The 57,671-nt window shown below is 64.9% G+C and carries 40 protein-coding genes (2 of these 40 only partly in view); 17 read left to right on the forward strand and 23 right to left on the reverse strand.

Annotated features, from left to right (window positions below; all coding sequences use genetic code 11):
• On the reverse strand, nt 1-91 hold the 5' portion of the coding sequence (locus ABIC75_RS08220) for a LysE/ArgO family amino acid transporter (RefSeq protein ID WP_354013359.1). The gene continues 527 nt to the left of window position 1, outside the view; only the first 91 of its 618 coding nucleotides appear in the window; the start codon lies at nt 89-91; its stop codon lies off the left edge, out of view.
• Between the two features lie 136 nt (nt 92-227).
• Here ABIC75_RS08220 and ABIC75_RS08225 point away from each other — a divergent pair, with 136 nt between their 5' ends.
• Entirely contained in the window at nt 228-1,127 is a 900-nt protein-coding gene (locus ABIC75_RS08225; protein WP_354013360.1) for a LysR family transcriptional regulator ArgP, read from the forward strand.
• A gap of 73 nt (nt 1,128-1,200) precedes the next feature.
• Here ABIC75_RS08225 and sucD read toward each other — a convergent pair whose 3' ends face one another.
• Together sucD and sucC are read right to left on the reverse strand one after the other, a co-directional pair.
• A complete protein-coding gene (sucD, locus tag ABIC75_RS08230) occupies nt 1,201-2,076 on the reverse strand; it encodes a succinate--CoA ligase subunit alpha (protein ID WP_354013361.1) in 876 nt (291 codons plus the stop codon).
• Nucleotides 2,077-2,090: 14 nt separating this feature from the next.
• Nucleotides 2,091-3,254, reverse strand: coding sequence for an ADP-forming succinate--CoA ligase subunit beta (sucC, locus tag ABIC75_RS08235; protein WP_114824085.1), 1,164 nt, complete (start codon nt 3,252-3,254; stop codon nt 2,091-2,093).
• A 298-nt stretch (nt 3,255-3,552) separates the two neighbouring features.
• Here sucC and ABIC75_RS08240 point away from each other — a divergent pair, with 298 nt between their 5' ends.
• Nucleotides 3,553-5,196 carry a sensor histidine kinase gene (locus ABIC75_RS08240; protein ID WP_354013362.1) on the forward strand — a complete coding sequence of 548 codons (1,644 nt, stop codon included), beginning with the start codon at nt 3,553-3,555 and terminating at the stop codon, nt 5,194-5,196.
• A 98-nt stretch (nt 5,197-5,294) separates the two neighbouring features.
• Here ABIC75_RS08240 and ABIC75_RS08245 read toward each other — a convergent pair whose 3' ends face one another.
• A complete protein-coding gene (locus ABIC75_RS08245; protein ID WP_354013729.1) occupies nt 5,295-6,248 on the reverse strand; it encodes a LacI family DNA-binding transcriptional regulator in 954 nt (317 codons plus the stop codon).
• A gap of 404 nt (nt 6,249-6,652) precedes the next feature.
• Between ABIC75_RS08245 and pgmB the strand changes: the two genes are divergently transcribed.
• The 9 genes from pgmB (at nt 6,653) to ABIC75_RS08290 (ending at nt 22,566) form a co-directional block, all read left to right on the forward strand.
• Nucleotides 6,653-9,730, forward strand: coding sequence for a beta-phosphoglucomutase (gene pgmB / locus ABIC75_RS08250; RefSeq protein WP_436407895.1), 3,078 nt, complete (start codon nt 6,653-6,655; stop codon nt 9,728-9,730).
• Between the two features lie 64 nt (nt 9,731-9,794).
• Entirely contained in the window at nt 9,795-12,338 is a 2,544-nt protein-coding gene (locus ABIC75_RS08255) for a TonB-dependent receptor (RefSeq protein ID WP_354013364.1), read from the forward strand.
• 92 nt (nt 12,339-12,430) lie between these two features.
• Complete coding sequence (locus ABIC75_RS08260; protein ID WP_354013365.1) at nt 12,431-13,693, forward strand: MFS transporter; 1,263 nt, start codon at nt 12,431-12,433, stop codon at nt 13,691-13,693.
• A complete protein-coding gene (locus ABIC75_RS08265; protein ID WP_354013366.1) occupies nt 13,690-15,141 on the forward strand; it encodes a sulfatase family protein in 1,452 nt (483 codons plus the stop codon). Before ABIC75_RS08260 ends, ABIC75_RS08265 begins: the two co-directional genes overlap by 4 nt.
• Nucleotides 15,142-15,183: 42 nt before the next feature.
• Nucleotides 15,184-17,433, forward strand: a complete 2,250-nt coding sequence (locus ABIC75_RS08270) for a glycosyl hydrolase family 95 catalytic domain-containing protein (protein WP_354013367.1) — start codon at nt 15,184-15,186, stop codon at nt 17,431-17,433.
• A 58-nt stretch (nt 17,434-17,491) separates the two neighbouring features.
• The gene (locus ABIC75_RS08275; protein WP_354013368.1) at nt 17,492-19,186 is read left to right on the forward strand and encodes a trehalase family glycosidase; all 1,695 of its coding nucleotides are present in this window, start codon (nt 17,492-17,494) and stop codon (nt 19,184-19,186) included.
• A complete protein-coding gene (locus tag ABIC75_RS08280) occupies nt 19,183-20,250 on the forward strand; it encodes an alpha/beta hydrolase (RefSeq protein WP_354013369.1) in 1,068 nt (355 codons plus the stop codon). The genes ABIC75_RS08275 and ABIC75_RS08280 overlap by 4 nt, the downstream gene beginning before the upstream one ends.
• Before the next feature lie 77 nt (nt 20,251-20,327).
• Nucleotides 20,328-21,737: a sigma-54-dependent transcriptional regulator gene (locus ABIC75_RS08285; RefSeq protein ID WP_354013370.1), complete on the forward strand. Its 1,410-nt coding sequence runs from the start codon at nt 20,328-20,330 to the stop codon at nt 21,735-21,737.
• A gap of 688 nt (nt 21,738-22,425) precedes the next feature.
• The gene (locus ABIC75_RS08290) at nt 22,426-22,566 is read left to right on the forward strand and encodes a hypothetical protein (RefSeq protein ID WP_354013750.1); all 141 of its coding nucleotides are present in this window, start codon (nt 22,426-22,428) and stop codon (nt 22,564-22,566) included.
• Between the two features lie 436 nt (nt 22,567-23,002).
• Here ABIC75_RS08290 and ABIC75_RS08295 read toward each other — a convergent pair whose 3' ends face one another.
• From ABIC75_RS08295 to ABIC75_RS08310, 4 genes are all read right to left on the reverse strand, one after another.
• Entirely contained in the window at nt 23,003-24,559 is a 1,557-nt protein-coding gene (locus ABIC75_RS08295) for a response regulator (protein ID WP_354013371.1), read from the reverse strand.
• A 64-nt stretch (nt 24,560-24,623) separates the two neighbouring features.
• On the reverse strand, nt 24,624-25,070 hold the full coding sequence (locus ABIC75_RS08300) for a response regulator (protein WP_354013372.1): 447 nt from the start codon (nt 25,068-25,070) through the stop codon (nt 24,624-24,626).
• Nucleotides 25,067-26,863 (reverse strand): sensor histidine kinase, encoded by a 1,797-nt coding sequence (locus ABIC75_RS08305; RefSeq protein ID WP_354013730.1) that lies wholly within the window; start codon nt 26,861-26,863, stop codon nt 25,067-25,069. The genes ABIC75_RS08300 and ABIC75_RS08305 overlap by 4 nt, the downstream gene beginning before the upstream one ends.
• Nucleotides 26,864-26,949: 86 nt before the next feature.
• Nucleotides 26,950-29,352, reverse strand: coding sequence for a GH92 family glycosyl hydrolase (locus ABIC75_RS08310; RefSeq protein WP_354013373.1), 2,403 nt, complete (start codon nt 29,350-29,352; stop codon nt 26,950-26,952).
• Nucleotides 29,353-29,509: 157 nt separating this feature from the next.
• On the opposite strand from ABIC75_RS08310, the gene ABIC75_RS08315 reads away from it, so the two are divergent.
• From ABIC75_RS08315 to ABIC75_RS08335, 4 genes are read left to right on the forward strand one after another with little or no spacing between them, the layout of a single operon-like run.
• Nucleotides 29,510-30,559, forward strand: coding sequence for a LacI family DNA-binding transcriptional regulator (locus tag ABIC75_RS08315; RefSeq protein WP_354013374.1), 1,050 nt, complete (start codon nt 29,510-29,512; stop codon nt 30,557-30,559).
• A gap of 14 nt (nt 30,560-30,573) precedes the next feature.
• Nucleotides 30,574-32,280, forward strand: coding sequence for a sugar MFS transporter (locus ABIC75_RS23095; RefSeq protein WP_436407896.1), 1,707 nt, complete (start codon nt 30,574-30,576; stop codon nt 32,278-32,280).
• 10 nt (nt 32,281-32,290) lie between these two features.
• A complete protein-coding gene (locus tag ABIC75_RS08330) occupies nt 32,291-33,268 on the forward strand; it encodes a carbohydrate kinase family protein (protein ID WP_354013375.1) in 978 nt (325 codons plus the stop codon).
• Entirely contained in the window at nt 33,265-34,476 is a 1,212-nt protein-coding gene (locus ABIC75_RS08335) for an AGE family epimerase/isomerase (protein WP_354013376.1), read from the forward strand. The genes ABIC75_RS08330 and ABIC75_RS08335 overlap by 4 nt, the downstream gene beginning before the upstream one ends.
• A gap of 90 nt (nt 34,477-34,566) precedes the next feature.
• Here the strand turns inward: ABIC75_RS08335 and ABIC75_RS08340 are convergent, their stop codons facing one another.
• Entirely contained in the window at nt 34,567-35,184 is a 618-nt protein-coding gene (locus tag ABIC75_RS08340; RefSeq protein ID WP_354013377.1) for a hypothetical protein, read from the reverse strand.
• Between the two features lie 281 nt (nt 35,185-35,465).
• On the opposite strand from ABIC75_RS08340, the gene ABIC75_RS08345 reads away from it, so the two are divergent.
• Both ABIC75_RS08345 and ABIC75_RS08350 read left to right on the forward strand, forming a co-directional pair.
• A complete protein-coding gene (locus ABIC75_RS08345) occupies nt 35,466-36,278 on the forward strand; it encodes an SDR family NAD(P)-dependent oxidoreductase (RefSeq protein ID WP_354013378.1) in 813 nt (270 codons plus the stop codon).
• Between the two features lie 127 nt (nt 36,279-36,405).
• Entirely contained in the window at nt 36,406-36,819 is a 414-nt protein-coding gene (locus ABIC75_RS08350) for a DoxX family protein (protein ID WP_354013379.1), read from the forward strand.
• A 63-nt stretch (nt 36,820-36,882) separates the two neighbouring features.
• Here ABIC75_RS08350 and ABIC75_RS08355 read toward each other — a convergent pair whose 3' ends face one another.
• From ABIC75_RS08355 to ABIC75_RS08420, 14 genes are all read right to left on the reverse strand, one after another.
• Nucleotides 36,883-39,357: a tetratricopeptide repeat protein gene (locus ABIC75_RS08355; protein ID WP_354013380.1), complete on the reverse strand. Its 2,475-nt coding sequence runs from the start codon at nt 39,355-39,357 to the stop codon at nt 36,883-36,885.
• A 114-nt stretch (nt 39,358-39,471) separates the two neighbouring features.
• On the reverse strand, nt 39,472-40,809 hold the full coding sequence (locus tag ABIC75_RS08360; protein ID WP_354013381.1) for a hypothetical protein: 1,338 nt from the start codon (nt 40,807-40,809) through the stop codon (nt 39,472-39,474).
• Nucleotides 40,806-42,419 carry a vWA domain-containing protein gene (locus ABIC75_RS08365; protein WP_354013382.1) on the reverse strand — a complete coding sequence of 538 codons (1,614 nt, stop codon included), beginning with the start codon at nt 42,417-42,419 and terminating at the stop codon, nt 40,806-40,808. Before ABIC75_RS08365 ends, ABIC75_RS08360 begins: the two co-directional genes overlap by 4 nt.
• 1 nt (nt 42,420) lies before the next feature.
• The gene (locus ABIC75_RS08370; protein WP_354013383.1) at nt 42,421-43,443 is read right to left on the reverse strand and encodes a vWA domain-containing protein; all 1,023 of its coding nucleotides are present in this window, start codon (nt 43,441-43,443) and stop codon (nt 42,421-42,423) included.
• The gene (locus ABIC75_RS08375; RefSeq protein ID WP_354013384.1) at nt 43,430-43,930 is read right to left on the reverse strand and encodes a DUF4381 domain-containing protein; all 501 of its coding nucleotides are present in this window, start codon (nt 43,928-43,930) and stop codon (nt 43,430-43,432) included. The genes ABIC75_RS08370 and ABIC75_RS08375 overlap by 14 nt, the downstream gene beginning before the upstream one ends.
• A gap of 3 nt (nt 43,931-43,933) precedes the next feature.
• The gene (locus ABIC75_RS08380; protein WP_354013385.1) at nt 43,934-44,884 is read right to left on the reverse strand and encodes a DUF58 domain-containing protein; all 951 of its coding nucleotides are present in this window, start codon (nt 44,882-44,884) and stop codon (nt 43,934-43,936) included.
• A gap of 16 nt (nt 44,885-44,900) precedes the next feature.
• A complete protein-coding gene (locus ABIC75_RS08385; RefSeq protein ID WP_354013386.1) occupies nt 44,901-45,881 on the reverse strand; it encodes an AAA family ATPase in 981 nt (326 codons plus the stop codon).
• Nucleotides 45,882-45,909: 28 nt separating this feature from the next.
• Nucleotides 45,910-48,384: a fused MFS/spermidine synthase gene (locus ABIC75_RS08390; RefSeq protein WP_354013387.1), complete on the reverse strand. Its 2,475-nt coding sequence runs from the start codon at nt 48,382-48,384 to the stop codon at nt 45,910-45,912.
• A 240-nt stretch (nt 48,385-48,624) separates the two neighbouring features.
• Nucleotides 48,625-50,295 (reverse strand): arylsulfatase, encoded by a 1,671-nt coding sequence (locus tag ABIC75_RS08395; RefSeq protein WP_354013388.1) that lies wholly within the window; start codon nt 50,293-50,295, stop codon nt 48,625-48,627.
• A 98-nt stretch (nt 50,296-50,393) separates the two neighbouring features.
• The gene (locus tag ABIC75_RS08400; protein WP_354013389.1) at nt 50,394-51,437 is read right to left on the reverse strand and encodes an HAD family hydrolase; all 1,044 of its coding nucleotides are present in this window, start codon (nt 51,435-51,437) and stop codon (nt 50,394-50,396) included.
• 298 nt (nt 51,438-51,735) lie between these two features.
• A complete protein-coding gene (locus ABIC75_RS08405) occupies nt 51,736-53,268 on the reverse strand; it encodes a CehA/McbA family metallohydrolase (RefSeq protein ID WP_354013390.1) in 1,533 nt (510 codons plus the stop codon).
• Between the two features lie 77 nt (nt 53,269-53,345).
• Complete coding sequence (locus ABIC75_RS08410; RefSeq protein WP_354013391.1) at nt 53,346-56,150, reverse strand: TonB-dependent receptor; 2,805 nt, start codon at nt 56,148-56,150, stop codon at nt 53,346-53,348.
• Between the two features lie 129 nt (nt 56,151-56,279).
• Nucleotides 56,280-57,395, reverse strand: coding sequence for a FecR family protein (locus ABIC75_RS08415; RefSeq protein ID WP_354013392.1), 1,116 nt, complete (start codon nt 57,393-57,395; stop codon nt 56,280-56,282).
• On the reverse strand, nt 57,388-57,671 hold the 3' portion of the coding sequence (locus tag ABIC75_RS08420) for an RNA polymerase sigma factor (RefSeq protein WP_354013393.1). The gene runs 235 nt beyond the window's last position; only the last 284 of its 519 coding nucleotides appear in the window; its start codon lies beyond the right edge, outside the window; it ends in the stop codon at nt 57,388-57,390. The genes ABIC75_RS08415 and ABIC75_RS08420 overlap by 8 nt, the downstream gene beginning before the upstream one ends.

Raw genomic sequence — 57,671 nt, forward strand, 5'->3', positions numbered from 1 at the left:
CCTGCCGCAACACGAAAGCATTCTGTGCGCCGATGGCGATGATCAGGCCTGCGCCGGCGGCGAGGCCCGCCAGGTACGCGGTCAATTCCATGGGCTGTCCTCCAAAAAGACGTCCATTCTGGGGAGGATATTGAATTCAGTAAAACTAAATATTCTTAACTTCATTCAGTTCTACTAATCTTCCTGTCGGTGCGCCGCGTGCGTGATTCGCCTGGAAGGAGGGTTCGATGAGCCTGCTCAATCCCCAGCTCGCCGCCTTTGCCGCCGTGCTCGACGAGGGCAGTTTCGATGGCGCCGCCCGGCGGCTTTCGCTCACCCCTTCTGCTATTTCACAACGGATCAAGGCGCTGGAGGACCGGCTCGGGCAAGTGTTGATTCTTCGGCGCTCGCCCTGTGAAGCCACCGAGGCCGGCGAACGCCTGCTGCGCAGCGTGCAACAGATGCGCCTGCTGGAAGACGAAACCCTCAAGGACTTCCACGTCGATGCTGATGCCTCGCGGCCGACCACCGTCGCCATCGGCGTCAACGCCGATTCGCTGGCCACATGGTTCCTCGTCGCGCTCGCGCAATTGCACGACCGGCATCGCCTGCTGTTCGATGTGCGCGTGGAGGACCAGGATCACTCCACCAACCTGCTGCGCGACGGCTCGGTGCTCGGCGCCATCACGGCCGACGCGCAGCCGGTGCAAGGCTGCAGCGTGAAGAAGCTAGGCGTGATGCGCTACCTGCCAGTGGCATCGCCGACCTTCATTGCACGTCATTTCGCCAAGGGCGTGAATGCGGAATCGCTGGGCACAGCGCCGATGCTGGTGTTCAACCGCAAGGACGCCCTGCAATGGCGCTTCGTCCATGGCGTGACGCGCGCCAGACTCGCTCCGCCAATGCACTACGTGCCCTCCTCCACCGCCTTCGTCGAAGGCGCCGAGCTTGGGCTAGGCTGGGCCATGGCGCCGGAGTCGATGCTGACCAAGACGTTTGCGGAAGGCCGGCTCAAACCCATCGCGGCCAACCGCTGGCTCGACGTGCCGCTCCATTGGCAGCACTGGTCGATTCGCTCCGCCACGTTGTCGACGGTAACGGACACCTTGCTCGATGCCGCGCGCAAGGGACTCCGCCAGCATCGCTAATCCATCGCTCTTGGCACAAAGAAAAAGGGCCGCATCGCTGCGGCCCTTTTCATGTCGGTCATGAAAACCCGACTTACTTCTTCATCAGACCGGCGAGGGTCTTGCCGAGGTCGGCCGGGGACTTCACCGTGGTGACGCCTGCCTTCTCCAGCGCGGCGAACTTCGCCGCTGCCGTGCCCTTGCCGCCCGAGATGATGGCGCCGGCATGGCCCATGCGCTTGCCCGGAGGAGCCGAGGCGCCAGCGATGAACGAGACCACCGGCTTGGTGACGTACTCGCCGATGAACTCGGCGGCGTCTTCTTCAGCGCTGCCGCCGATTTCGCCGACCATGATGATGCCTTCGGTCTGCGGATCGTCCTGGAACAGCTTGAGGCAGTCGATGAAGCTCAGGCCGTTGATCGGGTCGCCGCCGATGCCGATGACCGTGGACTGGCCCAGGCCTTCGTTGGTGGTCTGGAACACCGATTCGTACGTCAGCGTGCCGGAGCGCGAGACGATACCGACCTTGCCCGGCATGTGGATGTGACCCGGCATGATGCCGATCTTGCACTCGCCCGGGGTGATGATGCCGGGGCAGTTCGGTCCGATCAGCACGGTTTCCGGATGCTGTGCCAGCACGTTCTTCACGCGCAGCATGTCCAGCACGGGGATGCCTTCGGTGATGGCCACGATCACCTTGATGCCGGCGTCGATGGCTTCGAGGATCGAGTCGGCTGCGAACGGCGGCGGCACGAAGATGACGGACGCATCGGCGCCGGTTTCATCGACGGCTTCGGAGACCGAGTTGAAGACCGGCAGGCCGATGTGCTCGGTGCCGCCCTTGCCCGGGGTCACGCCGCCCACGACCTTGGTGCCGTAATCCAGCGCCTGCTGCGCGTGGAAGGTGCCCTGCTGGCCGGTGAAGCCCTGCACGAGGACCTTGGTGTTCTTGTTGACGAGAACGCTCATGGTTCAGTTGCTCCTCAGGCCTTGGCCGCAGCCACGGCTTTCTGCGCCGCATCGTTGAGATCGTTGGCCGGCGTGATCGCCAGGCCGGAGTTGGCGAGCAGTTCGCGGCCCAGCTCCACGTTGGTGCCCTGCAGGCGCACCACCACGGGGATCTTCAGACCCACTTCCTTCACGGCCGCGATGATGCCTTCGGCGATCAGGTCGCAACGCACGATGCCGCCGAAGATGTTGACCAGGATGGCCTTCACCTTGTCCGACGAGAGGATGAGCTTGAACGCCTCGGTGACGCGTTCCTTGGTAGCGCCGCCGCCGACGTCCAGGAAGTTGGCCGGCTCACCGCCTGCCAGCTGGATCACGTCCATGGTGGCCATGGCCAGGCCTGCGCCGTTGACCATGCAGCCGATGGAGCCGTCCATCGTCACGTAGTTGAGGTTGTGCTGCACGGCAGCCGCTTCGGCCTGGTCTTCCTGGGTCAGGTCGCGCATGGCGGCCAGATCCGGGTGGCGGAACTCGGCGTTGTCGTCGGAGTTGACCTTGCCGTCGAGGGCGGCGAGGTTGCCGTCTTCGAGGATGGCGAGCGGGTTCAGCTCGACCAGGGACAGGTCCTTTTCGTTGAACAGCTTGTACAGGCCCAGCATGATCTTGGTCAGCTGGCCGACCTGCTTCGCATTGAGGTCCATGGCGAAGCCGAGCTGGCGGCACTGGTACGGCTGCAGGCCTTCCACGAAGTCCACCACGATGGTGTGGATGTCTTCCGGCGTGTCCTTGGCGACCTGTTCGATGTCCACGCCGCCGTGCTTGGAGGCAATGAACGAGATCGACTTGGAATCGCGATCCGTCAGGATCGACAGGTACAGTTCCTTGGCGATGTTGGTCGCGTCGGTGACCAGCACCAGGTTCACCGGCAGCGCACGGCCGGCCGACTGGTAGGTTTCCATGTTGGTGCCCAGCATGCCCTTGGCAGCTGCGCGCACGTCATCGAGGCTCTTGCAGAACTTGACGCCGCCGGCCTTGCCGCGGCCGCCTGCGTGGATCTGTGCCTTGACCATCCACTGCGAACCACCAAGGTGCTTGGCGGCGTCGACAGCGGCATCGGGAGAGTTGGCGACCTTGCCCGGCGGCACGGCGATGCCGTACTTCGCGAACAATTCTTTGGCCTGGTACTCGTGGAAATTCATGGATACCTCGAGAGTACGGGGGAACATGACGGCCGGCCGGTTGTGGGAGACCGGACGGTCAGGGGAACGACGGCGGTACGAGCGCTGCCGGATGCAGTGCGCCGCCGCCTGCCTGTCGACATGACGAAAACCGCGCAATACGGCCCGGTATTTTCGCAGCAGCGGCTCCCGATGGAAAGGGGCGGCCTGACCGGAGCCGGGGCCGGTGGCCGCTGGCGGCCGGTGCGCACAAGCCGCGAAAGCCCCGTCTATACTGGTTCGGCCCGCCTTCCGGCCGACTGAAAGAGAGCCCGCCCAGGTGTCCAACACCGTGCAGCCTGCGTACCCCACCGCCCGCCCGGCTCCCGAAGCGGCGCGCCACGAGCTCCTGTTCCTCAACTGTTTCCGCCTGGCCCAGGCCCTGGTCTACATCGGCCTGGCGCTGAGCCCTAGCACCTTGGGCTGGCCCAAGCTGGCCGACGTGGGCCTGGCCCGCGGCGTGGCCGTGCTGTTCCTGCTGTTTGCGCTGGGCATGCTGTCGCTGACCCGTCGGTCCACGCCTTGGCTGCGCTGGACGGTATCCGGCGCCCTGGTGGTGGATATCATCGCCGCGGTGCTGGCCATCGTCACCATGCACGACGCCCGCATCGGCATCGCCATGATGCTGGCGGTGAACCTGGCGGCCGGCGCGCTGATCCTGCCGCTGCGCCTGTCGTGCTTCTTCGCGGCGCTGGCCACGCTGGGCGTCATCGGCCATTCGGTGCTCGAAGCCCAGGCCCAGGGCGGCATGGACCGGGAGCTGCTCGAATCGAGCCTGTTCGGCCTCGCCTATTTCGCCATCACCATGCTGTGCTACGTGCTGAGCCGGCAGATCCGCGCCAGCGAAGCGCTGGCCGAACAGCGTGGCGTCGACCTGGCCAACCTGGCGCAGGTCAACGAACTGATCATCCGTCGAATGAAGACGGGTGTGCTGCTGGTGGACGATGCCAACCGCATCCATCAGATGAACGAATCGGCCTGGATGCTGCTGGGCAACCCTCCCGCGGATCAGCGCGACCTGGGCCGCGTGGCCTCGGAACTGTCGCGCCGCCTGTACCATTGGATGACCTCGGGCAAGCTGGACGAATCGGCCACGCAGCTGGCCGACGGCGTGCCCGAAGTGGTCCCGCGCTTCACGCGACTGGCTCCGAATGACGACTCGCACGTGCTGATCTTCCTTGACGACACCTCGCTGGTATCGCGTCGTGCGGAAGAACTCACGCTCAGTTCGCTGGGTCGCCTGTCCGCTTCGATTGCGCACGAAATCCGCAACCCGCTGGCTGCCATCCGCTACTCGGCGCAGTTGCTGGCCGAGTCGGAAGACCTGCCGCCCACCGATCAGCGCATGGTGGAGATCATCAACAACCACTGCGTGCGCTTGAACGAGATCATCGAGAACATCCTGCAACTCTCCCGCCGCGAGCGCTCACGGCCGGAAACGCTTGACCTGGGCACCTGGGCCAACCAGTTCGTGGACGAATACCGCCAGGGCAACGACCTGGGCGAGGACTCTCTGCGCGTGATCCAAGCCAGCACGCCGGTAGCGGCGGTGGCCGATCCACAGCAGTTGCAGCAAGTGGTGTGGAATCTCGTGCAGAACGCACTGCGTTATGGCCGCATGCCCGGCGAGCCCGCGCGCGTGATGGTGGTGGCGCGTCATGGCGAGCACGGCGTGCCCATCCTCGAAGTGATCGATCGCGGCCCCGGCATCGCGCCCAAAGTGGCCGCACAGATCTTCGAGCCGTTCTACACGACGCACGAATACGGCACCGGTCTTGGCCTCTATCTCGCGCGCCAGATGAGCGAAGCGAACCAGGCCTCGCTGGAATACGTGCGCGTGGCGGGCGGCGGCAGCTGCTTCCGCCTGGTGCTGACGCCGGCGCGCGTGGGCAAGGCGACGGGGGATGCCGCGGCGGCGGGGTAAGAGCGAGAAGTGAGGGGAGATGAGTGAGAAGTGAGAGAAGGAAATGTGGCGGGTGCGAGCCCTATCGCTTCTCGTTCCTCTTCACTTTCTCCTGCAACTCACGTTTCGCGGACGATCAACTCGACCGGCAGCGTCTCCGACTGCTCGGGTTGGTCGCCTATCAACGCCAGCACCTTGCGCGCCAGCAGCGTGCCGCCTTCCTGCCAGTCCTGCCGCACTGAACTGAGCGGCGGCAGGAAGCTCGCGGCCAACGGCATGTCGTCGTAACCCACCACCGACACATCATTGGGCACGGTGCGGCCCAGGGTGTTGAGCGCGCGGATGGCGCCCATGGCCAGCAGGTCGCTGCAGGCGAATACGGCATCGAAGGGCACGCCGCGATCCATCAGGGAATGCATGGCGTCACCGCCCGATGCCAGCGTGAATTCGTCGCGGCGGATCAACAACGGCTTGATGCCGTGCGCCGCCAGCGCATCCACGAAACCGTTGAGGCGCTCGAAGATCTCGGGGTGGTTCGGGTTGCCCACGAACACGGGATTGCGGCGCCCCAGGCGGATGAAATGTTCCGCCACCACGCGGCCGCCCTGGCTGTTGTCGCTGCCGACCACGATGTGTTCGTCGCCCGGCGCACCCCACACCACCATCGGCAGGCCCAGCTTGTCGAAGCGGCGCACGGCGTCCTGGCGCGAACCCTGGCCGAGCAGGATCAAGCCATCAGCCGCCTGCACCGCCGCCGCCGTGGCACCTTGCCGGGTGGTGAGCAGCACGCTGTAACCGTGCGCGGTCAATTCCTGGGAAATGCCGCCCAGCAGGATCAGCGGATAGGGATCGAGCATGGTGCGGTCGTGGGAGGGTTTCATCTCCACGATCACCGCCACCGTGTGGCTGCGGCGCAGGCGCAGGTTGCGCGCGCTCACGTTGAGCTTGTAGCCCAGTTCGTGGGCAAGCGCCTGCAGTCGCTCGCGGGTCTCGCGATTGACCAGCGGGCTGTCGCTCAGCGCCCGCGAAATGGTGATCTTGGATACCCCGGCCATCTCTGCCAGATCCGCCATGGTGAGACTGGCGGAAGGCGCGGCGACCGGGCGATTCTTTTGGTGACGACTCAAGACCTGACCCCAATGTCTTGTGAGCGGCCGCGCAATTTCCCGCGCGACGGCCAACCTTGGCAAACGCGGACAGTGTCGCGGTTTGCGACATCAACGTCCACGCCGCATGGGCGTAGACACCTCCTCGCTTTGCCACCCCATTCGCACGTTTATTCCACAAGATCCTGCGGACTCGCGACGCACCACCAATGATATCGATACCAAGTGCGTAAATGTTGTGTCGCAGCAAATGTTATCGATATCTTGATATCGATAACATTTGCTGCGAAGCTCCGCCCGCACACCAAGAAGCCGGGCCGACCGACTCGATCTGACGGCCGCCCATAAAGCCAAAAAATAAAGCGGAGAGAGTGACGTTGGACCATCAAGAAACGGCGCAGGCCCTGCCGCCCCTTGGTCGTGCGTGGAGCGACCCCTGGGTAGTCACCCGTCAAAGCGCCGATCCCGCCGCCTTTGCGCAGGACGAAAGCCTGTTCGCCCTCTCCAACGGTGCACTGGGCGTGCGCGGCGGCCTGGAAGAAGGCGACAGCCCCAGCCAGGCCTGCTTCCTGGCCGGCGCCTGGGAGCGCACGCCGATCGAATACCACGAGCGCTTCCCCGGATTCGCCGCCCACACCGACACCCGCATTCCCGTCGCCGACGGCACGCGCATCCATCTGCGCCTGGGCGACACGCCGGTGCGGCTTGGCGAAGGCGAATGGCAGCACTTCGAACGTGCTCTCGATCTGCGCACCGGTAGCTACCGTCGCCAGCTGCGCTGGCGTTCGCCCGACGGCGCGACGTTGCTGATCGATGCCGAACGCATCGTCAGCCTCCATAGCGCTGCCCTGCTCGCCATCCGTTACCGCGTGCAATCGGTCGACTACTCCGGGCCGGTGACGCTGGAGTCCTCGATCAGCACGGCGCGCAACGCGACGGAACAAGGCGACGATCCGCGCATCGGCACTCGCGTGGACGGCGGCCTGGCCACCATCGATGCCGTCGCCGGCGACATCCTCGCCCACGTACTGCAGCGCACCGCACACAGCGACATCCGTGTGGCGTGCATGCAGCAGCACGCGATCATCGACGACAGCCTGGACTTCCGCCTCGCCAACCTTGCCCACCATGGCGTGCTGCAGGTGTTCGAAGGTGAACTGGCGCCGGGCAAGTCGGTGACATTCGAGAAATACGTCGCCTACGCGTGGAGCCAGCCCGGCGGCAGCGATACCGATGCCCAATTGCTTGCACGCACCGAAAGCGCGCTTTCCGATGCCCGCGAGAAGGGTTACGACGTACTGCTGGCACAACAGGCCCAGGCATTGGCCCAGTTGTGGCAGAACGCCGACCTCGCCATCGAGGGCGACCCGGCCACGGAGCAGGCGCTGCGTTTCAACCTGTTCCACATCTTCCAGTCGAGCAGCCGCGACGGCCAGGGCAGCACCGCCGCCAAAGGGCTCACGGGCGAAGGCTACGAAGGTCACTACTTCTGGGATGCCGAGGCCTTCATGCTTCCGGCGATGGTGGCGGTCGCGCCCGACGTGGCGCGCAGCATGCTCATGTATCGCCACGGCACGCTGGACCGCGCACGTGCCCATGCACGCGAACTCAACCACGCACGTGGCGCGCTGTACGCGTGGCGTACCATCAGCGGCGACGAATGCTCCGCCTATTTCCCCAGCGGCTCGGCGCAGTACCACATCAATGCCGCGGTGGCCTGGGCGATCCGCCACTACGTCGATGCCAGCGGCGATGACGCATTCCTGCGCGACGTCGGCGCCGAGATGTTGTTCGAGACGGCACGCGTGTGGCTGGACATCGGCCACTTCAATGCGCGTCGCGGTGGCGCGTTCTGCATCCACGACGTGACCGGCCCCGACGAATACACCGCGCTGGTCGACAACAATCACTACACCAACCGGATGGCGCAACGTCACCTGCGCGATGCGGCCGCGGTGGCGCGCTGGCTTGCCGATACGGCGCCGGACAGCTTTGCGGAACTCGCACGCCGCATCGGCCTGGAACAGTTCGAGATCATGCAATGGCAGCGTGCCGCCGAGCTGATGTACCTGGCCGAAGACGCGGAGCTTGGCATCTTCCCGCAGGACGACACCTTCCTCGACAAACCGCGCATGCGGGCGCGCGCGGCGGGCGAAGGCAAGCGGCCGCTGCTGCTGGAACTGCATCCGCTCACCATCTATCGCCACCAGGTATGCAAGCAGGCCGATACGCTGCTCGCGCTGATGCTGGCCGGCGATGACGTGAGCACCGCCGCCAAGCGCCGCAACTTCGATTACTACGAAGGCGTCACGGTGCACGACTCCACGTTGTCCGCGTCCACCTTCGGCGTGATGGCGGCTGAAGTGGGCGAATCGGAGAAGGCGTGGCGCTACTTCCAGGACACCTTGCGCGTGGACCTGGACGACCTGCACGGCAACGCCGCACACGGCCTGCACATGGCGGCAATGGCCGGCAGCTGGCAATCGCTCGCCTGGGGCTACGGCGGCATGCGCGTGGTCGATGGCGAACTGCACCTGCGCCCGCAGTTGCCCGAGGCGTGGCAACGCTACCGCTTCGGCATCGCGTGGCAGCGGGCACACCTGCGCGTGGAGGTGGATCACGCCGGCGTGCGCTACACCGTGACGCGCGGCGACAGCGTGCAGTTCCGTCACGCGGGTGAGCATGTGCTGCTTCGCCATGGCGAATCGATGTCGATGCCGCATCGCTTGCCCAGCACAGAGGCACCACTGCAGGCAGTGATCTTCGACCTCGACGGCGTCATTGCGGACACGGCCGTGGTACATCGCGCGGCGTGGGAACAACTGGCGCACGACATCGGCGCACCGTTCGACGAAGACATTGCCGAACGCATGAAAGGCGTGGACCGCCGCGGCTCGCTGGAGATTCTGCTGGAACGTGCGCCGCACGCTTATTCCGAACGTGAGAAACGCGTGCTGGAGGATCGCAAGAATGGGTACTACGTCGCGCAGATCGAATGCTTCGGTCCCGGCCAATTGCTGCGCGGTGCACGTCGCGCCGTGGAAAGCGTCCGTACCGCGGGATTGAGCACCGCACTTGCATCGGCCAGTCGCAACGCACCGTTGCTGCTGGAGCGACTGGGCATTGCCGGCCTGTTCGATTACGTGGTCGACGCATCGCAGATCGCCCATTCCAAGCCGCATCCGGAAATCTTCCTGGCCGCGGCAAAAGGTTTGGGTATCACACCGGAAACCTGCCTCGGCGTGGAGGATGCCGCCGCCGGTGTCGACAGCATTCTTGCCGCCGGCATGCGTGCCGTGGGCGTGGGCGACGCGACGGTTCTTTCGCGCGCCGAGGACGTTTTGCCGGGTATCGACGCGTTCGATATCCAGCGCTATCTCAACAGGCAGCCGACCGACCGGGACATGTCGGCGGAAGTCGTGACGAACCACTGCTCAGGACCACTCTGACAGCGTGCAGTACCACTCCTAAGAAACACAAACGACAGCTTTTCTTTGATGGGGAGGAAACACCATGAACACGCAACGCATGACTCGTCGGCTGCTTGTCACCAGCATCGCCGCTTTACTCGCCGCCGGTTCGCTACACGCACAAGACACCACCTCAAACACACCGCCAACCGGGCCTGCCGCGCAGGGCACCGCGCCCACGCCACCACCGCCCACCCAGAAGAACGCCACCAACCTTGACCAGGTGGTGGTCACCGGCACCGCCGCCGCTGGCGGCTTGAAGAAGATCGACACGGCCTACTCGGTCACCGCCGCAACGCTCGACCAGATTCGCGAATTCAATCCCAAGAGCACGGCCGACCTGTTGAAGATGGCGCCGGGCGTGTTCCCGGAATCGTCGGGCGGCCAGACGGGCGCGAACATCGAAGTGGCCGGCTTCCCGGGCGGCGGCGATGCGCCGTTCGCGACGCTGCAGATCAACGGCTCGCCGATCTATCCCATGCCGACGCTGTCGTTCATGGAAAACTCCTCCATGTTCCGACTCGATGACACCATCGACCACGCGGAATTCGTGCTCGGCGGCCCGGCCGTGCTGTACGGCAACGGCCAGCCCGGCCTCACCGCCAACTTCATCCTGCGCGAAGGTACCGATCAGCCCAGCGGTGACGTTGGCGTCACCTACGGTTCGGAAGGCCTGGTGCGTCTGGACGGCTTCTACGGCTTCAAGATCGCCGATGGCTGGTACGGCAGCGTCGGCGGCTTCTGGCGCCAGTCCGATGGCGTGCGCGATCCGCAGTTCGACGCCGACAAGGGCGGCTCGCTCACCGCCACGTTGACGCACAACTTCGGCGACAGCGGCTCCATCATGTTCTACGCGCGCGACCTGAAGGATCACAACCAGTTCGTCACCGACACGCCCATCCTCAACCCGAGCCGTGGCCAGTTCGAGAACTACCCCGGCTTCGATGCGCTCACCGGCACCTTCGGCAGCAAGGCTGATCAATACGCCTTCCTGCAGACCACGCCCTGCAACACCGCGGGCTGCCAGCCGGCTGGCCAACATGTAAACCTCGCCGACGGCCGCGGCGCGGACGTGATCTCCGTGGGCGGCAACCTTGACCTGACCTTCGGCGACGGCTGGAACATCTCCGACAAGTTCAACTTCACCGGCGGCCAGATGAACACGGTCGCGTTCTTCAGCACGGGCGCCAACCCGCAGACGCTGGGCAGCTACATCGACGACCAGATCGCGGCCAACGACCTGCCGGCCGGCACCACTGCCACCGCCACCTACGTCAACAACGGCGGCGCGGCGGACATGAACCAGAACGTCACCACGCAGGGCTACTGGTACGTGCACAAGCGCATCCAGGGCGCGACGAACGAGTTCCATATCAGCAAGGACATCTTCGAAGGCAACACGCTGACGTTCGGCAACTACACCGCCGTCTACAACGACCACGACAACTGGCTGCTCGGCAACAACATGCTGCTGCAGGCCAAGAACAACCCGTATCCGATCGCCGTGACGCTGAGCAATGGTGACGTGCTGTCGAGCCCGGGCGGTTTCGTGAGCGGCCCGTCGACGGCGATCCGCGAAGCGTGGAACGGCTTCAACACCGCCTTCTTCCTCACCGATTCGTGGAAGGTCGACAAGTGGTTGTTCGACGTCGGCGTCCGCGAGGAACGCCAGGAAGCCAACGGTCGCATCCAGAACACGGCCACGGGCGATCTCGACAACAACCCGACCACGCTCTACAACAATAACTCGCAGTACCTCACCGGCGGCAACACGTACATCAACTACGCCAAGACCGCGCCCTCGTGGACCATCGGTGCCAACTACGAGATCCAGAGCAACATGAGCGTGTACGCACGCGTCAACGACGGCGTGCACTTCCCCGGCTTCGATGATTTGCGCGGCCTGCCCAGCCAGCCGATCAACAAGATCCACAACATGGAAGTGGGCTTCAAGTACCAGGCCGACTGGGTGTACGTCGACGTGAACGCGTACCGCAAGCTGTTCTACAACGTGCCGTACACGATTACGCAGGGCAACGGCCAGCAGTTCTCGTTCGACTATGGCTCGGCCACCAAGGGCATCAACTTCACCACGGTGCTGAAGCCGCTTCCCAGCGACAAGGGCTTCCAGATCGCGTTCAGCGGCAACTACATGGACGGTCACTACACGCACAGCGCCGCGTGCACGCCGTACCTGATGCAGAACGGAGACGAGGGTTGCGCCAGCCTCAACGGCATGCAGCTGCAGCGCCAGCCGAAGTTCCACGGCATCCTGACGCCCTCGTACCAGTGGCCCACCGGCTTCGGCAGCATGAAGCTGTGGCTGACCTACGAATACGTCGGCAACCGCTACGGCGACCTGATCGAGCAGCAGCCGCTCGGCCAGTACCACACGCTGGCGTTCGGTGCCACGGCCAACATCGGCGACAACTGGCAGGTTAACCTGCAGGGCACCAACCTCACCAATGAGATCGGCATCACCGAAGGCAACTCGCGCCTGTTCGGCTTTGCCAGTGCGGGCGGCGTGATCCTCGCCCGCTCGATCGAAGGTCGTGAGGTCAACCTGCAGGTCAAGTACAACTTCTAAGGCGTTTCACCAGAGCACTTCCCTCGACTGTCCCGGGCCGCCACGAGTGCGGCGGCCCGGGACCTTTTTAGAAACCTCATCACGAGGTGTGCATGAACCGGTTTCGCATGGTCGTCGCGCTGGCGTCGATTTACATGGTGTTTGCGATACTGCTCAACAGTGTCGGCACGGTGATCCTGCAGTCCATCCACACCTTCGGTATCGACAAACCGCAGGCCAGCCTGCTGGAGCTGTTCAAGGACCTGCCGATCGCCGTCACCTCGTTCCTGGTGGCGTCGTTCCTGCCGCGGCTGGGTTATCGCCGCGCGATGATGCTGGCGCTGTGCATCGTGGGTGGCGCCTGCGTGCTGATGCCGTTGTTCCCCAGCTTCCACACCACCGAATTGCTGTTCACCTGCGTTGGCGTGTCGTTCGCGCTGGCGAAGGTGTCCGTCTACTCCTCCATCGGCCTGCTGACCAACAACAAGGCCGAGCATGGCCGCCTCACCAACACCATCGAAGGGCTGTTCATGCTCGGCGTATTGGCGAGCGGCTGGCTGTTCAGTGCTTTCATCGACCACGCCCATCCGGCCAACCCGTCGTGGTTCAACGTGTACTGGGTGCTGGCCGTGCTGTGCTTCGGCACGGTGGCGCTGCTTTCCGGCGCGTCGCTTGATGAATCGGCGGCGCATGGCGAAGTGCGGCTGTCGATGGGTAACGCCCTGCGCGAGATGTACCGCCTGCTGATGCGCACGCTGGTGTATGTGTTCCTGCTCTCCGCCTTCCTCTACGTGTTGATCGAGCAGAGCTTCAGCACCTGGCTGCCCACGTTCAACAACGAGATCCTCAAGCTGCCGAATGCAATGAGCATCCAGATGGCGAGCATCCTCGCCGGCGCCACGGCGCTGGGTCGCATTATCGCGGGCCAGTTGCTGCGTCGGATGTCCTGGCATGTGCTGCTCAACCTGTGCGTGGTCGGCATGGGTGCGCTTATCCTCCTCGTGCTTCCGTTGGCGCGTCATGCGACGGTGGGTGCGGATGTGGGCTGGTCCAACGCACCGGTAGCGGCCTACCTGATCCCGCTGATCGGCCTGCTGATGGCGCCGATCTATCCGGTGATCAATTCGGTGGCGCTCAGCTCGCTGCCCAAGCCGGCGCATGCAGCCATGACCGGGCTCATCGTGATCTTCTCGGCGCTCGGCGGCACGCTGGGCTCGCGCATCACGGCCATCGTCTTCACCAACTTCGGCGGCATCCATGCGTTCTATTTCTCGCTGGTGCCGATGACGCTGATCCTGGTGACGCTGTTCTTCTTCAAGCGCGAAACCGATCGCTCCGCCACTCCCGCGCTGCTGGCGCCGGAGGGCGCGGCGTGAGCTTCACGCGTCGCCAGTTCCTGGCGTCGGGCGTGATGGCGGCGACGGCCGCGGTGACATCGAAGTGGACGGCAGACGCGGCCACGGGACAACAGGCCAAGGCGGCGCGGAATGTGCTGCTCATCGTGGCGGACGACCACGGCTATGACATGTCCAGCCTCGGCACCGCCGTGCACACGCCGACGCTGGATCGCCTCGCACGCGAAGGCACCTTGTTCACCGACGCCTATGCCTCGGTGTCCTCCTGCAGTTCGAGCCGTTCCACGCTATATACGGGCCTGTATTCGCATACCAACGGCATGTACGGCCTGGCGCATGACGTACACAACTTCTCGTTGCTGGAAGACGTGAAGACGCTGCCGTGGATGCTCAAGCAACACGGCTACGCCACCGCGCTGGTGGGCAAGCTGCACGTGAAGCCGGAAGCCGCGCTGGCGTACGACGCGTGGCTTTTGCCCGAGCAGGCTGGCAATCGCGACGTCGCCGCGATGGGACACGCCGCCGGGCAATGGATGCGTGCACAAGGCGCACGTCCTTTCTTCCTCACCGTGGGATACAGCGACCCGCACCGCGCGGGCGACCCTTCGCAGTTCGGCAATACGCGTGACTGGCCTGAAGTGAAGCGCATGCGCTATCGCCCACAGGACGTGACCATTCCCTCGCACCTGCCCGACCTTCCCGGCGTGCGCGAGGATCTGGCCCAGTACTACGAAGCCGTAAGCCGCATGGACAGCGGCGTGGACATCCTGCTGCGCGAACTCGCGGCGTCGGGCCACGCCGACGACACGCTGGTGATCTACCTCTCCGACAATGGCCGTCCGTTTCCCGGCGCCAAGGACAATCTCTACGTCGAAGGCATCCACCTGCCACTGATCGTGCGTGCGCCACATGCCACGCACCGTGGCGTCCGCAACAACGCCATGGTGAGCTGGATCGACATCACGCCGACCATCCTCGACTGGGCCGGCGTATCGCCGCCGCAGGGTTATCGCTATCTGCCGCTGCCGGGTCGATCGCTGTTGCCGATCCTGGAACAGACCTCGCCCAGCGGTTGGGACGAGGTGTTCGCCACGCACTCGTTCCATGAGATCGACCAGTACTACCCCACGCGCTCGCTGCGCACGCGGCGCTACAGCTATTTCCGCAACCTGCAGCCGAGCCTGCGCGTGCCCATTGCCAGCGACGTGGCGTTGTCGCCGTCATGGAAGGCCATCACGTCCACGCCCGGCGCTCGCCTGGGAAAACGCACGCTGGAAGCGTTCGAGCACCGGCCTGATGAAGAACTCTACGACCTGCAAGCCGATCCCGACGAAATCGTGAACCTGGCCAGGGATCCTGCGCACGCCGCCGCACTCGCCGACGTTCGCACGCAACTGGCGCGCTGGCGCACCGCCACGCACGATCCGTGGATGGCCGGCATCACCAATCCCTTTGGACCCGCGCGCTGAGCGCGCAACTTTTGAATGATGGAACGAGGAATACGCAACGCCATGACGCCCCTGCTACGACACCTGCCCCGCGCGGCTGCCTTCGGCCTTCTGTTTGTCGCCGCCCGCGTGAGCGCGGCCACCGATCCCAGCTTCGTGCTCACGGGCACGTCGGAACAGTTCGGCAGTTATTTCCCGAGCTATCTCGCCAACGGTTACTTCTCCACGCTTACCTCGGTACGCGGCACGGAGCCGACGATGGGCTACATGGTGGCGACCATGGACTATGCGAAGGACGATATCGCGCGCCCCGCAGCCATGCCCGGCTGGAACGAGATCGACTACAACCCGGGCGGCGGCTGGCTCAATTCCACGCGCGTGGCCAAGGAGATCTTCACCGACTACTCGCAGACGCTGGACATGTACGGCGCCACGCTGAGCACGAAGTACCGCTTCGCCTATGCCAACAAGGCCACCGATGTGCAGGTGACCACCTTTGTGAGCCAGGACGCCGGCCATCTCGCCGCCACGCGCCTCACCATCACGCCGCAGTTCGACGGCAGCGTGCAGCTCACGTTTCCGATCCGCCTGTGGTCGGAACACCAGCCACGCTTTCCCATCGGCAAGATGACGGGCGACGAGATGATCGCCGCCGTGATCGCCAGCGGACAGAACCTCGACAACAAACCCGTGCCCACGCCGGACCGCGCGGCGGTGTGGTATCCGGGCGTGGTGCGCATCGAATCCAACGGTGGCGACACCAAGACGCTCACGCTGTGGCTCGATGGCCGGGCCGAACAAGGTGTGGCCGTGGCGCAGGCGGTGGCCATCGAGCTTCCCAAGGGACTCGATGTCGAAGACGTACAGCTTGAAAAAAGTCCGTACAAGCTCTCGCTGAACCTCAAGGCCAAGGTGCACAAGGGCCAGAGTTACCGCTTCACCAAGTACATTGCCGCCTCGCGCGAAGGTTGGGGCGGCAATGCGCAGGCCGACCTCGCGCTGGCCACGCAGGCGCGCAAGACCGGCTTCGATGCCTTGCTCGCCAAGCACCAAGCGGCATGGCACACGCTGTGGAAGTCGGATATCCGCATCGATGGCGATGCCAAGGTGCAGCAGGCCGTGCATTCCGATCTCTATTACCTGCTGTCCAACACCACCGTGGGCACGAGCTGGCCGATGGGCGCCTGCGCGCTCACGCCGGGTTACGCCGGCCATGCGTTCTGGGACAGCGATTCGTGGGTGTTCCCCGCGTTGTTGCTGCTGCATCCGGAACGTGCCAAGCCCATCGTGATGTTCCGTCATCGCACCATCGGGCCCGCGCAGGAACGCGCAAGGCAGCACGGCGTAAAGGGCACGATGTATCCGTGGGAATCCGATCCGGAAACCGGCAAGGACTACACCCCGCACTTCGCCTACGGCGTGTTCCGCGAGGTCCACGTCAATGCCGACATCGCCATCGCGCAGTGGCAGTACTACAACGCTACGGGCGACGACGCGTGGCTCAAGCAATACGGCTGGCCGGTGATCGAGCAGGTCGCCACGTTCTGGGCCAGCCGCGTCACCTACGACAAGGCCAGTGACCGCTACGAGATACATCACGTCACTTCGCCCGACGAGGCCTATGACGACGTGCCGAACGATTCGTTCACCAATGCCGTGGCGCAGAAGGCGCTGCGCATCGCGGTGAAGGCGGCGAAGAAGGTGGGCGCACCGGCCGATCCGCAGTGGAGCGTGATCGCGGACAAGATGTATATCCCGTTCGACGATAAGAACCAGCGCCATCTCGACTTCGACGCCACCGTGCCGCACGACAAGATCACCTGGATGGGCTCGTCGCTGGCCTGGCTGATGTATCCCAACCTCGACCTGCCGATGACGCCGCAGATCCGCCGCAACGACTTCGACTTCCAGCTGCACGAGCTGAAGGAACACGGCGACGATCCGAACGAAATGATGATGGTGATGCTGGCCGTGGGTTCCGCCGAGCTGGGCGATGCCCAAGGCGCCAACGATTGGATCCAGCGCAACCTGGTCGGCTTCCTCAAGCCGCCGTTCAACGTGCGCACCGAAACGGTGGCGAACAACGCGGGTTACATCCTCGCCACGTCCGCCGGCTTCGTGCAGAGCTTCGTCTACGGACTCAGCGGGTTGCGCATCGACGACGATGGCCTCACGGAAGCCTATGCACCCTCGCTACCGTCCGCATGGAAGTCGCTGCAGCTCAAGGGTGTGCATTTCCGCGGCAAGCAATACGACATCACCGTGGAGCACGGCGCCGACGGCAAGGCACACCTGACGCGCAAGGCGCTTTGAGTTGCAACAGCGCCACGACGATGAAGCCCAACGATCACGCGACCACCCGGGAGCCGATATGACCCGCCAAGCCCACATGCCGTTCCTTCGTCCCCGCCTTGTCGCCGTCGCACTATCGTGCGCCGTCGCGACCTCGGCGTTCGCTGCCGGCACGCCCGATCCGGCCAAGACGCGCGCCTACATCGACAAGGCCTGGACCACGCTTACGCGCTCACAGGAAGACTGTGCGTCGCTGGTCGACACCAAGGTGGTCGGGCATCCGGTCCTGTACGTGCCTGCGGGGCAAGCGGTGCCGGAGGCGGTGACGGCCATCGGCAAGCGTTGCGGCATCGATGTGCGTCCGTTGCCGAAGAAGGTGGAACAGCTCGGCGACATCGATGCAACGAAACTTCCCCAGCAAGGCCTGCTTTATCTGCCGCATCCGTACGTGGTGCCGGGCGGCTTCTTCAACGAGATGTACGGCTGGGACAGCTATTTCATCCAGATCGGCCTGGTGGCCGACCATCGACTCGACCTGGCCAAGGATATGGTCGACAACGCGCTGTACGAGGTGGAGAACTACGGTGGCGTGCTCAACGCCAACCGCACGTATTACCTCAGCCGTTCGCAGCCGCCCTTCCTTACCGCGATGATGGCGGCGGTGCTGGACGATCCCGCCGCCTTCCCGAGTGCCGATGCGCGACGCGAGTGGCTGGCCAAGGCGTATCCGCTTGCGGTGCGCAACTACGAGATCTGGACGCGCCCCGAACATCGCGCGGGCGATACGGGGCTGGCGCGCTACTACGACCTCGGCAGCGGCCCGGTATTGGAAGCCAAGGACAGCGAGTACTACAAGGGCGTGATCCGCTGGTTGCGTGCGCATCCCAAGGACGATCCCGGCTATCTCATGAAGGCTTCCGAGCATCCCGATGATGCCGAGGCCGCGCGCCTGAAGGACGCGAGCTGCGATGTGCGTGCATCGAAAGTATGCGAAGGCGCATGGGTGGATGGTTACCGGCTCACCGCCGACTACTTCCACGGCGACCGTGCGATGCGCGAGTCGGGCTTCGACACCAATGCGCACTTCGGCCCGTTCGGCGGTTCCACGCATCACTACGCAGACGCCAGCCTCAACAGCCTGCTCTATCGCTACGAACGCGACCTGCACGACTTCGCCCTGCAACTGGGCAAGGCCGGCGAAGCGGATCGCTGGGCCAAGGCGGCGGAGGCTCGCAAGGCGGCGATGGACAAATACCTGTGGAACGCGCAGGCCGGCATGTATCTCGACTACGACTTCATCGCGGGCAAGCCATCGCCGTATCCGTACGTGACCACGTATTACCCGCTGTGGGCGGGCATGGCGTCGCCGCAGCAGGCCGCGGCACTGCGCGGCAACCTCAAGATCTTCGAGCGCAAGGGCGGGCTGAGCATGGACAACCGTGCGGCCGGCGTGCAGTGGGGCGAGCCATTCGGCTGGGCGCCGACCAACTGGTTGGCGGTGAAGGGCCTCGATGACTACGGCTTCCACGACGATGCACGCCGCATCGGCAGCAAGTTCGCCGGCACGGTGGATCAGGGTCTGGCCGACGACGGCACCATCCGCGAGAAATACAACATGGTGCTGGGCAACGCCGACGTCAAGGTGATGGCGGGCTACAGCGAGAACGTGGTCGGCTTCGGCTGGACCAACGGCGTCTGGCTGAAGCTGCACCAGCTGTTCGACGGTGCGACGAAGAAAGCCGCGCCCGCCGCCAAGACCGAGAAGACACCGTGAACGCGCGCGTTGCCGTTCGCCTTGCGCTCGGTATCGCGCTCCTGTGCGGCGCGCTTCACGCGCAAGATGCCAAGCCGACCGTGAGTGCGGATGGCAGCGTGCATCTTGGCAACATGACGCTGCCGTATTCGTCGGTGGCGTCGCCCGAAGCGCGCGCACTCTTTCCCAAAATGCTCGCCGCCGGCAGCAAGGCCCCGCCGATCACCGCGCCCATCGAGCAGAGCCGCGCGTTCTACGACCGCATGAACAGCGATCGCGCGCATCGCCTGATGGCGCTCTACCCGGTGAAGACGCATCGCGAAACCATCGCCGGCGTGGTGACGGACGTGGTGGAACCGGCCCAGGGCATTGCCCCTGAGAACCAGGGCCGCGTGCTGATCAACCTGCACGGCGGCGCTTTCCTGTGGGGCGCGCACAGCGGCGCGCTGGTGGAATCGGTGCCCATCGCCAGCCTGGGGCGCATCAAGGTCATCGGCATCGATTACCGGCAAGGGCCCGAACATGTGTTTCCGGCCGCCAGCGAGGACGTGGAGGCGGTTTATCGCGCGCTGCTCAAGCAGTACAAGCCCGCCAGCATCGGCATCTACGGTTGCTCGGCCGGTGGCGTGCTCACCGGCGAGGCGGTAGCGCGGCTGATCGCCGACAAGCTGCCTGTGCCCGGCGCCATCGGCACCTTCTGCGGTTCCCTGGTGGACATGGCCGGCGATTCCATGTTCGTGGCGCCGCTGCTCAACGGCGAGCCGGTGCCGGCCCACCCGCTGCGGCTGGGCGACCTGCCCTACTTCAAGGGCGCCGGTTTGACCGATCCCATGGTTTTTCCCGGACTTTCGCCGGAATTGCTGCGCCAGTTCCCACCCACCCTGCTCATTACCGGCACCCGCGACATGGCCCTCAGTGCGGTCGTCCGCAGCCAGAACCTGCTGAGCCAGGCGGGCGTGGCCACCGAGCTGCATGTCTGGGAAGGCATGTGGCATTCGTTCTTCTCGGACCCGGAAATGCCCGAATCACGGCAGGCCTACGAGACCATCGTGAGATTCTTCGACCAACATCTGACGCGCGGCTAGGCAATTCCGTATTTCAGTCTTTGCCCCCCGCGAGGGGGGCGGTTATCCTAGCCGTGTCCACAGCCAGCACTGACGACATGAGCCAACAGACCGTTCTGGTCATCGACGACGAACGCGACATCCGCGAGCTTCTCACCATCACCCTCGGCCGCATGGACTTGCTGGTGGATGCGGTGGGCACCGTGACGGAAGCACGACGCGCCCTCGCCGAACGGCACTACGACCTTTGCTTCACCGACATGCGCCTGCCCGACGGCACCGGCCATGAAGTGGTGGAGCTGATTTCCGCCGAACATCCCGACACGCCGGTGGCGATGATCACCGCCTACGGCAACGTGGACGCGGCCGTGAGCGCGCTCAAGGCGGGCGCCTTCGATTTCGTTTCCAAGCCGGTCGACATCCAGATGCTGCGCCGCCTCGTGCGCACCGCACTGCGACTGGCCGAGGAAAAGCGCAGCGGCCAGGCCGCCGCCAAGCCCGACGGCAACGAGCGCCTCATCGGCGACTCGCCGGCCATGCAGCAGGTGCGCGCCACCATCGGCAAGCTCGCGCGCAACCAGGCGCCGGTGTACATCGCCGGCGAATCGGGCGTGGGCAAGGAACTGGTGGCCCGCCTCATCCACGAACAAGGCCCGCGCGCCACCGGCCCGTTCGTGCCGGTGAACTGCGGCGCCATTCCCTCCGAACTGATGGAAAGCGAGTTCTTCGGCCATCGCAAGGGCAGCTTCACCGGCGCGGTGGGCGACAAGGAAGGCCTGTTCCAGGCCGCGCACGGCGGCACGCTGTTCCTCGACGAAGTGGCCGAACTGCCGCTGCACATGCAGGTGAAACTGCTGCGCGCGATCCAGGAAAAAGCCGTGCGCCCGATCGGCGCGCGCGAGGAAGTGCCGGTGGACGTGCGCATTCTTTCCGCCACGCACAAGAACCTTGCCGCGCTGGTGGAACAGGGCCAGTTCCGTCAGGACTTGTTCTATCGCATCAACGTGATCGAGCTGCGCGTGCCGCCGTTGCGCGAGCGCCGCGGCGACGTGCCGCTGCTATCCAACTTCGTGCTGCGCCAGCTCGCCAACAAGAGCGGCGGTGCACCCGGCCATCTGCTGCCCGCCGCGCAACAGGCGCTGGAAGGCTACGACTTCCCCGGCAACGTACGCGAACTGGAGAACATCCTGGAACGCGCGATGGCGATGTGCGATGGCGACCAGATCGACGTGAGCGACCTGATGCTGCCGCAGCGCACTCCGCGCTCGCCAGCCGAGACAGCGGTCCCCGCTTCCACGGCCACGCCTGCCGCGGAACCGGCACCGGTCGCAGTGGCGGCGGCGCCGACAGCCAGCGGCGGCCTGGACGACTACATCAGCAACCTCGAGCGCACGGCGATCATCAAGGCGCTTGAGGAGTCGCGGTACAACAAGACGGCGGCGGCGAAGAAATTGGGTATTACGTTTCGGGCGCTGCGGTACAAGTTGAAGAAGTTGGGTATCGATTGAGGGTGGGTTGTCGATACGCATGAGAAGGCCGCACTTGGTGCGGCCTTTTTGTTTTTTTGGCGCATGTCTTTACTTCTTGGCTCGTCATTCCGGTGCGCCTCAAAGGGGACGAGGGTCGGGCGGCGCTTTTCAACTACCCAAGGCTGGTCTTGTTTTTTGCTCGCCATTCCGGAGAACTCCTAAAGGAGCAAGGGCCGGAGGCGCTTTTCAACAGCCGAATGGCTGGTCTTGTTTTTGTTCGTCATTCCGGCGCAGGCCGGAATCCAGCGCCTTGGTTTCCAGTTGTCGGGATAACCTGTGGTCGCGCTTTTGTGGCGATGCCGCGATCTGGCCGCTTACGCAGCGGGCGTTTCGATCGGCTGCCGCCGCTCGAGTCACTTTTCTTTTGCTGGCCCAAAAGAAAAGTAACCCAAAGAAAATGGCCTTTAGAGCGTCAGGCTCGTAGCGTTCTGTGGGATACGAGCCTTGAAGGTTTTGGAGCCCGGAACGTCACGATCTCTCTAATCGACGGTACGGCTACACCGTCACGCGCCGAAGCGAAGAGGACTTAAAGCAGCACATCGCTGCGCTGCTCCATAGCTGCGGACTTAGGTTTGCGCAAGGCACATCACTTCTCCTTCTCCCCTTCGGGGAGAAGGTCGGGACATTGCCACCTTTACGGTGGTGCGGGGCGGGTGCTCGGGGCAGCGTGGCTACTCGTGCTTTGGCTTTGGCTTTGGCTTTGGCTTTGGCTTTGGCTTTGGCTTTGGCTTTGGCTTTGGCTTTTGCTTTGGCTTTTGCTTTGGCTTTTGCTTTTGCTTTGGCTTTGGCTCTTGGGGTCCCCGTATGACAGCGGCGGGCGGGTGAAGGAAAGCCCGCAGGGTGGCCGCATGGATGCGGCCAGTTTTTCGACAGGACACGGATGTCCTGTCGAAAAACCCCGTAACCCGACCGCGTACCTTCCGGGCTTCGCCCGGAAGGCGCGTCATCCGGGGTGCCTTTTCTTTTGGCATTGCCACCATCTCGGTGGTTACTTTTCTTTGGGCAAGCAAAGAAAAGTGACCCGGCCTGCGGCAGCAGGTCGGAAGCCCGCCGCAGGCGAGCCAGGTCGGGACCACGCGAAAACCAAATGCAAAGTCACTGGATTCCTGCCTTCGCAGGAATGACGAGCTAAAGAAGACCGCGGCACTTCTGTACCGCGAGGCAAAGTTGCCCCTCACCACCATGCCTCACCGCTCTCCGTGGGGAGAGGAGGCAAGACCTCAAATCGACGGCCAACCCCACCCTCACATCGGCGCCTGCGGCCCCACTCCCCCCGCACTCGCCTCCAGCGCCTCCCTCACCGTCTTCAACAACCGCAACGTCGAGATCGGCTTGTCGACCAGGTACAGATGCTCCATCACCGGCAGCTCATCCATATCAGGCGGCGCATCCGGACGTGCAAGCAGAAGCACCGCGCCGCGATAGCCGTGGTCGAACAAGGCGGCCAGGGTGCGCACGCCAGTGAAGAGATTCATGTCCGCATCGAGCACCACGAGGTCGGGCACGCCTTGCGCTTCGAGCCACTGCAGTGCTGCCGTGCCACTCTGGCTGGCGTGTGCTTGATAGCCCCACGAGTCGAGCGTGTCGACCAGCAGCGAGAGTTGGCCGGCTTCCTCCACCACCACCAGCACGCGCTCGGCTTCGCCTTGCAGGTTCGCCGTTTCCTCTTCTTCCATCACATCGGTCGGCTGCTGCATCAGCGGGATATGCATATGGAAGCTGGTGCCCTCGCCAAGCACGCTCTCCACGCGCATCACGCCGCCGTGCGCGGCGATGATGCGTTTGCATGACACCAGGCCGAGCCCGGTGCCGCTTTCCTTGGTGGTGTAGAACGGTTCGAACAGATGCAGCAACGCCGCGTCGTCCATGCCGGTGCCGGTATCGGTCACGGTGAGGCACACGTAGTTGCCTTCGCGGCAATCCTCGCCGGGCTGGAAAAAATGCTCCGGCAGCGTGGCAAGCGACGCGCAGATGCGCAGCTTGCCGCCCTCAGGCATCGCCTGCAGCGCGTTGAGGCTGAGGTTGAGCAGGCATTGCTGCAGTTCGGTGTGGTTGCCGTCGAAACTGAGATCGGGATCGTAGGCATCCAGTTCGAGCGTGACGTTGCGCGGCACGCTGCCTTGCAGCAGCAGGCTCAGCGCATCGAGCAGCGCGCCCACGCGCACCTGTTCCGCGCGACGCGCACCGCGCGCGAAGGACAGCATGGAATGCACCATGTCCAGGCCGCGCTTGCCGCAATCGCGCACCAGTCGGCCGAGGCGAGCCAGACGTGGGTCTTCCTGGTAGTCCTGCAGGCTGTCGCCGGCGAGCAGCAAGGGTTGCAGCAGGTTGCGCAAATCGTGGCTGAGGCCGCCGGCGAGCATGGCCAGACTTTCGAAACGCTGCGCGCGGATCAGCTCGGTCTCGGCGCGCCGCCGTGCGCGTTGTGCTTCCGCCTCGCGCATTGCGCGGCGCACGGCGGACGCCAGGCGGGCGGGATTCTGCTTGAGGATGTAATCGGTGGCGCCGTTGCGCAACGCTTCGATGGCGGCTTCTTCGCCCAGTGTCGCCGAGACGAAGATGAAGGGCAGGTCCTGGTCGCGTTCGCGCAGGATGTCCAGCGCGCGCTGACCGGAGAACCCCGGCATGCTCAGGTCGGACAGCACGATGTCCGGCTGGAATTCATTGAGCGCTGAAAGATACTCGCGCTCGGCGTCCACCAGCGTCACGTCGTATTCGATGTGATCGGCGTCCAGCTCGGACAACACGAGTTCCGCATCGAGCTGGCTATCCTCGATCTGCAGTACACGGATTCGGGGCAACGCCCACTGCTGCCTGTCCACTCTCAACACCCCGTCGTGCCGCTACCCGTTCCGTTCGCTACGCTCAGATATGGTCAGGTGCCTGGTTGAGCACCGCCCAGAACTGCCCCAAGGTCCGTACCGCTTCGAAAAACTGGTCGACGTCGACCGGCTTGATCACGTACGCATTCGCGCCGATGTCCCAGCTGCGCGCCAGGTCGCTCTCTTCCCGCGACGACGACAGGATCACCACCGGCACGCGGCGGAAACGGTCGTCGGCGCGCAACTGCGTGAGCACCTCGAGGCCGCTCATGCGCGGCATCTTGATGTCCAGCAGCACCACGGCCGGATCGACCGGATCGCGCGATGCCCATTCGCCACGGCAATAAAGGTAGTCAAGGCAGTCCACGCCGTCTTCGACGTGCACCACGGGATTGGCCAGGTGCGCCCCGGCAAGCGCATCCAAAGCCATTTCAGCGTCGGCGAGACTGTCCTCGACGAGCAGGATGGTACGGAGGTCTCGAGGGTTCATTGGCGCCTCTGCGCGAAGCTTTCTGCGAGGTCCGAAGACGGCAGGGTAAAGTGGAAACGCGCGCCCTGCCCGGGTTGGGCGTCGGCCCATACGCGTCCGCCGTGTCGCGTCACGATGCGACGCACGTTGGCCAGGCCGATGCCGTTGCCCGGGAATTCCGAGGCACGATGCAACCGCTGGAACACGCCGAACAGTTTACCCGCGTATTGCATGTCGAAACCGGCGCCGTTGTCGCTCACCACGAATTCGTAGCTGCCGTCGCGGTGGCGCTGCACGTCCACGTCGATGCGTGCCACCTCGCACTTGCCGGTGTATTTCACCGCGTTGCCCAGCAGGTTCTGCCACACGGTGCGCAGCATGTTCTCGTCGCCGATGACGATGGGCAGCGGCGCGATGGACCACACGATGTGGCGACCGTGCGCATCGGTTTCCGCCAGCGCGCGCGCTTCGTCGGCCAGCGACTGCATGTCCACCGGCTGCAATCGCAGCGCGCCACGGCCCAGGCGCGAGAACACCAGCAGGTCTTCGATCAGCAAGGCCATGCGCTTGGCGGCGTCGTTGATCACTTCGATGTAATGGCGCGAACGCTCGTCCGCGCCATCACCCAGGTGCTGCTGCAGCTTGCCGGCAAATCCGCTGATGTGGCGCAGCGGCGCGCGCAGGTCGTGCGACACCGAATAGCTGAAGGCTTCCAGCTCGCGGTTCACATCGGACACCTGCTCGATCTTGCCTTCGAGCTGGCGGTTGAGTTCCTTCACCTGCTGCTCGACCAGCGCGCGCGCGGTGACGTCGCTCAAGGTGAGCAACACCACCGGATCGCCGCCGTTGTCCTGCTCCAGGCGGCGCGCGTTGATCACCACGTGACGATCCACGCCATCGACGGTGCGCTGGATCAGTTCGTAATCCCACAACTCGCGGTCCAGCAACAACACGTCGTTCAGACGCTGCAGCAGCGCACTGTCGGTCCACGCGCCATCGCCGATCTCGGTGAGCGGCAACGACTGGCGAAAATCGGGCGGCAAGCCGTAGAGCTCGCCGAAGGCCGCATTCACCAGCAAGGTGCCGAGCGTGGAATCGAGCAGCGCGATCGGCTCACGCACGGCCTGCACGATGAGTTGCGAACGCTGCACGGCCTGGCCTTCGCGCACTTCCGCGCGCAGGCGGCGGCTGATCTGCCGCTCGGACACGATCACCACGATGGCCAGCAACAACACCTGGGCAATCGCCGTAATGGTCAGCGCCAGTTCGCTATTGAACGATTCGCGGTTGGCGGCGTCGCGGCGATTGAGCAGCGTGTTGTTCTCGTTGCGCACGATCCCGTCGATCAGATCGTCCATCTTGAACAAGGTGCCGGAGTCGCGCATGGCATCCGATGCGCCCGCCTCGTCGCCGTGATCGAGCCGCATGATGGCCTGCCCGCTCAGCGCAAGGCGGCCGCTCACGGTGGAACTGAGCGAGCCGATCAGCGCCTGCTGGTCGGGGCTGTCGCGGGTCATGTCGCGCAGCTGTTGCAGCAGGCCGGGCGTTTCGTGCGCGGCCCGCTCGGCGCGCATGCGCACCGTTGTGTCCGTATCACCGTGGATCAGGCGGTAGATGGCCGCCTCGCTGTCCCTGGTGACATAGGCGATACGGTAGGTAAGCGATTTCACCTCACTGGAGTGGGTGACTCGCTCATTGGCCAGGATGGCTTCGCTGGCACCACTGCGCGTGACCACGTAAGGCAAGGCCACGATAACCAGCACGGCCGCCAGCAGGCCGCCCAGGCGCCAGCGCAGGGCGACCCGGTCCTTCATGGCCGGCCGCAGTGTCGACGCCAGTTTCCAGGATGAGCGCAACATGTCAGGCATGGTTGCAGAATCACCCCAGCTAACGCCACCTCTTAAGGCGGCGTTTTCGCTGACTTTTTATCGGAGTTGCCTGAGACCTTGGTCGTAGACACGCTCATCGAGGACGGACGGGCGCTCACAGCCTGTCCCCAGGAGCGATTCGGCTCGGCCTGCATGGTGAAGTGCAGCTCGCCGCCGGAAACGATTTCACCGTGGCGCAGGAACACCCGGTCCAGCGGTTTGCCGTTGAGCGTCACCGCGCCGACATAGGGATGGGCGTCGTCCAGCGGATCGGCCGTGACCGTGAAGGTCTTGCCGCCAGCCAGGTGCAAGGTAGCGCGCGCCACGAACGGGCGGCCGATGGCGTATTCGTCGCTCGCTGGCGTGACCGGGTAGAAACCCAGCGCCGAGAAGATGTACCAGGCCGACATCTGGCCCAGGTCATCATTGCCCGCCAGGCCATCCGGACGGGTGGCGTATTGGCTGTCCATGATCTGCTTCAGGCGCTTCTGCGTCTGCCACGGAGCGCCGGCGTAGTCGTAGAGATAGGCCAGGTGATGGCTGGGCTCGTTGCCGTGCGCGTACCAGCCGATCAGGCCGGTAATGTCCTCGACGTTGGCAAAGTGCGACTTGTCGACCTTGGCCTCGAACACGCTGTCGAGCTTGCTGACGAAGGTCGCGTCGCCGCCCATCGCCTTGATCAGCGCGGCCACGTCCTGCGGCACGTACCACGAGTACTGCCACGCGTTGCCTTCGGTGTAGTCGCTGCCGTAGCCGGCGGCGTCCGGGTTGAACGGTTCGCGGAACGCGCCGTCGCTCTTGCGCGCGCGCATGAAGCCGGTCTTCGGATCGTAGGCATTGCGCCAGTTGCCGGCGCGCTTGTCGAAGGTGGCGGCGATGTCCTTGCGGCCCATGGCCTTGGCCATCTGCGCCAGCGACCAGTCGTCGTAGGCGTATTCGAGCGTCTTCGAGGCGGCCTCGGGCTCCTTGTCGATGGGCACGTAGCCGATCTTCATGTAGTCGCCCAGGTCGCCATAGGGCGCATAGGTGGCGCTGGCGACCATTGCCTTCAATGCGGCGTCGGCGTCGAAACCGCGCACGCCCTTCACGTAGGCATCGGCGATCACCGGCACGGCGTGGTAGCCGATCATGCACCACGTTTCCAGGCCCTGGTACGCCCACACCGGCAGGATGCCGAACGGGCTGGTTTCACGCGATGCAATGAGCGAGCGGATGAAGTGCGTGCTGCGCTCGGGCATCAGCAGCGCCATCAGCGGCTGCTGGGCGCGATACACGTCCCACAGCGACCACGTCGAGTGGAATTCGAACTTGCCGTTCTTGTCGACGGCCTCGTGCACGGCGTTGTCCGCACCGCGGAACTGGCCATTCACGTCCATGCTCAGCGTGGGCGACAACAACGCGTGGTACAGCGAGGTATAGAAGCCGACGCGCTGGTCCTTGCTGCCTTCCACATCGATGGAGGCAAGTGCCTTGTCCCATTGGGCGCGGGCTTCGGCGCGGCGCGCATCGAAATCCCAGCCCTGGCCTTCGGCGTCGAGGTTGGCGACGGCGTTGGCTTCGCTCACCGACGAAATCGCCACTTTCACGCCCAGCGGCTGCTTGAGCGTGCCGAAGTCGAACACGCCTTCCAGCGCGCGGCCACTCTGCGCGTCGTGGTCCTCCGGCTGTTCACCGGGACCCTTGAAGCCCTTGTAGGTCAGATCGGTTTCGCGGTTGTAGAGCGTGCGCGAGGCCATCGGCTGCGAGAAACGCATGGCGAAGCACAACTCGCGGCCCGGCGCCCAACCACGCGTGGTGCGGCAGCCGGTGACCGTGCCGTCGTCATGCACGCGCAGGCTGGCCCACAGCACCTTGCCCGAGTAGTCGTAGATGCTCGGGCGCAGATCCAGCAGCAGGTGCGCCGGCTTGCCAGCCGGGAACGTGTAGCGATGCCAGCCGATGCGTCGGCCGGCGGTGAGCTCGGCGCGCACCTCGTAGTCACTCAGCGTGACGGCGTAATAGCCGGCCTGCACCACCTCGGTGTCATGGCTGAAGCGCGAGCGGTAGCCGCTGCCGGGCTTGGCCGGGTCACCCTGCTCCAGGCGAACGTCGCCGGCAATCGGCATCACCAGCACGTCGCCCAGGTCCGAATGGCCGGAGCCGGAGAAATGCGTGTGGGAGAAGCCGAGCAGGCTGCTGTCGCCGTACTGGTAGCCGGCGGCGTACTTGTAGGCATGCTTGAAATCGGGCATCGCCGTGTCCGGCGACAGCTGGATCATGCCAAACGGCACCGTGGCACCCGGGAAGGTGTGGCCGTCGCCGCCGGTGCCGATGCGGGGGTCGACGTCGGCCGAATGCCCCTCGGCAGCCCGCACGGAGGCCGGCGCAGCGAGGGAAATCGAGACCGCGACCGCCAGCAAACTGGGCAGCCATGCACGGAAAGGCAAAGAACGCATAGAATTCCCCGAACGCGTAGATTTGAATCGTTCTAATTTCGCCAGACGCTAACATCTCTGCTGGCATCGTTGCATGCTGCGTCGCGCCATCGAAATCGGTTCCGTTCGTGCGCGGACGCAGGTACCTTTGGATCGTTCCAATCAACCCAGGCCTGCGATGGAAAGCCAGACCCCGGTCGGTAGAAAGATCACACTCAACGACATCGCAGCCGGCTGCGGTGTGTCCCGCGCCACGGTTTCGCTGGTGCTGCGTGGCAGTCCCCTCGTGAACAAGGTTACCCGAGCACGGGTCGAGGAAGAACTGCGGCGCCAGGGATACGTCTACAACCGGGCCGCGGCCAACCTACGCCGGCGTACGTCGTCGAGCGTGGCCCTGGTCATCAACGAATTGGCGAACCCGTTCTTCGCCGAATTCGCCGCGGGCGTGGACGAAACCCTGGGCGCGGCCGGCTTCGTGACCCTGCTGGGCAGCTCCGGCGACTCGGCCGAGCGCGAGCACGCCGTGCTGGGCTCGCTGATCGAGCACGGTCCGGGCGGCATCATCCTCTCGCCGGCCGAAGACAGCGAAGCCCGCAAGGTGCTCGCCGCTGTCGGCACGCATACGCCGGTGGTGCTGTTCAACCGCGAACTCGGCGGCGAGCTGCCGGAGTACGCGCACTGGGACCGCCTGATGCTCGACAACGAGCGCGGCGCGCGTCAGGCCACCGAGCATCTGATCGGGCAAGGTCATCGCCACATCGCCTTCTTCGGCGGGCACGACCACGCCAGTTCCACGCGCGAACGCCATGCCGGCTACACGCAGGCGATGCATGCGGCCGGTCTTCCGGTCGAATCGCACTGGCGCGTGCAGAGCACGCCCACGCGCATGGATGCCGCCCGCGCGGCAGGTGCGTTGTTCGAAAGCTCGGGCACCGCTCCCACGGCCGCGGTTTGCTACAACGACGCCGTGGCGCTTGGCCTGATGCTCGGCCTGCACCAGCACGGCCGGCAGGCAGGGCGCGATTTCGCCGTGACCGGCTTCGACGACATCGCCGAAGCCGCCATGAGCATGCCCTCGCTCACCACCTTGTCCACCGCACCGCGAGCACGCGGACGACAGGCGGCGGACATGCTCCTGGCCCGCCTGCGCGACCCGCAGGCGCCTTCGGGCACCATCATCGCGCCGGTGGAACTGGTCGTGCGCGAAAGCAGCAACCCTCTTTCCTGACCCACGGATTCCGCATGGCCTTCGCAGCTCCACCCATTCAGTCGGCGACGTCGTCGTCGCCGGCCACCGGCTCCACGCGCTACACCGATTACCCGCTGGCGATGGCGGTCACCACCACGATCTTCTTCATGTGGGGTTTCCTGACCGTCCTCAACGACATCCTGATTCCACATCTGAAAACCGTGTTCGAGTTGAACTACGCACAGGCCATGCTTGTGCAGTTCACCTTCTTCGGTGCGTACTTCCTGATGTCGCTGCCGGCCGGCCGCCTGGTCGCTGCACTCGGCTACAAGAAGGGCATCGTGGCGGGCCTGGCGATTGCCGCCGTCGGTGCCTTCGGTTTCTGGCCGGCGGCTTTGCTGCATTCGTATCCGGCGTTCCTTGCAGCCTTGTTCGTGCTGGCCACCGGCATCACCGTGCTGCAGGTGGCGGCCAATGCGTACGTGGCTTTGCTCGGTCCCGAACGCACCAGCTCCAGCCGCCTCACGCTGGCGCAGGCGATGAATTCGCTGGGCACCACGCTCGGCCCGTGGTTCGGCGGCCTGCTGATTCTCGCCGCCGTCAGCGCCGGCGTGCCCGATGCCGTGCGCAAGGCGCCGGAAACCGTGCAGCTGGTGCAGACGCTCAACGATGCGCCGCCCGCGCAGGCTGTCGAGGCCATTCGCCAGGCGCCGCCGGAACGCCTCGTGGCCGCGTTGAACGATGCCGCCGCCACGGCGCTCGATCGCCTGCCCGCCAATGACGTGGCCGCCGCCATCGCGCAGCTGCCGACCGCGCAGTTGCCGCAGGCGCTGGACAAACTCTCCGGTGCACCGCTGCTCGCCACGCTGTCGGCATTGTCGCCGCAGCAGTTCGCGGCGTTGCCGTCGGCCAATCTGGCGGGCGCACTCGACAAGCTCGCTTCCTCGCATCTGGATACGGATGCCGCCGCGCAACTGGCCAAGGTGCGCGCCAACCTCGCACCGGAAACGGCGCAGCAACTGGCCAGCTATCGCCAGAAGCAGGCCGAATTGGTGCAGAAGCCGTACCTCGGGCTGGGCTGTGCCTTGCTCGTGCTCGCCGTGGGCGTGTGGCTGTTCCGCTTGCCGCCGCTCACCGAATCGACCGAAGCGGCCGACGCCACGCATCACACGTTGATGGACGCGCTGCGCCACAGCCACGTGTTGTTCGGCGTGCTGGCGATCTTCTTCTACGTGGGCGCGGAAGTGTCGATCGGCAGCTTCCTGGTGAACTACCTGTCGCTGCCCGAGATCGGCCACATGAGCGAGCAGCAGGCCGCGCATTACGTGTCGCTGTACTGGGGTGGCGCCATGGTCGGTCGACTGGCTGGCTCGGCGCTGCTGGTGTACATCAACCCGCGCAAGCTGCTGGCCGCGTTTGCCGCGGTCGCCGCCCTGCTCGTGCTCACCACCATGCTCACGCATGGCGACGTGGCGATGGTCAGCGTGATCGCCATCGGCCTGTTCAACTCCATCATGTTCCCGACCATCTTTGCGCTCGGCATCGAACGCATGGGTCCGCTCACCGGCAAGGCATCGAGCCTGCTGATCATGGCCATCGTCGGCGGCGCGCTGCTGCCGCTGGCGCAGGGCGTACTGGCCGACCACATGGGCATCCAGCACGCCTTCATTCTTCCGTTGCTCTGCTACGGCTACATCGTGTTCTACGGACTGCGCGGCTCACTCGTTCGCAACGCCGTTACGCCCGCTTCCACCCATTGAGTCTTTGTTGATGTCACGCACTATCCTCTGCTTCGGCGAAGCACTGATCGATTTCCATAGCGAAGGCGGCGACGACGCCGGTTTTCCACGCAGCTTTGTTCCCTATGCCGGCGGCGCGCCGGCCAACGTAGCCGTTGCTGTTGCCCGCCTTGGCGGCGAGGCGGCGTTTGCCGGCATGCTCGGCAAGGACATGTTCGGCGACTTCCTGCTGCACAGCCTCAAAAGCGCTGGCGTGAACACGGCCGGCGTGGCCCGCACGGACGAAGCCAACACCGCACTCGCCTTCGTATCGCTCGATGCGACCGGCGAGCGCAGCTTCAGCTTCTATCGTCCGCCGTCGGCCGACCTGCTGTTCCGTCCGGAGCATTTCCACGCGGAAAGTTTCCACGGCACGGCCGTGTTCCACGTGTGCTCCAACAGCATGACCGACGCCGCGCTGGCGGAAACCACGCGCGACGGCATGCGCCGCGCGCACGCTGCCGGCGCACTGGTGAGCTTTGACCTCAACCTGCGCCCGGCCTTGTGGCCGCGCGACGTGGAACCGCGTCCGCTGTTGTGGCCGGCGCTGCACCTGGCCGACGTGGTGAAGCTCAGCGCGGAGGAATTCGCCTGGCTCGCCGTCGACGGCGAGGAAGCCACGCTGGCGAAACTGTGGGAAGGCCGCACGCGCCTGGTCATCATCACCGATGGCGCCAAACCGCTGCGCTGGTTCCATCCTGACGTGGAAGGCGAGCTGCCGGTGTATGCCGTGCCGGCGGTAGACACCACCGCTGCGGGCGATGCCTTCGTCGGTGGCCTGCTCTATCAGCTGGCCACGCTCGAACACGGCAACGACCGCATCGACCACCTGATCACCGAACTTCCCCGCCTGCATGCCGCCCTGCGCTTCGCAGCAGCCTGTGGCGCGCTCACCGTGACGCGCCAGGGTTCGTTCTCGGCCATTCCCGACGAAGCCGAAGTGCTGAGTTTCATGGAGACCTACGCATGACCACCACGCCCGATTTCCGCAGCGAGGCGTTCCTGCGCGAGCACATCGCCACCACGATGGCGTTCTACCATCCGCACTGCATCGATCCGGCCGGCGGCTTCTTCCACTACTACAAGGACGACGGCACGATCTACGACCGCAGCCATCGTCACCTGGTGAGCAGCACGCGCTTCGTCTTCAACTACGCGATGGCGTACAACGAGTTCGGCAACGCCGAATACCTCGACGCCGTGCATCATGGTTTGCGCTACCTGCGCGACGTGCATCGCAGCCCGGCCACCGGCGGCTACGCCTGGACCATCCGCGACGGCAAGCCCGAAGACACCATGTATCACGCCTACGGCGTGGCCTTCGTGCTGCTGGCCTACGCCACCGCGAAAAAGGCTGGCGTGCACGAGGCCGAGGCGTGGATGGACGAAACCTGGGAGCTGCTGGAACAGCGCTACTGGGATGCCGACGCGGGCCTCTACCGCGACGAGGCGAACGACCAATGGGAGTTCACCGACTACCGCGGCCAGAACGCCAACATGCACATGTGCGAGGCCATGCTCGCCGCCTACCAGGCCAGCGACGAACCGCGCTACCTGGAACGCGCGCTGCAGCTTGCCGACCACATGACGCGCCGCCAGGCCGCCAAGGCCGATGGCCTGGTGTGGGAACACTACGACGTGAACTGGAACGTCGACTGGAAGTACAACCTCGACAATCCCAAGCATCTGTTCCGTCCGTGGGGTTTCCAGCCGGGCCACCAAACCGAGTGGGCCAAGCTGCTGTTGATCATGGAACCGCTGCTGCTTGAACGCGGCCGCGAAGTGGAGTGGCTGGTACCCACCGCCAAGCACCTGTTCGACACCGCGCTTGCCAACTCGTGGGACAAGGAGTTCGGCGGCATGGCCTATGGCTTCGCGCCCGACGGCAAGGTCTGCGACGACGACAAGTATTTCTGGGTGCAGGCCGAATCGCTCGCCGCGGCCGCGCTGCTGCATGCACGCACTGGCCTCGCGGAATACGACGCGTGGTACGAGAAGCTGTGGGCGTACTCGTGGGAGCACTTCGTCGATCACACGTACGGCGCGTGGTATCGCATCCTCACGCGCGACAATCGCAAGGTTGACGATGAGAAGAGCCCGGCCGGCAAGACCGACTACCACACCATGGGCGCGTGCTACGAAGTGATGGCACTGGTGCGCGAAGGTGGCGTTCCGTAACAAGCGTTATGGTTTTCGCAGTGGTTTCTCCATCTGCGAACATTGCTCCCGAAGAAGAGGGTCGCCTGGCGGCCCTCTTCTTTTTTCTGCCTACTTGACCTTGGCCTTGGGCGTCACCGTGACCGCAAGCGCTTCGACATAGGTGGCGACCACCATGTCGCCCACTTTGAGCTTGCTCATCTGCGCCTGGCGCTCGGGATCCTTCACCTCGATGGTGCGCGCCTTGCCGTCGGGGCCGGTGAGCGTCACGGTGTGATGCTTCAAGTCCACGGCCGTGAGCTTGCTGGTGACCGTTACCGTCTGGCCGGCCTTCATGCCGGGCTCGCTGCCCTTCGGCGCACTCGACTGGCCTGCCGAGTAATCCACGCCCGCCGTTGCACTGTCGGCCGGCATCAACTGAAAGGCGACCGCCGCCTGGTAATGCGCCGTCACCTGGTCGCCGGCTTTGAGCTGATCGAGGTTCTGCACTTCGGGCCCGGCCTGCACGGTGACTTCCTTGCCTTTGGGGCCCTTGAAGGTGATGAGGCGGGTGGCCTGGTCCACCGACACCACGGTCGCGGTGATCGTCTTGTCCTCGCGCGCCAACTCATGCACCGTGGAGTTGACGGGAGCGGCGGTGCGGGCTTGCTGTGCCCACGCGAGCGGCGCTGCCGAAAGAGCGATCGCCGCGCCAAGCAGGCAAGCCGTGGAACGCTGGAACTTCGTCATGTGGATTCTCCTTTGGGTGTCGATCGCCCGATGCCGGGTTCTGCGTGGAAGCGCGGGTACGTGATGGCGATGCGCGCATGCCGAATGGGCGTATCCCTCACCCCGTCATGTTCGGTCAGGACGCCACGGCCCACGAGCGCAAAAACACCCAAGCGGGCTACGTAGTTTTACGGTTGCCCGCCTTCTCGAAAGGCGTGACAGCGCCGCAGCGCGGGAGCAAGCTTGCGGGCATGCGTTGCGGCACCCGGCCGCCATCACACGCCCCATTCGAGGAGAACCGCATGTCCGTTGTGGAGCAGCTCGACACCGTCCTCATCACCGGCGCATCCACCGGCATCGGCGCCACCTATGCGGATCGCTTCGCCCAGCGCGGCCATCCGCTGGTGCTGGTGGCGCGCAACATCGCCAAGCTGGAGGAACTCGCCGCGCGTCTTGCCCGTGAATATCACGTGAAAACCCACGTGCTGGCGGCGGACCTCACCGTGCCCGCCGAACGCGCGAAGGTCGAGCAGCGCCTGCGCGACGACGAGACCATCGGCATCCTCGTCAACAACGCCGGCATGGGCGGCGGATCGGTGCTGGCGCAGACGCCGCCCGATGCGGTGCAGGCGATGATCGAGCTCAACGTCACCGCGCCGTCGCGGCTGGTCGCCGCGCTGCTTCCGCGACTGATCGCGCGCGGCCAAGGCAGCATCATCAACATCGCCTCGGTACTGGCGATTGCACCCGAGCTGTTCGGTGGCGCCTATGCCGCCAGCAAGAGCTACGTGCTGACCTACACCATGGCCCTGCACAAGCAAGTGGTGGAGCAAGGCATTCGCGTGCAGTGCGTACTGCCCGGCGTCACGCGCACCGACATCTGGGAACAGACCGGCGGCCTCGACGCCATTCCCGCGCACATGATCATGGAAGTGGATGAAATGGTCGACGCGGCGCTTTCCGGTTACGACCAGGGCGAAGTGATCACCATCCCCTCGCTGCCCGATGTCGACGAGTGGAACCGCTTCGACGAAGCACGTCGCCGCATGGCGCCGGAGTTGTCGCGCGACGTGGCCGCCGATCGCTACAAGAGCGATATTCCCGAAGATGCGTGAAGTGCGAAGAGGGGCTGCCCCATAAGACGCGCGCAGGAATATAGTGTGGTCGACCGCGCCGCCTTATAGGTGCGATCCACGCGGGTCATCACCCGCATGCCTTGCGTAGAGTCATGGGAGAACGACCATGCGATATACGTTGCTGGCAGGCAGCAGGGACGGGATGCTTCTTCTTGCTCGCCTTCTGCTGATGGTTCTGTTCGTTATCTTCGGCTGGTACAAGCTCACCGGTTTTTCGGCGACCGTCGCCTATATGGGTTCCGTCGGCGTGCCCATGCCGGCAGTCACCGCCGGCATCGCGGTGATCCTGGAGTTCTTCGTGGGACTGGCCATTGCGGTGGGTTTCTACACGCGCCCCCTGGCCTTGTTGCTGGGCATCTACACGCTGGCTGCCGCGGTGATCGGCCACCAGTTCTGGCACATGGTCGATCCCGAGCGCATCGGCACGATGATCAATTTCTACAAGAACGTGAGCATCAGCGGCGGCCTGCTGTTGCTGTGCATCGCCGGTCCCGGCCGGTATTCGCTGGACAAGCGATAGAACATCACTGGCCACCACGACCCTGACGCGCCGAAAGCCCGCGTCAGGGCATGCCACGCCGCATCAATGGAACGTGGGCGTGTTGTCGCCGCCCAGGCTCTTCAGCAATTCGTGTGCCTCGCGCGAGCGTGGGGCCACGGCCACCAGGCGCTCGGCATACTCGCGCGCCTTGTCCTGGTTGCCCGCATCGCGTTCGGCGCCCGCCAGCGCAAACAGCAGCGACGCATCATAGGGCGACGCACGCAGGCTCTCTTCCCATAGCTTGCGCGCCTCGTCAACCTTGCCAGAGGAGTTGAGCGCGACGCCATAGACATAGGCGAATCGCGCGTTGCCGGGTTCGGCGCGATGCGCGCGTTCCAGCCACGGCAACGCTTCTTTCGCTTCGTTCTGCCGGATCAGCGACAGGCCCTTGGCGTGCAGAAGGTTGCCGTTGCCGGGCACGGCGCGCAAACCTTCGTCGATCACGCTTTCCGCCTGCGCCTCGTGACCGGTGCCGCGGTACATGTCGGCGAGGTTCACGTAGGCCGGCACGAAGTCCGGCTGCAGTTTGAGCGCCTGTAGGAATGCCTGTTCGGCGGCCGCCGTGTCGCCGCGCTCCACGTCGACCACGCCGAGGTTGTAGTGCGATTCCGGACGATCGGCAATCGCCGCCTGCGCTTGCTGATAGGCAGCGAACGCACGATCGCGCGCGCTGCGTTGCGTGGCGTCCAGTTGCTCATCGGGCACGGCGGCCAGGACTCGCCCTGCCTTCACGCGAACATCGCGTACCGCATCGTCTGCCAGCGGCGCCGCCAGTGGCCCGCGCACTTCCGTGGGGAAGGCGAGCAGCGTATCGAGCGCGGCGGCACGCATCAGCGGGTCTTCATCCGCCAGGGCAGTCTTGATGGCGGGCAGCGCATCGGGGCTGGGATAACGATGGAGTTCGTTCACCGCCGTGGCGCGCGCGATGACCGGCGAACTGGCATCGCCCGCCAGCGTGGTCAGCAAAGAGGCGGCACCGGGCTTGCCGCGACGCGCCGCATCCAATGCCTCGACGAAATGCTGATAGCCCTTGCGCTCGGGACCATGCGCCTTGGCGATGGCATCGGCCGCCCACGGCGCGCCCTTGTCGGCGTGACAGTTGGCGCAGGCATTGGGCACGCCGTACTGCACGGAGAGATCAGGTCGCGGCACGCGGATGGAATGATCCGGGCGCGCATTGATCACCATGTAGTTCTTCAACGGCATATGGCAGGCCACGCATTGCGAACCCGCACTGCCCTTCGCGTGCATATGGTGCGACGGCGTGTCGTACACCGTCGCGGTATGGCAGCTTTCGCACAGCGCATTGCCCTGCGCGCGCGTCTTGCCCGTATGCGGATCATGGCAGTCGCTGCACGTCACGCCCTTGGCGTACATGCGGCTCTGCAGGAATGAGGCATACACATACACCTCATCCAGCTGCTGACCATCGGCGTGATAGCGGCCTTCGGCAACCAGCACGGGATCGTGCGTGTCCATCAGTCGGCCAGTGGGCGCGGTGTCCTCCGCGATGATGCTGCGGCGCGAATGGCAGACCGCGCAGGTTTCCACCTCGCGATGCGTCGCCAGCGGCGCGCTGCGCGCGGGATTGCCCGATGCCGGATTGGGAATCCAGTGCACGCCCTTGCGCTCGTCGAGCGCGATGGTCAGGCCCATCGACGGATCGGCCTTCTTCTTCGCATCGCCGGCGTTGGACCACTCCACATGGCGCGAACCCGGGCCATGGCACGCCTCGCAGGCCACGTTGATCTCGTTCCACGTGGTCTTGAAGCTGTTGCTGGCCAGGTCGTAATGGCGCTGCACATTCGTGGAATGGCAGTCGGCGCACATGTAGTTCCAGTTCTGGTTGAGGCGCGTCCAGTGCAGTGTGTCGTGCGCGTCGATGTGTTCGCCGGGATAGAGATTGAACCAGCGCTGGCCGCCCTCGGCGGCCGGGCGAGCATCCCACGATGCGCGCAACGCCTGCAGGCGGCCATCGGGGAATGCGACCAGATACTGCTGCAGCGGGTAGACGCCGAACGTGTACTTCACCTCGAACTCGGCAGGCTTGCCGTCCGCGCCGTCGGTCTTCACGAAGTAGCGGTGATCGCGCTTGAAGAAGCTGGCCACGGAGCCATCCTGCTTCAAGGCGTTGCCATCGAACCGCCCCGCGACGGTCTTGTGGTCCGCCACCTGCATCGCCAGCGCGTGGTGCGAGGTTTGCCAGGCCTGCGTTTCCTTCGCATGGCAAGACGCGCAGGCCTGCGCACCCACGTAATGCGCCGCAGGCAACGCGGCCGTCACGGGCGTGGGCGCCGTCGCCACGGATGCCACCGGCGTGGTCGCGACGCCAGGTGCAGGCACGCGCAACCACCAGATGCCCAGCAACACAAGCACCAGTACGCCCAGGCCCAGCGGCATCCACCAGAGACGACGATGACGTTCGTCCGGCGAAGGCACGGCGGCAGACGGTGAGGTCGGACGCGCAGACGCGCCCTTGCCAGAGCGCTTGCCATGGCTCTTCCTGGAACGGCCCATGCCCTCTCCTCATGCCCGTACGAGTTGCGCGCCTCTTCCCGGGCGCCATGTTTCAACCGTCGCGTCGGCATGGTAGCCGGTGTGTGCGATGACGCCGTGAACGCGTGTCGCCACTCATGCCATGGGATTGAGCGGCGGCAAGGCCGGTCGTTGCCGCCAGCGCCAGCGGCTGCGCTTCCACAGGTGCCGCGCGTCGGTGAGCCTGTCGACCAGCACCTGCGCGGACCACGTGGAACCGTTGCCGCCATAAAGCGCATCCTGCAATGCGTTCCACGCATCGTGCAGCGCGGCGTCGCCGTAGCTGGCCACCCAGCCATGCATGCTGCCCGGTGCACCATCCGCCGCAGCGCGACGCACCCATGCGTCGACGGCTTCCGCCAACGCGGCTGCCGACGTCTCGTTGCGCCGACGACGAACGGCGCGGAACGCGACGGCTTCACGATGGCGATACTCATATCGCCACGCCTTCCATCGTTGCCATTGCCGCGCACACCACGCGCGGAAGTACCAGGCCAGTGCCGCCAGCACGGCAAGCGTCATCAGCGCCAATCCTGCATCGCTGGAAAACCAACCGATCAGGCATGGCATGAACCCTCGCTGCGGCAACGCGAACCTCGGCTTGTTGGCCGCCCCCCACCAGGCATGGAAGTGCACGGCCGGCACCGTGCTCTCGCGCCATTCGCGCGTGCGGCTGTCCATCCAGCGCACGGTGACGGGCGGCAGCGTGTAGCGTCCACGATGGTCGATCACGTAGCTGGCCGTGTCCACGCGATTGCCGCCGACGAAGCCGCCGTGGTTGTCCACCGCATCGCGCACCACGGGCGAGGCCGGATACAGGGTCAGCCCGTCCACCGGCGCGAACGTGCTGGGCGGTAGCATCATCGCGGGTGCGCCCTCGGCCGATATCTCGATGCGGCGCGTGACCGTATCGCCCACGTGCAGACCGGTGTTCTCGGGCGTGATGGTCTGCGTGACCTTCAACGAACGGGCAATCAATGCTTCCGTCACGCCGTCCGGCAACACCAGTGCCTGCACCCGCAGCGACAGCGGCGGCGTCTGCACGGTGACGGGCAAACGTTGCGCGCCGAGATGCGCGGTGATCTCGAACGATGGAATCTCCACGGTTCCCGACATCAGCGGCGTGATGAGATAGGTGCGCGAAACGCCCGACCAGTTCTGGCCATCCACGGTTTCCACCAGATGCCCCGGCGTTTCGGCGGAGAGCGACAGATACGCACCGTCGATGTGCAACTCCGGCAACACCGGTGCATCGATGAAGAAATCCGAAGTCAGCACGTCCACCACGATGCGCGCCGTCTCGCCCTGCATCAGCGCGCCCGCGGGCTCCTGATGCACGCGCACGCGCATCGGCGGCGATGGCGGCGCAACGGGCTCGTCGGCGTGGGCAATCATCATCCCCAGGCACAGCAGGCATGCCAGCAGGCGCTTCATGGCTGTGCCCCTGCAGCGCTGCCGGCGGGCGCAGGCTGGCCGTCCTCGATGCTGAACTTGGTGCGCAGGAAATCGGCGGGCGACACGCTGAGGTTGCGCATCCACACATCGGCGGGCAGCTGCGCAGGACGGTTGCCCATCACCTGCATCTTGCCTTTGCCCTTGGCACCTTCCTTGTCCTGCTTGATCTGGTCGGGACGGGTTTCGTCGTCCTGATCCTCGTCCGGTACGCTTTGGCGCTGTTTCATCAGCGCGACCATCAGGCGCAGATTGGCCTCCGCATCGGGGAACGGATGACGCATGCGCAGCGCCTCGTCGTAGGCCTGCCTGGCTTCCTCGTACTCGAACTGATGCGCGTAACTGTTGCCGGCCATGAACTTCGCGTCCGCGCCCGGCAAGGTCTCGAAGATCTTGCGCGCATCGTCCCAGCGCCCGTGCTGGTACAGCGCCCAGCCCTTCCAGTAAGGGTTTTGGAAATGCTGCGCGGCCTTCTCGAAATCGCGATGCTCGTAGTACCAGCGACCCTGCTGGTCGGGAGTGAAGAACCAGTCGGCGACGTGCCAGTCCGCCGCCATCGCCGAGGACGGATGCATCGCCAGCCCCGTGACGCCGAGCACGAACACCCAGCGCACCATCCAGCCGCGCCGGAACCAGAACAGCGCGATGAGCACCAGCGGATAGCACAGGAAGTAACCGTACTCCTTCCAGTGCACCGACGAGTTGTCCTTCACGATCTGCAGGTGATGCACCGCCTCGCGCTGCACCCACTGCATGTCGTCGTTGCCCGAGGTGACGCTGGCCAAGGGAACATGCGCCTGCGTGGCGAGCCGCTGCAGCGCGTCGTCGTCCAGCTTGGCCTCGATGGGCGCACCATCCGCACTCGTCTGAATCTGACCATGGGGCCCGCGCAAGGGGCCGCCTTCCGTGGTGCCCACGGCCAGCATCAACACCTGCTGCCGCGAATGCTGCCGGTGCGCCACGAATGCGGGAATCTGCGCATCGTCGAAGCCGCTGGTGAAGAACACGATAGTGCCCGGATCGCTCTCCGCGTTGAGCAGCTTGTCCGCCAGCGCAAGCGCGGCGCCTGCGTTGAGTCCCTTGCCGGAGGGCAGCAGATCCGTGCTCAGCGCGGAGAGGAACATTTCCATCAACGCCGCGTCATCCGTCGGCGGCAACACCATGTGCGCCGAACTGGTGTAGACGATAAGGCCGGTGCGGCCGCCCGCGCGCAGGGCCATCAAGTCGCGTACTTTCTGCTTGGCGCGTTCGAGCCGCGTCGGCGAGACGTCCATGGCATTCATCGCCGCGGAGAGATCCATCGCCACGACGAGCGGCGCGCGATCTTCCGCGAATGGCGGCGATTCCAGTTCCCACGTGGGTCCGGCGCAGGCCATGCTGCCAATGATGAGCACGGCGCACACCAGATGGATGGGGCGCGGCCGCCATCGCTCGCTGTCGCCCACGACGAGGTGCGCCAGCAGATGCGGCGCGATCATGCCCTTCCATCGTTGCAGCGGATCGTTGCGACGCCCCCACCACCAGAGCAGCAGCGGCCCCACCGGCAACAGCAGCAGCCACAACGGTCGGATGAAGTGAAAGCCCTGCTCCATCTCAGCTCCCCGATGCATCAGGCGAGAGTCGGGACACGGCGCGGCGTCGAGCCAGCGGCGCCAGTACGCCCAGCATCGCCAGGTGATACGCCACCATCAGCAGCAAGGCCGCACCCAGTGGCACGTAGTAGAACTTCACCTTCGGCCGGTACACCGAATGCTTCACCTTGCTGGGCGTCACGCGGTCGAGCAGCGCATAGATGTCGGCCAACTGTTCGCGGTTTTCGCCGCGGAAACTTCGCCCGCCCGTGGCGCTGGCAATGCGCTTGAGCGCGTCCAGATCCACGCGGTTCTCACCCTTGGCCGCGGGATCGCCGATGCCGATGGTGTGGATCACGATGTGGCCGGCCTTGGCGATCTCGGCCGCCTTGTCCGCAGGAATGCGGCCCGCCGTGTCGTTGCCGTCAGTGAGCAGGATCAGCACGCGCTCGCGCTGCTTCGAATGCTCGGTCATCTTCACGGCCACGCCGATGGCGTCGCCGATGGCCGTCTGTTCGCCCGCCATGCCCACGCGCAATTCATCGAGCAACTCGCGCACGGCGACGTGGTCAAGCGACAGCGGCGCCTGAGGAAACGCGTTGGTGCCGAACACGATGAGGCCGATGCGGTCGGTGGTGCGATGCGCGATGAAATCGTCGACGACGCTTTTCACCGCGCTCAGCCGGTCGACGCGCTGCCCTTGCGGATCGAGGAAATCCGGCGTGGCCATGGAGCCGGACAAATCGATCGCCAGCAGCAGGTCGCGCGCCGATTCGATGCGTTCGATGGGTGGCTCCAGCCGCTGCGGCCCGGCCAGCGACAGCACCACCAGCGCCCAGCACACCGGCGCCAGCACGCGACGCAGCCAGTTGCCGCGCAGCACCACCGCGCCGCGCGCGGGCGTCTGCCCCGTGGCCTTGGTCAGTTCGTCGAAGAACGGCACGCGCACGGCGCGCGTGCGTTCGCCGTACGGCGGCAGCAGCCACCACACCAGCAGCGGCAAGGGCAGCAACAGGAGCAACCAGGGATGCTCAAGCTGCCACATGGTCGTCGATCCACCGATGCAGCAGCGCCATCAGCGCGGCGAGTTCGTCCTTGCCGATGTCGCCGTTGCCATAAGCCAACGCATCGAGCTGGCGACCCGGACCTTGCACGAATCCGCCTTGCGGATAGGTGCCATCGAGATAACGCAGCCACGCATCGCCGCTGAGTGGCGCCACCTGCTGCCGCGGCGCCCACGCCAGCACTGTGCGCTTGACCAGGGCGGGCAAGGCGGCCAGCGCTTCCTTGCGCGTCGCCGCTTCGTTCGCCGCGCGCTCGATGGCATCCAGTGCGGCCTGCGCCTCACGGCGAAACCGATTGCGCCGCCATCGGCGCCACCGGAAGAACGCATACACCAGCAAGCCAAGCGTAATCAGCCCCGCCACCACCCACCATCCCGCCGTCTGCGGTGCGTAGGACACGGGTGGCGGCGCGGGAATGTCCTTGAGATCGGCGATGGACGCCATCGGCTTGTCGGGAAGCAGCAGCACGGCCTACCTCCCACGCAAGGCGACATGCCCGAGCAGTCGCGCCACCTGCAGCAGCGTGGGCTGTTCGGTATCGATGGCCAGCATGGGCACGCCGCAGCGCTGCACCAGTTCCACGGTTTCCTGCAGGCGCCGGTCGAACATCGCGCTCAGTGGTTCGCGGATGGTCTTGCGGTCGAAATCCAGCTCCACCTGCAACTCGCCTTCGGTGACCACGATCTTGCCGCGGTCCGGCACGGAGCGCGCGGAGGGATCGAACACCAGCGCCGCCACCACGTCGTTGTGCGTGGCCAGTTCGCGGATGAGCTGCAAGGTCTGCTCGTCCGCGCCAAGAAAGTCGCTGACGATGAAGACGAGGTAATCGTGCGTGGCCAGATGCAGCGCCGCGCGCAAGGCGGCATCCAGCTGGCCGGGATTGATGCGCACCGGGCTGTCCGCGTTCAACGCCTGGTTGCTTCGCGCCAGTGCACCGAGCACCGCCAGCACGCGCGCACGGCTGCGGTGCGCGCGGATGCTTTGGATGTGGTCGTCGTCGAACACCACCGCGCCGGCGCGGTCGCCGGCCTGGAACGACATCCACGCGCCGAGTGCCGCCAACTCCGCTGCCACCACCGACTTCATGGCACGACGCGTGCCGTAGAACATCGAGATGCGCTGATCGACCACGAACAGCGCCGGTCGGTCACGCTCTTCCGTGTACGAACGCACCAGTGCGTGGCCGACGCGCGAGGACGCCTTCCAGTCCAGGTGGCGCAGATCGTCGCCGGGCACGTACGCGCGGATCTCTTCGAAATTGAGGCCACGCCCGCGCAGGCGCGACGCATGGCGACCCGCGAGGATGCTGTGGTGCGGACGATGCGGCGTGGCGCGCAGGCGTCGCGCGTCGTATTCCATGCGCGCCAGGTACGAGGGCGTGACGTAGACCGTACCGACGTCGCTGGCTGCCACCTCTGCCATCGCACGCACCTCCCGCTCAGGCCGGCACGGCCACCAGTTCCAGAATCCTGTCGATCACCTGATCGGCATGAATGCCTTCGGCGCTGGCGTCGTAGGAAAGGATCAGGCGATGACGCAGCACGGGATGCACCATCGCGCGCACATCGTCGGGCGTGACATGGTCGCGGCCTTCCAGCCATGCATGCACACGCGAGGTGCGTTCCAGCGCAATGCCGCCACGCGGGCTGGCGCCCACCTGTATCCAGCTGGCCAGCGTCTTGTCGTAATTGGCGGGATGACGCGTCGCGTCGACCAGGGCCATGATGTATTGCTCGATGGCCGGCGCCACGTGCATGCCGTGGATCTCGCCGCGCGCCTCGAACACGCTGGCCGGCGCGATGCGCGTGGCCTTTGCCGCGTGCGCGCCGTTGGACGTGCCCACTTCCTCGCTGCGCACGAGTTCGAGCACGCTCACTTCGCTGCCCTTGTCCGGATAGTCCACCAGTACTTTCATCAGGAAGCGGTCGAGCTGCGCTTCGGGCAACGGATAGGTGCCTTCCTGCTCGATGGGATTCTGCGTGGCCATCACGATGAACAGGTCCGGCATCGCGTGCGTGGTGCCCGCCACGGTGATCTGCCGTTCTTCCATGGCTTCCAGCAGCGCGGCCTGCACCTTGGCGGGAGCGCGGTTGATCTCGTCGGCAAGAATCACGTTGCCGAAGATCGGCCCCGGCTGGAACTGGAACACGTTCTGCCCGTCCTTCTGGTGCAGCACTTCCGTGCCGGTAATGTCCGAAGGCAACAGGTCGGGGGTGAACTGGATGCGGCGCATGTCGGCATCGAGGTTCTTTGCCATGCTTTTCACCGCACGCGTCTTGGCGAGACCGGGCAGGCTTTCGAGCAACAGGTGTCCATTGGCCAGCAGGCCAACGATCATCTGCCGAATCAGATCGCGCTGCCCGATGATGGAGGTTTCCATCTGTGCCTGCAGCGTCGACACGGCCTCTTTCGCATTCATGTCCAATGGCTCTCCTTCGCTCGCCGCATCACGGGCCGCCACCGGCGATCCAGCGGTAGTAGGGATTCTGGCCGTCCGCCTGCATCACCATGCCGAGCGCTTCGGACCACTGCTCGCGGTCGCCTTGATACGCCGCCAACCCTGACGCGTAGAAGGCGAACAGCACATCGCGCTGGTGGTGCATGGCGTCGATGAGTTGGGGATCGGCACCGCGCACGGGCGGCTCGGTGCGCAAGGTCGCCAGTTCCGGCAGCACGCGCACGATCTCGTTGCGCCGCAGCCACGTGCCGTATTCGATGCTTGGACGATCGTCAGTGACCGCGGGCGTGTTGCCCGCGTAGCGCTCAAGGCCGGCCCGATCGGTGACCCACGTCGCCAGCAACGCTGCGGGCGATGCCACGCCGACCTCACCGAGCGACTGCGCCACCGAAGGTTGGTTGAAGTGCTGCGCGATGCGAGCGGCATCGAGTTGGATGGGTTCGTTCGAGCCGACCAGCAGCATTTCGTGCAACTCCGTGGTCCACAGCGTGGCGTGCGGAAACGCGTCGAGGAAGGCGCGCACCATGGCGCGCGAGTCTTCATCGTTCTGCGTGGCAATGGGCCACCATTGGGCCAGGATGCCGCCGGGCGCAAGACGCTTCGACGCGAGCTGGTAGAAATCGCGCGAATACAGGTTCACCACGCCGGCAGCGGAAGGCGGCGGCGGTTCGAGCGTGATCACATCGTAGGTCTGCGGACTGGCCAGCAATTCGCGGCGCCCGTCGCGCAAACGGACATCCAGGCCCGGATCGCTTCCCGCGCGGTAATTGCCGTGAAACTGCGATGCCGCATGCACGACGGCCGGCAGCAGTTCGGCGCACACACGCGTGGTCAGCCCGGGATACTGCGACAGCGCGCCGGCCGTGATGCCGGTGCCAAAGCCGATCACCAGTGCCGAGCGCGGCTCGCCGCGATGGATGATCAACGGCAGCAAGGCCTGCAGGCGCATATAGCGTTGCGAGGGCAGCGTGTCGCCCGAGTTGGATACGCCCTGGATGTAGAGCCGATGGAAGCGGTTCTCGCCCTGCCCCTGCGCCAACACGGCCACCGTGCCGCCGCGACTCTCCTGGTAGTAGGTGAGTTCACCACCGCGCACCTGCGCCAGCAACGTGGCAAGCTTCTGCGGCGGTGTCAGTACGCCCAGCACCAATGAGCAAGCGCCCACGGCAACCACGATCCACCTCGACCGCTCGCGCGATGCCGAGCCCGCGAACACTGCCGTCACACCGACCACGGCCGCCGCCATCGCGAGCAAGACCAGCGAACGCACCAACCCGAACGTTGGCACCAGTAAGAATCCCGTCAACGCGGTGCCGGCGATACCGCCCAAGGTATTCACCGCCACGGCAAAGCCCACGTCGCGACCGCTTCGCCCCGGCTGTGCGTAGAGCCGAAGCACCGCGGGAAACGCGGCGCCCAACAGCACGGTCGGCAGCAACACGACAGCAACGGCAGCAACCACGAAGCGCGCGCACATCGCCGCAAGGCGATTGCCGGTGAGTTCGGTCACGACATTCGCCACGCGACCCTGTAGCGTCGGCAACCATTCGCCCAACACACTGACCTGCAGCAAGGCCACCAGGCCGGCGAGCGCGATGAGCATGCCGAAGGCAAACCAGCCGTTGCGCACGCGATCGGCGAACCGCGCGTGGATCGCACTGCCCAGCATCAGGCCCAGCAAATAGACGGCCAGCATCATGGCGAACGCGAAGGCGCGCGTCGTCATGAACTGCACCACGGTCTGCGACCAAATCACTTCGTAACCCAGCGCGATGCCGCCGGCCATCGCATAGAGCACAAGCGCCAGCCGTGCGGAACGAGGCGTTGGCGCGCACTCTTGCGCGACATCCGGTGAAGCCGCCGCGTGACGACGATCCAGCATCCACGCCACCGCCGCCATCGACAGATTGATCGCTGCGGCGGCCCACGCGCTTCCCTGCACACCGAATGTCGGAAGCAACAGGAAAGGCGCCACCAGCACACCGGCGATCGCACCCGCCGTATTGGCCGCATACAGCCTGCCGCCGGTACCCGCCACGCTGTCGCCAGCACTCGCGCGAACCAGTACGGGCAGCGTGCCGCCCATGGCAATCGTAGGCACGCCCACCAGTACAAAAGGCAGCAGCCATGCGAGCCAGCCGACGTGCTGCTCCAACTGCGCGAACAAGCCGGCGCACTGCGGCAACACCATCGTCGCGCACACACCAAGCACACCGACCGCCACTTCCAGCCACGCATAAAGACGCAACGGATGAGCGCGCCCATCCGCCGTGCGTCCCCACCAGGCGCCGCCGATGGCCAACCCCGCGAAGAACGCGCTCACCGCAATGGTGACGGCATAAACCTCCACGCCCACCACCAGCGATAGCTGCTTGATCCACAGCAACTGATAGACCAGCGACGCAGCGCCGGAGCCAAACAGCAACGCGGCCGACCATCGCGCCGTGGCCGAATGGGCGGGCACGGCCACAAAGTCATGTTTTCCAACGCGTGGAGGCTTCATGGCAGGCATGGATCTCGCGCGGGACGGTATGTCATTCGAGTATAGGGACGAAGCGAGGCGCGAAGCGCTACTTAAGTAACCGCGGCGAACGCGCCATACGCGTCACCTCATCGACACCCAAAATGCAGACTGCCCGCGCGACGGCGGGCAGTCTGCCTATGGCTCGCGACAGGCGGCGTTCGTGCCGCCCGTCGCCGGTCATTACTTGCCCTGCTTCTGCAGTTCCATCTTCAACTGCTCCACCGCCTTGTCGATGGTGAATGAGTCGGGCGACTGGCTCGGCGGATAGTCCTTGAACGTTGCCAGGAATTTGGCCACGCGCATGTTGCCCTCCACGGTGAGATAGGCGTTCTCCGTGATCCACTGGTAGTAGCCGGCCGTCGGACCGATATCGCCGCGCTCGTACGGGTCCATGCGCAGGTTGTAGAGCTTGGGCAGGCGCAGGCAGGTGAACGGTTCCATCCATATCTGCAGGCCACCGGGCGCGCGCTGCTCGCAGAACACGGCCTTCCATGCGTCCGGCCTCACTGCACCGGGCTCCAGTGGATCCCATCGCACCGCAACCAGCTGGGCATCGTCGTCGAAGTAGAAGAACTCATCGCGTGGACTGACGTTGGTCTTGCCGGTGAGATACGGCAGGAAGTTGTAGCCGTCCAGATGCACTTTGAACGATTTGCCGCTGATGCTAGCGCCCTTCAGCAGTTTGTTTGCGATGTCGCCATCGCCGGCCGCTGCCACCAGGGTCGGGAACCAGTCCAGGCCGGAGATGAGCGCGTTGCTGACCGTGTTGGGCCGGATATGGCCCGGCCAGCGGATCATCGCCGGCACGCGGAAGGCGCCTTCCCAGTTGGAATCCTTCTCGCTGCGGAACGGCGTGTTGGCGGCATCCGGCCAGGTGAAGAAGTTCGGGCCGTTGTCGGTGGTGAAGATGACGATGGTGTTCTTGGTGATGCCCGCGTCATCCAGCGTCTTGAGCAGCTTGCCGACGTTCTGGTCCATCTCCCACATGCCATCGGCGTATTCGTGGCCCTTCGTGCCCAGGCCGGCCTTGCCCGCGAATTCCGGACGCACGTGCGTGAAGATGTGCATGCGCGTGAAGTTCATCCACACGAAGAACGGCTGTTTGCCCTGGGCCTGCTTCTGGATGTACGAAATCGCCGCACCGGTGGTCTCGTCGTCGATCGTCTGCATGCGCTTGACGGTCAGCGGGCCGGTGTCTTCTATCTTGCCGTCCGAGAAGGTGTGCATCACGCCGCGCGGGTTGTACACCTTCAGGAAGTTCGGGTCGTTCGACGGCCAGTACGGACGCTCCGGCTCTTCCTCGGCATTGAGGTGATACAGGTTGCCGAAGTATTCGTCGAAGCCATGCTTGGTCGGCAGGTATTCGTCACGATCGCCCAAGTGATTCTTGCCGAACTGCGCCGTGGCATAGCCCTGGCCTTTCATCGCCTGCGCGATGGTGACGTCGCGATCCTGCAGGCCGGCTTTCGCACCCGGCATGCCGACCTTGGAAAGGCCGGTGCGCAGCACCGTCTGCCCGGTGATGAAGGTGGAGCGACCCGCCGTGCAGCTGTTCTCGGCGTAGTAGTCGGTGAAGATCATGCCTTCGCGGGCAATGCGGTCGATGTTGGGCGTGCGATAACCCACCAGGCCCATCGAGTACGCGCTGATGTTCGACTGGCCCACGTCATCGCCGAAGATCACGAGGATGTTGGGCTTGCCGTTGTCCTGCTCCTGCGACTGGTCCTGCGCAGGCGGTTGCGCCTTGACGGCGGTAGGTTCGAGGGTGACAGCGGCCACGACGAGCAAAGCCGTCGCCACCACTGTCGTCAGTGACTTGATCAAGGTGCTGCGCTGCCACGGGCGAAACATGGGGAACCTCCTAATGTGCACGACTGCGCGGGGCAGCCACCATGAACCACATCATTCATTCCGCAACGGCGCTCAGGGCGCTGCACCGTCGTCACGCGTTACTGCTTTTCAGCGGGATAAATCACGTTCCAATCCTTCTTCATGTCCACCACGGTCCAGCCCCTGGCCGTGGCCTCATCCAGTGCCTTGTCGAGCTTGCCGATCTTCGACTGGCGGTCGTATGACCACTCGCGCGCCGCGTCGGTGTGATGCACGAGCCCGGCGAAACGCGCGCCGTCGCCGGCTGTCGTCCACTCCAGCATCTGCTGGTCGCCATCGGAGTTGCCGAACGCGAAGATGGGTTTGACGCCGAGCGCACGCTGGATGCCCACCGGCTTGCCGGGACCGTCGTCCACCAGCGCCACCTTGGGCAGCTTGACCAGTACCGGCTTGCCGTCCTGCAGTTCGTATTTCAGCTCGCCCTGGCTGCCCACGATCTGTTCCGGCGGAATGCCGTAGACCGCGGGAACCCAGGCACGCATGAAGTCCTGGCCGCCACCGGACACGATGTACGTGGTGAATCCGTTGTCGCGCAGGTAATGCAGCAACTCCAGCATCGGCTGGTACACCATCTCGGTGAACACCCGCTGCGTCTTGGGATGCTTTGCCGTGGATACCCACTGGCTCACATTGCGCGCGAACTCGTCAGTGGTCATGCCCGAGTGCGTGGCGGCCACCAGTTCGAGCACGCCCTTCTCGCCGGTGGCGGCCAGGCCTTTCATGTCGCCCGCCAGGGCGGACTTGTAGGGTTCGGTGGTCTTCCATTCCGGATGCTGCGGCGACATGGCCTTCAGCTGGTCCAGCGCGAAGAAGAATTCGAAGTAGGCGGGCTGCTCCGCCCACAGCGTGCCGTCGTTGTCGAACACGGCGATGCGTTTGGACGGCTCGACGAAATCCGGCGACCCTTTGGTGGTGATCTTTTTGACGAAGCCTTCAATCTGCTGCTTGGTGGCGCCCTCATTCCACGATGGCAACGGGTCGTCCGCTGCCGCGCAGACATTCACCCACGCGAGCATCGCCAGCATGCAGCACACCGCCCAGCGGAACGCCCAGGTCTTGCGTGCGAATACGCCGGCGTTGGCGGGGTCAGTTGCGGCGTGCATCCAAGCAGCTCCTCATGGATCGATGCCGCCACCACCGCAGATGGATCGCCTGCGTTACGGACGACAACTCATGACGGGCGCCCTGTTGGGTCCTGCGCCCGGCCTGGGCGTCGTCGACACGACGCGCCGACGCTCACGGTCGTGGATTTGGCAGGCACTGACAATTCGAGAGACTACCTAGGGGTTCTAAGCAAAATTACGGTGGCGCACTGCCACACGCATGAAAACGAGGCCGCGTTGCGCGGCCTCGTGAGGGAAAGGTGAAGACGGGTGGCGTCGCGCGCCGCGATGGTTCAACTCAGTCGTTGAGATATACCGGATTGCCCACCAGCAGCAGCGCGCCATCGGCGCCGCGCACATTAGCGCGCATCCAATGTCCCTTGCCGTCACTGGGCCAATCGAACGAAAGCGCCTGCGCCGCACTGTGGATGGCCATATCGTTTTTTGGCTGGAAGGCCTGCCCGTCCACGATGATCTCGACACGGCCGTTGGCCACCGCCGTCACATGCATGGTCACATGCACCACGCTGCCTGGAGGCGCGGCCAGGGTATCGCCCATCTCGGCCGAACGATTGCCTACGCTCGCCGCGAAATCCATGAAGCGATCGCGACTGCCCTGCGCATCGATGAACACATGCCCCGCGCGAATGGCATCGAGGATGGCCTTCATCGAAAGCTCGCTGGCATGCACCACCGTGGTCGGCAGGCCAATCGCCATGCTGCCGCCGGTGGCCGGCAATGGCAGCTTCGCGTTGTGGTTGTCGCTGCCGCCGATGCCGGTGAGGTGGAAACCCTTGTTGAGCTGTTCCTGCCAGAAGGGAATGCCGGTGTACTTGGGGCTCGATGCATCCATGCCGTTGACCGCTTCGATGGCCTGCACCAGGTGCATGTCCACCGGCTGCTCCGGTGTCCAGCCGCAACCCATGCAGGTTTCATCGTTGGGGCGGTTCGGATGGTTGATGGAAAACACGCCATGCAGCGCGCCCACTGCCGTCAACAACGCGTTCCAGTCAGGCACGGCCTTGCTGCCGAGACGAAAATCCAGCGGTTCGGTGGTGCCGAACAAATTGCCGTGACCCTGGAACGTGGTCACTTCACGCGCCGGAATCAGCAGCAGGTGATCGAAATACGGCTGCAGTTCGCGGATATCGTTCGCCTGCGACACCGTGTTGTGGTCGCTCAGCGCAATGAAGTCGAGTCCGCGCTTCGCCGCATCCTCCACGGTGAACACGAGAGGACATGGCACGCGAGCATCGCCACCCTGCGTCTGGCAGCTGCCATCGCTGTGCGCGCCGTGCATGTGCAGGTCGCCGCGATACCAACCCGCGCCGCTGCGCAGCGGCGCGTTGAGCACCGCAGGCAGCCACGCCGGATCGCCCGGATGGCCAAACCAGATCCTCGCCGTGTATTCCGCCTTCGAAGCGGGACGGATATTGGGAATGCCCAGCAGCAAGGCCCAACGCCCGGGCTGGATCGGGCCCGGTGCAAACGACGGCGTGGCATCCACCGCGCCGACGGTGAAGACGCGCTTGCTGCCGCCCGTCCAACCACGCAGACCTTGCTGGCCGTGAAAGCCGTCCGGATCTTCCAGCCCTAGGTCGATGGTGGTGTGCTCGTCGCGACCGGTGGATTCGAACTGCACCGTGATGCGATTGACGCCCGTGGGAACCTGGAACGGCACTTCGCGATAGGTGTGGTTGTCGCTGCCTTGCAGCGAACCGTGCAGCACCACGTCCGGTGCGTTCTCGGTGGCGCAGGCCACGCCGAGGATCGCCAGCCACAACGCCACCAGCGCGATGAAGCAATAGGAACCACGGGATTGCTCATTCATGACTCGTTTCCTGATGAAAAACCATCCCGCGCGCCGCCATGCGGTGCGACGCGCGGGATGCCGAACACGACACGCCGTCAGAAGCGGTACATCACCGAGGCGCGGAAGGAACGACCAAGCAACGGACGCGCGATGAACACACTCTTGGTCGCATCGCTGCTCGCCAATTCGCCGGCACGCGGGTTGCCTTCGGTCAGGCCCAGCGAGTTGTTGAGGTTGTCGGCGTACAGGAAGAACGAGAGTTCCGGCGTCATCTGATAGCGCGCGCTCAAGCCGATGGTGTGGTACTGCGGCAACACCACTGAGTTGGCCGTATCCACATAGCGGCGGCCCTCGTACTCGTAGGACATCTGCAGGCGCAGCTTGTCGTCCAGCAGGTTCAGGCCAGGCACCACGCGGAAGCTGTTCTTCGGCACGCGGATGAGCTGGTTGTCGTCATAGTCGAGCAGCACCGGCTGGCCCGCCGTGACGGTCGTATAGCGCAGGCCCTTGTACTTCGGATCCTGCACGGTGGCGGTGTACTGCACGTCGAACCACTTGGTCGGGTAGAAGGTGCCTTCCAGTTCCAGGCCATAGGTTTCGGTATTCGCGTAGCCCGTCTGCGGCGTGGACACGCCACTGTTCGGATCGAACACGTAGTTGCTGAAGCTCACGTTGTTGTACTTGGTGTAGAACAGCGTGGCGTACGCATCCATGTAGCGGTTGCTGTACTTGTAGCCCATCTCCGGCAGGATCATCGTCTGCGTGATTGGCGTGGCCGTGGGCGTGGTGATGTACGAACTCAGGTTCGGCAGGCGGAAGGTGGAGGTGTAGCGCGCGAACACGCCCTGGTGATCGCTGAACTGGTAGTTCGCACCCAGCGTCCAGCCCAGCTTGCTGAAGCTGTGGTCATAGTCCACGAACTGGCCGGTGCCGGTGAGGATGTTGTTGGTCGGCGGCGTGCCCAGGTTCACGTTCTGCGACAGCTCGGTCCAACCGGTGGTGTTCACGCGCTCCCAGCGCGCGCCGCCATCGATGCGCAACTGGTCGTTGACCTGCCATTCGTCGGAGGCATAGAACGCATTGGTGTTGGACGTGCCGCTGGCGTGCGCCCACTCGTAGCCGTAGCCGTAGATGCCGTTGTTGGTCAGCTTGCCCAGCGGATTGCCGGCCGCGTCCACGGCCACCACGTCCAGCAGGCGCGCGTTGTCCGTCGCGGTGAGGATGGCGGTGGACGAGTAGCGGTCGAAGCTCTGGTTGAAGTGCGCGTAGTAGTAGCCGAACGTGACGTCATGCGTCTGGTCGCCGAACTCGAACTTGCGCAGCAGCCGCGTATCGCTGGTGAACTCGTTCATCGGCATGGTGATGCCGCGCAGGCCGCCCGTCACCACCAGTCCGTTGTTGGGACTGGCGTTGAAGGCCTGGCCGTTGTCCACGTACTGCAGCTGCATGCCGGCCGCGTTCGGGTAGTACTTGGCGAGCTGCTTCTGCGCCGTGGCGGTGAAGAAATCGCTCACGGTCTGCACCGCGTTCGGATACACGCCGTTGCGTACCGTATCCGTATCGCTGTAGCGCAGGTTCTCGGCGATCTTCCAGCCATCGCCCAGGTTGTAGTCGAACTTCACCGTGAACTGCGTGCGCTTGACCTGCGTACCCAGCGAGTTGTCGAAGTTGTACGGGCTGCCGTTGCCCTGGATCATCTGGATGTGTTCGGTTTCCGGACCCGCCAGCGTGCCGTAGTTGCCGTTGAAGCCCGGCACGGCCTGCAGGTCGCCGCTTGCATTGCGGAACATCGGGATGCCAAGGTCCAGCGCCACCTTGTCGTCCATATGCTTGATGTCGAAGCTGATGCTGCCTTCTTCGAACTGCTTGGACAGCGTGGCGCGCAACTGGCCGCCCTGGTCGTTGGTGAAGCCGGGGCTGCGGATGCCGTTGTCCTGGCGATAGAAACCGCCCGCGCTCAGCTTCCAGCCATCGCCGATCGGCGTGCCGTACCAGAAGTCCAGGCGGTTGAGACCGTAGTTGCCCACCGTGTACTTCACCAGGGCTTCGGCGGATTCACCCACCTGGCGCGGAATGAAGTTGATCGCACCAGCCGGCGCATTCGAATAGAAGATCGACGACGGGCCGCCGCGCACCACTTCGATGCGATCGATGGTTTCGTCGAGGCGGAACACCTGGTCCGCATTGAGATAGCCCAGCGCCGGATCGTGCTGCACCGGAATGCCGTCTTCCAGCAGGTTCACCGAACCGAAGCCGTCCACCGGAATGCCGCGTGCACGGATGTTGCCGCTCGCTTCGCCGCCCGATGCCTCCACCCAGAAACCCGGCACCGACTTCATCGCCTCAGTGACGCTGGTTGGGTTCTGCATGCGCAGGCGATCTTCGTCGATGGTGGTGATCGAGTAGCTGGTCTGCGCCTTGGTGCGTTCGTCCACGCCGGAGCGCGCCGTCACCACGACCTGGTCGAGATCCTTGGCGCTCTTGCCGCTGCCCGACGCGCCCGTCGCGTCGCTGGCCACTTCCGCCGAACCCGCACTACCGGCCGTCGTCACCGCAGCGGAGGCCGGGTTGCCCGCATTGGCTGCCACGTTTCCCGGGATGATCGTCACCGTGTTCGGCGTGACGAGGCGATAGCTCAGGCCCGTGCCCGTCAGCAACTGGCGCAGCTGCTGTTCCGGCGGCAGGCCGGCATCGGCGCCGGGGCTGCGGATGGTGTCGGCAATCTCCGAACCATAGACCACCTGCATGCCCGCTTCGTGCGAGAAATTTTCCAGCGCCTTGGCGAGCGGCATCGGTGCGATGGCGGTCGTATGCGACGGAGCGGAAGCTTGGGCAAACGCCGCCAGGGGTAGGCTGACGCCGAGCACGAGGGCGATGTGTAAAGCCAAACGATTGCGCATGTGGGGTAGAACCTTGAGTGAGGTAAACGGCTGGCCGGCGTTCCACGCTCGATGCGTTTTTTGCCGGCCCATACCTTTCAAGAGCCGCCTTTTGCGCAACCGGGTACCTCCGATTGCATGAATCTTTTCTTACAGCCGTCGCGCTTTCGTGTCAGTTTGGTTCGCAGCGACGATGCGAACGCGGTCGTGCTCTTCCACCACGCGCACATCCGGCAGCGTGGCGAGATAGGCAGCGAACGCCTGCGGATTGTCCGCGTGAAAAATGCCGCTGATGCGTTCGTCGGCGATGTTGTCGTTCTCGATCACCAGCGGCTTGCTGGTATACGCATTGAACCGGCGCGCCACGTTGCCGATGGTTTCGTGCTGGAAGCGGATCTCCGACGGCAGCCACGCCGTAGTCCTGGCGATCTGCGCCGGCTGCGTCGCCGTCACGCCCGAGACATTGAGGGAAATCTGCTGGCCCGCGGTGAGATCCGCAACGGCCACGCCGTTCAACAGCGAGGCGAGTTCGCCCTGGTGCGCATCATCGGGTGCATTGAGCACGCGCACGCGGCCACTGATCACCGTGAGCGTGTCGCCACTGGCCTCGCGCTTCACGTCGAACACGGTGCCGATGTCCTGCAGCACATGGCCGCCCACGTTGACCAGCATGGGTCGGTGCGCGTCCTTGCCCACGTCGAACAAGGCATTGCCACGCAGCACTTCGATGCGGCGCAGGCGCCTGTCGAAATGCACGTCGATCACGCTGTCCTTGTCCAGTTGAACCAGCGTGCCATCGGGCAGCGTCACCGCCCGCACGGCCGCCGTATCGCCCTGGAAACTCCGTTCCACCAGGCCATGGGCATCGCGCCAGTAGCCGACGCCAAGCCATGTCATGACGACTGCCGCGGCAAGTCCCGCCACGCGCATGGCCGCACGGCGCACGCGTCCCGGGCGTGGCACATGCTCCTTGCGGATGGCTCTGCCCATCAGCGGGAACATCACCACGGGATTGTCGCGGCCGGCCTTCTCCAGCAGTTCTTCCGCCGTGATCGTCTTCAGTGCGGCGGCGGCCCTGAAATCGCCATGCATCTGCACGACGGCGAAGTACTCCGCCACGTGGCGCGGCGACGCCCGCAGCCAATTGAGAAAAGCCACGCGCTGGCGTTCGTTCAGCGGTTCCTGGTGCTCGATGTACCAGGACACCGCCTGCTCGGTGATGCGCCGCGCCTGTCGTGCGGCGTCGAATTGCGAGGAATCATTCATAGTCGGCCATCCTTTGCCGGCATGCCGCCAAGCCTTTGACGATGTACTTCTTCACCATGCTCGTCGAGATGGACATGCGCTCGGCGATTTCGCGATACGACATCTCGTCGCGGTAATGCATGATCAGCACGGCCTTGCACTTGGGCGACAGGCGATCGATCAGCACGCCCAGGCGTTCCTGGCGCAACTCGCTGTCCATGTCCGCTTCGAGATTGGTGGGCGCCACCAATTGCTCCACCACCTGCTCCAGCTCGTCGCTGCCCAGCGGCTGCTGGT

Origin of the sequence: Dyella japonica, assembly GCF_040545895.1 — a bacterium.
GTDB lineage: Bacteria > Pseudomonadota > Gammaproteobacteria > Xanthomonadales > Rhodanobacteraceae > Dyella > Dyella japonica_D.

Excerpts from the sequence above, each read along its gene's own strand:
- ABIC75_RS08415 (WP_354013392.1), bottom strand. The coding sequence starts at position 57,395 with ATGAATGATTCCTCGCAATTCGACGCCGCACGACAGGCGCGGCGCATC.
- ABIC75_RS08275 (WP_354013368.1), top strand. The coding sequence starts at position 17,492 with ATGACCCGCCAAGCCCACATGCCGTTCCTTCGTCCCCGCCTTGTCGCC.
- ABIC75_RS08310 (WP_354013373.1), bottom strand. The coding sequence starts at position 29,352 with ATGCGTTCTTTGCCTTTCCGTGCATGGCTGCCCAGTTTGCTGGCGGTC.
- ABIC75_RS08305 (WP_354013730.1), bottom strand. The coding sequence starts at position 26,863 with ATGAAGGACCGGGTCGCCCTGCGCTGGCGCCTGGGCGGCCTGCTGGCG.
- ABIC75_RS08365 (WP_354013382.1), bottom strand. The coding sequence starts at position 42,419 with ATGGAGCAGGGCTTTCACTTCATCCGACCGTTGTGGCTGCTGCTGTTG.
- ABIC75_RS08255 (WP_354013364.1), top strand. The coding sequence starts at position 9,795 with ATGAACACGCAACGCATGACTCGTCGGCTGCTTGTCACCAGCATCGCC.
- ABIC75_RS08335 (WP_354013376.1), top strand. The coding sequence starts at position 33,265 with ATGACCACCACGCCCGATTTCCGCAGCGAGGCGTTCCTGCGCGAGCAC.
- ABIC75_RS08350 (WP_354013379.1), top strand. The coding sequence starts at position 36,406 with ATGCGATATACGTTGCTGGCAGGCAGCAGGGACGGGATGCTTCTTCTT.
- ABIC75_RS08380 (WP_354013385.1), bottom strand. The coding sequence starts at position 44,884 with ATGGCAGAGGTGGCAGCCAGCGACGTCGGTACGGTCTACGTCACGCCC.
- sucC (WP_114824085.1), bottom strand. The coding sequence starts at position 3,254 with ATGAATTTCCACGAGTACCAGGCCAAAGAATTGTTCGCGAAGTACGGC.
- ABIC75_RS08405 (WP_354013390.1), bottom strand. The coding sequence starts at position 53,268 with ATGAATGAGCAATCCCGTGGTTCCTATTGCTTCATCGCGCTGGTGGCG.
- ABIC75_RS08395 (WP_354013388.1), bottom strand. The coding sequence starts at position 50,295 with ATGTTTCGCCCGTGGCAGCGCAGCACCTTGATCAAGTCACTGACGACA.
- ABIC75_RS08330 (WP_354013375.1), top strand. The coding sequence starts at position 32,291 with ATGTCACGCACTATCCTCTGCTTCGGCGAAGCACTGATCGATTTCCAT.
- ABIC75_RS08225 (WP_354013360.1), top strand. The coding sequence starts at position 228 with ATGAGCCTGCTCAATCCCCAGCTCGCCGCCTTTGCCGCCGTGCTCGAC.
- ABIC75_RS08340 (WP_354013377.1), bottom strand. The coding sequence starts at position 35,184 with ATGACGAAGTTCCAGCGTTCCACGGCTTGCCTGCTTGGCGCGGCGATC.
- ABIC75_RS08245 (WP_354013729.1), bottom strand. The coding sequence starts at position 6,248 with ATGGCGGATCTGGCAGAGATGGCCGGGGTATCCAAGATCACCATTTCG.
- ABIC75_RS08410 (WP_354013391.1), bottom strand. The coding sequence starts at position 56,150 with ATGCGCAATCGTTTGGCTTTACACATCGCCCTCGTGCTCGGCGTCAGC.
- sucD (WP_354013361.1), bottom strand. The coding sequence starts at position 2,076 with ATGAGCGTTCTCGTCAACAAGAACACCAAGGTCCTCGTGCAGGGCTTC.
- ABIC75_RS08345 (WP_354013378.1), top strand. The coding sequence starts at position 35,466 with ATGTCCGTTGTGGAGCAGCTCGACACCGTCCTCATCACCGGCGCATCC.
- ABIC75_RS08360 (WP_354013381.1), bottom strand. The coding sequence starts at position 40,809 with ATGAAGCGCCTGCTGGCATGCCTGCTGTGCCTGGGGATGATGATTGCC.
- ABIC75_RS08285 (WP_354013370.1), top strand. The coding sequence starts at position 20,328 with ATGAGCCAACAGACCGTTCTGGTCATCGACGACGAACGCGACATCCGC.
- ABIC75_RS08300 (WP_354013372.1), bottom strand. The coding sequence starts at position 25,070 with ATGAACCCTCGAGACCTCCGTACCATCCTGCTCGTCGAGGACAGTCTC.
- ABIC75_RS08385 (WP_354013386.1), bottom strand. The coding sequence starts at position 45,881 with ATGAATGCGAAAGAGGCCGTGTCGACGCTGCAGGCACAGATGGAAACC.
- ABIC75_RS08370 (WP_354013383.1), bottom strand. The coding sequence starts at position 43,443 with ATGTGGCAGCTTGAGCATCCCTGGTTGCTCCTGTTGCTGCCCTTGCCG.
- ABIC75_RS08315 (WP_354013374.1), top strand. The coding sequence starts at position 29,510 with ATGGAAAGCCAGACCCCGGTCGGTAGAAAGATCACACTCAACGACATC.
- ABIC75_RS08270 (WP_354013367.1), top strand. The coding sequence starts at position 15,184 with ATGACGCCCCTGCTACGACACCTGCCCCGCGCGGCTGCCTTCGGCCTT.
- ABIC75_RS08260 (WP_354013365.1), top strand. The coding sequence starts at position 12,431 with ATGAACCGGTTTCGCATGGTCGTCGCGCTGGCGTCGATTTACATGGTG.
- ABIC75_RS08355 (WP_354013380.1), bottom strand. The coding sequence starts at position 39,357 with ATGGGCCGTTCCAGGAAGAGCCATGGCAAGCGCTCTGGCAAGGGCGCG.
- ABIC75_RS08400 (WP_354013389.1), bottom strand. The coding sequence starts at position 51,437 with ATGCACGCCGCAACTGACCCCGCCAACGCCGGCGTATTCGCACGCAAG.
- ABIC75_RS23095 (WP_436407896.1), top strand. The coding sequence starts at position 30,574 with ATGGCCTTCGCAGCTCCACCCATTCAGTCGGCGACGTCGTCGTCGCCG.